Below are 54,731 nucleotides of genomic sequence, written 5' to 3'. Positions count from 1 at the left end.
ACCAGGAGGCGGGGCCCTTGGGGCCGGTGGGCGGCAGGGGCTGCTCGGGGAAGAGCGGCGCCGGGTCCGGCTGGGCGGGGTCCGGCTGCGGCACCTCCGGCGGCGGGAAGTCCGCGGCCTCGGGCCACGGTTCGCCGGCCGGAGTGGAGTAGCTGGTCGTGGTCATGCGCCATACCGTGCGTGGTGTGGCTGAGAGGAGCGTGAGACGACGCTGTGAGACGGGTGTGATCTGCGGGGCGTTCGGGTGATCGGGTGATCGGGCGGGCCGCCGGGGGATCGGTCAGGCGGCCTTCGGCGTGGTCAGGCGGCCTTCGGCATGGTGAGGTGCTGGCCGAGCCACTCCAGGGCCGGGGGGATCTCCCGGGTCCAGGTGTGGAAGTTGTGGCCGCCGGTGTCCAGGGTGATGGTGGACAGCTTGGTGGGGGCCTTGAAGGCGCCGACCATGGCCTGGGTGTCGGCGTAGTTGTTCTCGTCGTAGCTGGTGGTGAGCAGCAGGGAGACGGGGGCGGCCGGCTGGTTCTTCAGCCGCCACAGCAGGTCGTTCTGCTGCTTCAGCTGGTCGTTGCCGCCGAAGAGGTCGCCGGTGGTCTCGTCGTGCGCCGCGCTGTAGTAGCCGGAGAGCGCGACCGCCGCGCGGTAGGAGTCGGGCTTGCGCATCGCGAACTTGAGCGCGCAGTAGCCGCCGGTCGAGTTGCCGATCACGGCGCGGCTCGCCGGGTCGGTGCCGAGCCGGTAGGTGGTGGCGAGCGCCTTGGGCAGGTCGGTGGTGAAGAAGGTCTCCGCCTGGGGGCCGCCCGGCACGTCGACGCACTCGGTGTCCCGGTTTCCGACGACCGTGGGGCGCATCATCACCAGGACGGTCGGCGGCAGCTTCTTCTGCTCGATCGCGGTGAGGGTGGAGGCCGGGTACTGCATCAGCGAGATCAGCTTCTCCGGGGTGCCCGGGTAGCCGGTGAGCACCAGGGCCATCGGGAACCGCTGCTGCGCGTAGTCCGGCTGGAAGTACTGCGGGGGCAGGTAGACGAACGCCTCGGTGCTCAGGCCGGTCGAGGCTCCTTTGACGGCGACCTGCTGGATCAGCCCGGAGCGCTCCCGGTCCGAGCCCTGGGCCGAGTAGAACTTCTGCTCGCCGGTGACGGCCACGGAGGCGTTCGGCGTGTGGTCGACGACCGTGCCCGGCTTGCCGTCGGTGCCGAGCAGGTCGCTCCAGGAGCTGTAGAAGCCGAAGTAGCCGTTGGCGATCAGGCCCATGGCGACCAGCACGGCGATCTGGGTGGCGAGGAAGGCGCCGAGCCGGCCCGTCCAGGACTTCCAGCCCTTCCCGCCGAAGCGCGGCCAGAGCCACATGGTGGCGCCGAAGACGAGGATCGCGACGAGCGAGGCGACGATCTGGAGGGGGAGTCCGGTGAGGCTGAGCACGCCCCGATCGTAGTTGACCTCGATCAGCGCCCCCGGGCGCCCCCTGCGCGCCCTCCGCGCGCCCTCGGAATCCGGTTGACCGCGCAGGGCGGGCCCGCCAGCATGGCGGCGGACACGTGCACGCTGTGTGCGCGGGGCGTCACGGGGGCGGGATTCATGAAGTCCATCACCAAGGCCGGTCTGGCCGTCGGCACGGTACTGCTGCTCGCGGCCTGCTCCAGCGGCACCGGGGGCGGCGGGGGGAGTGCCGCGGGCGGGCCGTCCACCGGCGCGGCCCCGGCCCCGCCCGCGCCGACGCGGACGCCGACCCCCACCCCGACGCCGCCGCCGTACGGCCCGGTGCTCGGCACGAACATCGACCCGGTGAACACCGCGCTCGGCCAGGTGGCCGGGGCCAAGACCCTGGGCGACCTCGACGGCGTGCTCGGCGGCATCGCCACCAGCGCGCGGACGGCCGGGCGGAGCCTGGGCCTGGCGGACGAGCCGGCCGCGGTCACCACGGCGCGGACCGAGCTGGTGGCGGCGCTGACCTCGCTGGCCGCCGACGCGACGAAGGTCCGCGGCGACATCAAGAGCAGGGGCGTCTGCGCGGTGGGTTCCGCGCAGGCCGAGCTGGGCGCCTCGGAGGGCCTGGCGGCGGTGTCGGCGGCCCTGGCCAAGATGGCGGCGGCCGGCTACCCGACGACCTTCGCCGTCCCGCAGACCCCGAAGCAGCAGTCCCGTTCGCTGGACAACGGCACCCTGGTGCGCGAGGGGCGGCTGCGCGGCCAGGGCGTGTTCAAGGTCGACAACGGCGGCAGGGGGGACGCGGTCGTCTCGCTCGCGCTGAACGGCAAGTCGGTGCACTCGGTGTACGTGACCAAGGGGCAGAAGGCCAGTATCGAGGGCGTCGAGGACGGCACGTACGAGGTGTACTTCGCGGGCGGGGTGGACTGGGACTCCGACGCGAAGGCGTTCACGCAGAGCTGCCGGTTCACCAAGTTCCAGGACACGCTGGCGTTCGAGACCGGGCGCACCGCGACGTCCTGGTCGATCACCCTCCAGCCGACGGTCGGCGGCAACGCCAAGACCGACGAGGTGGGAGCGGACTCCTTCCCGCAGCCGTAGCCGTAGCCGTAGCCGTAGCCGCAGCCGGAGCGGGCGGGCCGACGGGTGGACAGGACGCTCCGGCGGGCGGGCACGGCCGGTGCCGTGGGGTGCCATCGCGCCCGCCCTTAACGGGCATACCGGGGCGGATGGTTGCCGCCCCGGGCCGCAACGGCCGATTGCCGTCGGCGAGTTCGGCCAATACGGTTGACCACTTGAAGTGACCATGGCACTTTCGTGCGGCGCGGGCCTCGGCGACCAGTCGTACACCCCGCGATCCCCCACAAGGAGAGCCATGTTCAAGAGACTTGCCGCGATGGCCGGCGTCGGCGCCGTCGTCGCGGGCGGGCTGACCCTCGCCGCCGTCCCCGCGCACGCCGTCCAGGCCAGCGACCTGACCTCCACCATCGCGCTGAGCAACTGCTCGGCCTCGCTGGTGCGTTACCCCACATCGGTGGCCGGCGACCGGGCCCTGATGCTCACCAACGGCCACTGCCTGCCGACCATGCCCACGGCCGGCCAGGTCATCCAGAACGCGAGCGCGAGCCGCAGCGGCACCCTGCTGGACGGCGCCGGCAACAGCCTCGGCACCGTCCAGGCCGACAAGGTCGTCTACGCGACCATGACCGGCACCGATGTCGCGCTCTACCAACTCACCGACACCTACGGCTCGATCAGCTCCAAGTACGGCGCCACCGCGCTGACCGTCAACGACACGCACCCGACCGACGGCGCCGCGATGTACATACCCTCCTCGTACTGGAAGCAGGTGTGGAACTGCTCCGTCAACGGGTTCGTGCCCACCCTGCGCGAGGACCAGTGGACCTGGCACGACTCGCTGCGCTACAGCTCCGGCTGCAACACCACGCACGGCACCTCCGGTTCGCCGATCATCGACTCCGCCAGCGGGCGGATCATCGGCATCAACAACACCGGCAACGACAACGGTGAGATGTGCACCCTGGACAACCCGTGCGAGGTCGCCGCGGACGGCACCACCACGGCCACCAAGGGCCAGAGCTACGGTGAGGAGACCTACTGGTTCACCACCTGCCTCGGCAACGGCCGGGTCATCGACCTCAACGTGGCCGGCTGCCTGCTCACCAAGCCGGCCGGCAGCGGCGCCGTCTCCGTCAGCAGCCCCGGTGACCAGTCGACCGCGGTCGGCGGTGCGGTGAACCTCCAGATCAACGCTTCCGGTGGTACCGCGCCGCTGTCGTACAGCGCGACGGGTCTGCCGGCCGGGCTGGCGATCAACGCGTCGACGGGTGCGATCACCGGTACGGCCACCACGGCGGGTTCGTCGAACGTGACGGTGACGGTGAAGGACTCGGCGGGCAAGTCGGGTACGGCGAGCTTCACGTGGACGGTGACCGGTGGCGGTGGCGGCACCTGCACGCCGGCGCAGCTGCTGGGCAACGCGGGCTTCGAGACGGGCTCGGCGGCGCCGTGGACGACCAGCTCCGGCGTGGTGGACAACAGCTCCTCGCAGGCGGCGCACGGTGGTTCGTGGAAGTCGTGGCTGAACGGCTACGGTTCCTCGCACACCGACACGCTGGCGCAGACGGTGACGATCCCGGCGGGCTGCAAGGCGACGCTGAGCTTCTGGCTGCACATCGACACCGCTGAGTCGGGCAGCACCGCGTACGACAAGCTGGCCGTGTCGGTGAACGGGACCACGCTGAAGACGTACTCCAACGCGGACGCCGCGGCGGGTTACCAGCAGCGGACCTTCGACCTCTCGTCCTACGCGGGCCAGACGGTCACCCTGAAGTTCACCGGCACCGAGGACGCCTCGCTGCAGACGAGCTTCGTGATCGACGACACCTCCATCCAGACCGGCTGACGCATCGCCAGCACACCTCCGGCCCCGGGGCTTCCACACCCCGGGGCCGGACCGTGCGCGCCGGAGGCCGCCCGGTGTCACGCCCGGCGGGCGTCGGCGATCACGGCCGGGGTGGTGCCGAGCCACCAGGTGGGGTTGGCGGTGCCGTCGGTGGTGCGGCCGTCGCTGTGGACGTAGTGCCGGACGTCGCGGCCGGGCTCGGCGAACTCGCCGTTCAGGGCGCGTTCGACCCATTCGGCGCCGAAGCGGAAGACCTCGGCGGCGGTGCCGCCCAGCGGGTGGAACTCGTTCTCGTAGACGCGCATCTCCTTGGGCGCGCGGATGCGCTCGTAGTTGGCCAGGGCCTGCTCCAGCACGGTGAGTTCGTCGAACTCGCCGATGCCGTAGACGACCGGGCAGGCGATCTCCCGGACCAGGTCGCCCAGCGGCATCCGGGCGACCAACTCGGTGTCGAAGGCGTCCTCGTCGGTGTAGCCGGCCATGTACATGTAGTTGTTCTTGAAGGTCGGCTGGGCGCGCTCGAAGATGGTGGTGAAGTCGCCGGTGACGGCCTCGAAGGCGGCCAGCGCGGCGAGGCGGCGGTCGGTGGCGGCGGCGCGCGAGCCCCAGTAGCCGCTCATCGAGATGCCGAACATGCCGATGCGGGCCGCGTCGACCTCGGGCAGCGAGGCCAGGTGGTCGATGTAGCGGCTGATCGCGCGCTCGTAGTTGGTGAGGTCGACGGTCAGCCCGTTGGCCCGGCTCTCGCCCTGGCCCGGACCCTCGATGGACAGGGCCACGATGCCGCGCGAGGTGTAGTACCGCTCCGCCGCGTGGATGTAGTCCTCCTTGATCATGTCCATCCCCGGGCCGAGGATCACCGCGGGGGCGTTGCGGACCTCACCGGCCGGCAGGTGCAGCAGGGCGAAGATCTGCTTGCCCTCGAAGTCGAGGACGACGCGGCGCACCCGGTTGTCACGCAGCGCGCCCAGGCGCTCCACGCAGTGGTTGGCGTGCTCGCGGAAGGCGAGCTTGCGCGGGTCGGCGGCGTCGAAGATCGAGTACTGCGCGCGGCCCCACATCACCGAGGCGCGCACGTAGAGGTCGGCGGCGGTCTGGGCGAAGCCGCCGCGCTCGTGGTGGGCGGCGCGTTCCTCGGCCTGCCCGGCGATGGTGGCCCAGGCCTTGGGCAGCATCACGCCGCTCTGCACCAGCGCGAAGACCTTGTCGAAGTCGGTGTGGTCGTGGCCGAGCTGCTCCAGGGTGCCCTTGGCCTGGGGGTGCAGGGCGTCGAAGCCGCCCTGGGCGAGGGCGATGTCCAGGGCCCAGTTCTGTCCGGTCGAACGAACGGTCATGACGGGTGTCCTCCGTGTCGATAGGGGGCTCGGTGGCTGTGCCGCCGAGTCGCTAAGTACTTATCTATTAAGTACTTAGGATATTCTGTTGTCAACCCGACCGTCGATACGAGCCGCGGAGGCCGCCCCCATGTCGCAGCCCCAACCCACCCCCGCCCGCGAGCAGGCCCTCGACCAGCTCGCCCGCGCCGCCTACAGCCTCAGCGCCGCCGACTCCCGACTGCGCGGACGCGCCACCCGCACCCCCGGCGCGCTCTCCCTCACCCACGCCCGGGCCCTGCGCGTCCTGGCCGAGACGGGCCCGCTGTCGATCGGCCAGCTCGCCGCCGCCACCGAGACCACCAGCGCCGCCACCACCCAGCTGGTCAACAACCTCGCCACCGCCGGCTACGTCACCCGGGAACGCCCCCCGGGCGACAAGCGGTCCGTCCTGGTCGCCCTCACCGACGCGGGCCGGCGCCGCCACGACGAACGCCAGACCACCCTGGCGCAGGCGCTCGACACCGCACTGGCGCACCACGACGCCCCCGCCCTGGACGCCGCGACCGACGTGCTCCGGCAGTTGGTCGCCATCTACGACCGGCTCTGACCGGGAGGGCCTACCCTGCGGAAGGCGCGGCAAGGTCGCGCGAGGCCCTTCCTGGAGGCGAGCGCCCGTGACCAAGTACGTGATCGCGCCGGCCGTGGCGCTGCGCCTGGCCGGCGAGCGGGCCGTCATCCCGCAGGAGCACCGGCTGCTGGCCCCGACGCTGCTCCGCTCGCAGGTGCTGTCGCTCCTCTACCAGGCCGTCCGCCAGGGCGGGCTGACCAGGGCGGAGGCCGACCGCCGGCTGGACTACCTGCGCGCGTTGAGGATCCGGCTCCTCGGGGACCGCGTCCTGCAGTCCACCGCCTGGGGGATCGCCGAGCGCCTCGGCTGGCCCGACACCCTCGACGCCGAGTACATCGCGCTGACCCGGCTTCAGGCCGACGCGTTCATCACGCTCGACCTGGAGGTCGCCCGCGCCGCCGAGGAGCTGGTGGCCGTCGCCCCCGTCGAGGCCCTGACCGCCTAGGGCGCGGCCTCCGCCGACCCGGCGCGAGGGCCCCCGACCCGCCGGGCCGTCACGGGGCCAGGGCGGCGGTGACGGCGGCTTCGGCGTGCAGGCGGGTGGTGGGGAAGGTGGGGACGGGACTGTCCTCGGGGCGGACGAGCAGTTCGATCTCGGTGCAGCCGAGGATGACCCCCTGGGCGCCGGCGGCCACCAGTTCGTCGATCACCCGGCGGTACGCCGCGCGGGACTCCTCGCGGACCAGGCCGAGGCACAGCTCCTGGTAGATCACCCGGTGGACCAGGGCGCGGCTGTCGGGGCCGGGGACGAGGACGTCGAGGCCGTGGGCGGCCAGCCGGCCGCGGTAGAAGTCCTGTTCCATGGTGAAGGCCGTGCCGAGCAGCCCGATCCGGTGCAGTCCGGCGGCCCGGACGGCGTCCGCGGTGGCGTCGGCGAGGTGCAGCAGCGGGACGGGGGTCGCGGCCGCGACCTGGTCGGCGACCTTGTGCATGGTGTTGGTGCAGATCAGCAGCAGTTCGGCGCCGGCCGCCTCCAGGGACCGCGCCGCGCCGGCCAGGATCTCGCCGGCCTCGGTCCAGCGTCCGTCGGCCTGGAGCCGTTCGATGGCGGCGAAGTCGACCGAGTACAGCACGAGCGGCGCGGAGTGCAGGCCGCCGAGGCGGTCGCGGGTGAGTTCGTTGAGGAGGCGGTAGTACTCGGCGGTGGATTCCCAGCTCATGCCGCCGATCAGGCCGAGGGTCTTCATGCCGCCATTTATAAAGCAATAAGGGAATTGAAAGCAAAGGTATAAGGATTACTTGGAATCGCCCTGCGGAATCCAGCGCGGCACGCGGTGCTGCCATTCCCGGGCGAACACCACCGAACCGGCCTCCAGCGCGCGCAGCTGCACGATGCTGAGGAAGTGCCCGGCGTCGCAGCGCAGTTGGGTGCGGGTCTGGACGGTGACGTCCCAGCCGATGTCGGGGCGTTCGAGGCGCACGGTGTGGTCGGTGCGGGCCTGCGCGCTGAGCGGGGCGTCGGTGAGCACCCGGTAGGCGGTGACGGTGTGCTCGTCGCGGACCAGGCCGTCGGGGTGGGTGCGGCTGCCGTCGGTGGCGGGGGAGAGTTCGGCGCGCCATTCCCGGCGGCCGATGTCGTGCACGGTGACGTGCTCGGGCCGGGCGGTCAGCGGCTCGGTGCGGTGGATGTCGAGCGGCTCGGGCAGGGCGGGGGCCTCGAAGGCGACGGGGGCGGCGCCGACGTCGGCGGCGAGGTGCCGGGTGGGCAGGGTGAGGGCGGAGCGGGACGGGTCGAGCGCGTAGCCGGCGTCGTCCGGGGTGGGCCACACCCACGGCCAGTAGACCGAGGAGAGGGCGAGCCGCAGCCGATGCCCGGCCGGGAGGGTGCCGGCGCAGGCGGCGAGCTCGACGTCCGCGTCGGGGCCGGTGGCGACCAGGACGCCCCGGGTGAGCAGCGTGGAGGTGCCGTCCGGGCCGACGGCGCAGAGCCGGGCGGTGATCTGGGCGGGCGGGCCGCCCTCGCGCAGGCGCAGCCGTACGGTCGGGGTGCCGAGCACTTCGACCGGTTCGGGCAGCGGGTGGGAGTCGAAGCAGACCGAGCGGCCGTCCTCCTCGCGCTGGTCGGGCGGCTGGTCGGCGGGGCGGCCGAGCGGGACGTAGGCGCCGGCGTTGAGGCCGGTGTGCTGCGGGGAGCGGACGCGGACGTGGCGGTCGTCGGAGGCGGTGCCGGCGGTGCGCAGCGGGCCGTCGAGGCCGTAGTGGATCTCCCGGACGTCGGGGGAGGGCCAGGTCTCCTCGCCGGTCCAGCGGGTGCCGATCCAGCTGCGCAGGGCGGGCTCCGCCAGGGCGCCGGTGTCGAGGTCGCGCAGCCAGTGGTCCCACCAGCGCAGGGTCTCGGGGAGGGTGTCCTCGGGCAGGCCGTGCGGCCAGGGGCCGAGCAGGGCGCGGGCGGTGGGGGAGGTGGCGAGCAGGCGCAGCACGAAGGAGCAGGACGGGTCGCCCCAGCCGGCGACGGCGAAGGTGGGGGCGGGGACGGGGACGGTGGTCTCGCCGGCGGCGAGCCAGGCGTCGACGGGCGGGTCCAGGGATTCGAGGCGGGCCAGCCAGTCGGTGCGCCAGGCGTCGCCGACGTGCCGGGGGTCGGGCGGGAGGGCGGCGTCGGCGACCAGGGCGGTGAGCCGGGTGTGCAGGTCGGCGGCGAGCAGGGCGCCGCCGAGGCGGTGGCCGCCTTCGGGGCAGACGGTGACCACGGCGCCGACGGTGTCGGGGGCACGGGCCGCGAGCAGCAGGGCGGTGGTGCCGGCGGCGCCGACGCCGAGCAGGCCGACCCGGCCGCTGCACCAGGGGCGGCGGGCGAGCCAGTCGAGGACGGCGGCGCCGTCGTCGAGCTCCTGGCCGCCGCCGGGTTCGCCGGGCAGGCCGTCGGAGTTGCCGTGGCCGCGGGTGTCGACGCGGACGGCGCCGTAGCCGTGGCCGGCGTACCAGGGGTGGCGGCGGGCGTCCTCGGCGGCGGTGCGGTCGGTGAGCCGGCCGGCGGAGTACTCCAGCACGGCGGGGACGGGTTCGTCGCTGACCGGGCGCCACAGCCGGGCGGCCAGCCGGGTGCCGTCGGGCAGCGGGATGCGGACGTCCTCGCGGGTGGTGCGGAAGGGGTAGGACGGCATGGCCGCTCCCATCGGATCCCGGGCCGGTGAGCGCCGGAGGGCCCGCGGCGCGTACGGGGAGCGCGCCGCGGGTGTCGGCATCTCGACCCTAGGGGAGGAATCGTCCGATTTCCTGACGAAGGCTGCGCGGCGGTCGCGGTCCGCCGGTCGGCGCGGCCGGGTGGAGCCCGGCGCGAGCGGGCGTGTGCCCGCCGCCGTACGCCCCCCGTCCGCGCCCGCGTGCCCCTGTTCGCCGCGGTCCGGCATTTGCACATGACTTGCAACTGCTTCCCCGAGGGGGGAAAGATGGCCCAGCTTCGCCCGGACCACCCGAAAGGACCACAGGATGTCCAGCCCCGCCGCAGGTGCCTCGCCCGTCAGATGGCGTGACCGGCTCACCCGGGAGGAGTGGATGCGCCTGGCCGGGATGGGCGGTTTCATCCTCGTGCTGCACGTCGTCGGCTGGTTCACCCTGCTCGCGCTGGTCGCGCCCGAGCACTACGACGTCGGCGGCCAGGTGTTCGGCGCGGGCATGGGCCTGACCGCCTACACCCTCGGGATGCGGCACGCCTTCGACGCCGACCACATCGCGGCGATCGACAACACCACCCGCAAGCTGATGGGCCAGGGCAAGCGGCCCCTGTCGGTCGGCTTCTGGTTCTCGCTCGGGCACTCCTCGATCGTCTTCGGCCTCTGCGCGCTGCTCGCCTTCGGCATCCGCTCGCTCGCCGACCAGGTGGAGGCGGACGACTCGACCCTGCACACGATGACCGGCCTGATCGGCACCACCGTCTCCGGGACGTTCCTGCTGCTCCTCGGCCTGATCAACCTGGGCGCCTTCAACGGCATCCTCAAGGTGTTCCGCCGGATGCGCGTGGGCGAGTACGACGAGGCCGAGCTGGAGCGCCAGTTGGAGCGGCGCGGGCTGATGAACCGCATCCTCGGCCGGGTGACCAGGGCCGTCACCAAGCCCTGGCACATGTACCCGGTCGGCCTGCTGTTCGGCCTCGGCTTCGACACCGCGACCGAGGTGTCGCTGCTGGTGCTGGCCGGCGGCGCGGCCGCGTTCTCGCTGCCCTGGTACGCGCTGCTCACGCTGCCGATCCTGTTCGCGGCCGGGATGAGCCTGCTGGACACGATCGACGGCTCGTTCATGAACTTCGCCTACGAGTGGGCCTTCTCCAAGCCGGTCCGCAAGATCTACTACAACCTGACCGTCACCGGCCTGTCGGTGCTGGTCGCGCTGGTGATCGGCCTGGTCGAGCTGATCGGCCTGCTCGGCGAGAAGCTGGACATCACCAGCGGCCCGATCGCCTGGATCGGCGGGCTGGACCTCAACTTCGTCGGCTACGCGATCGTCGGCCTGTTCGTGCTGACCTGGGTCGGGGCGATCGCCTACTGGAAGTTCGGCAAGGTCGAGGAGAAGTGGTCGGCCGGCCTGGCCGCCGCGGCCGCCAAGTCGGAGTAGCGACGGGGCGGAGGGGGCGGCGACCGGAGTCCGGTCGCCGCCCCCTCGGCGTTCCGGGGCCTACCGCAGCGCGGCGAGCACCGCGTCCGCCATCACCTTCTCGCCGGTGGCGTTCGGGTGGAACGGCACGGCGGGTGAGCCGGGCAGCGCGCCCTCGATCCAGCGGTCGTCCGAGCACACGTCGTGCCCGGCGGTGGGCGTGGCGGTGTCGACGTACGTCGCGCCGCCGGCCGCCGCGGTGCTCCTGAGCGCGGCGTTCAGCTTGTCGAGCACGCCGTGCATGTACTCGACGTCGCCCGGGGTCACGGGCTGGCGCAGGATGCACGAGCGGCCGTCGGCGGGCAGCACGGACGGGTAGCCGACCAGCAGCACCCGGGCCCGCGGCGCCTTGGCGTGGATGCGCCGCAGCGTGTCGGCGACCTGCGGCGCGATGCTGCCGGTGATCCGCTCGGCCAGGTCGTCGTCGCCGTACTGCCAGGACCAGCTGCGCCAGTCCCAGTAGCCGTGGTGGTAGACGTCCTTGCAGGGCGTGCCGAGCGGGTTGACGACCGCGCCGGCGATGCAGGTGGCGACGAGTTCGCCGAGGCCGAGGTCGCTGGCCGCGAGGTCGTTGCCGCCGATGCCGAGGGTGACCAGGTCGGTGTCGGGGGTCACCGCGTCCAGCTGCGGGTCGTTGACCCGGATGAAGGCGTCGTACTGCGGCTGCGTCATGGCCTTGACCTTGGCGGCGGCGCAGGTGACGTCGGTGTACGCGCCGGCCTTGAGGGCGGCGGCGACCAGGTGGCCGTAGTTGCGGTCGGAGCGCAGGCACAGGCCGGCCGACTGGCCGGGCACGCCCGCGCCGGCGGCGTAGGAGTCGCCGAGCGCCACGAGGTGCTTGGGCGCCGGGGTGGCGGCCTGGGCGCTGGTGGAGGTGAGCGCGAGGGCGGCGCCCAGTGCGACGGTGGCGAGTGCGGTGGAGCTGCGCAGGCGTCGGGGTTTCCGGGCAGGGGGGAGCACGGTTCCTCCTGGGGGGAGAGAAACGACGGGTGGGGGTCGTGCCGGGCCGCGGCTACTCGCAGGTAAGTTACTTGTTGGTTTCGTGGACGTCCATGCCGTGCACGGAAATTTCCGAAATTCCGTCAGATCGCATTTCGCATTTCGCTCCGCCGTGTATCGAGGACATTTCCGAAACGGTGTGGAGCGGAATTGCCGCAGTCGGTTGTTACCGGCCGGTTGACCGGACGTCACCGCAGGCCGCAGTATCGGGCGCACAGCGACGGCGCCCACCCCGCGCGCGCCGTCCCGCTCGCCGCGACGGAGGACTGCGCATGGCCCTGGACGCCGACGTCATCGTCATCGGAGCAGGACTCGCCGGACTCGCCGCCACCGCCGAACTCGCCGACGCCGGACGGAAGGTGATCCTGCTCGACCAGGAGCCCGCGGCCTCGCTCGGCGGCCAGGCGCACTGGTCCTTCGGCGGCCTCTTCCTGGTCGACTCGCCCGAGCAGCGCCGGATGCGGATCCGCGACTCGCACGCCCTGGCCCGCCAGGACTGGTTCGGCACCGCCGGCTTCGACCGGCCCGAGGACGCCTGGCCGCGCCGCTGGGCCGAGGCCTACGTCGACTTCGCGGCCGGCGAGAAGCGCTCCTGGCTGCACGGCCTGGGCGTCCGGTTCTTCCCCGTCGTCGGCTGGGCCGAGCGCGGCGGCCTCCTCGCCGACGGCCCGGGCAACTCGGTGCCCCGCTTCCACATCACCTGGGGCACCGGGCCCGGACTGCTGGAGCCCTTCGTCCGCCGGGTCCGCGCCGCCGCCGCCCGCGGGCTGGTCGACCTGCGCTTCCGGCACCGGGTCACCGGCCTGGCCGCCACCGCGGGCGTCACCGACACCGTCACCGGCGAGGTGCTGGTGCCCAGTCCGGCGGCCCGCGGCGAGGCCAGCTCGCGCGAGGCCGCCGGACGGTTCGAACTGCGCGCCCAGGCCGTGATCGTGACCTCCGGCGGCATCGGCGGCAACCACGACCTCGTCCGCAAGGCCTGGCCCGCCCGGCTCGGCACCCCGCCCGCCAAGCTGCTCTCCGGCGTCCCCGCCCACGTCGACGGGCTGATGCTCGGCATCGCCGGCGACGCCGGCGCCAGCCTCATCAACGGCGACCGGATGTGGCACTACACCGAGGGCATCGAGAACTGGGACCCGATCTGGGCCCGGCACGGCATCCGCATCCTGCCCGGCCCGTCCTCGCTCTGGCTGGACGCGCGCGGCAACCGGCTGCCCGTCCCGCTCTTCCCCGGCTTCGACACCCTCGGCACGCTCGACCACATCATGTCCACCGGCTACGGGCACACCTGGTTCGTGCTCAACCAGCGCATCATCGAGAAGGAGTTCACCCTCTCCGGCTCCGAGCAGAACCCGGACCTGACCGGGAAGTCCGTGCGCGGCGTCCTCGGCCGCGCCCTGCCCGGCGCCCCCGGTCCGGTCCGGAGCCACCTGCGGCACGGGCCCGACTTCGTCGTCGCGAGCAACCTCGCCGACCTCGCCCGCGGCATGAACGCCAGGACCCGCGAATCGCTGATCGACCCCGCCGAACTGCGCCGCACCGTCGAGGCCCGCGACCGGCAGTTCGCCAACCCCTTCGCCAAGGACCTCCAGGTCACCGCCGTCCACGGCGCCCGCCGCTACCTCGGCGACAAGCTGATCCGGGTGGCCCCGCCGCACCGCATCCTCGACCCCGGCGCCGCCCCGCTGATCGCCGTCCGGCTCAACATCCTCACCCGCAAGTCCCTCGGCGGGCTGGAGACCGACCTCTCCGCGCGCGTCCTGCGCCCCGACGGCGAACCCCTCCCGGGCGTCTACGCCGCCGGCGAGGCCGCCGGCTTCGGCGGCGGCGGCGTCCACGGCTACCGCTCCCTGGAGGGCACCTTCCTCGGCGGCTGCCTCTTCTCCGGCCGCACCGCCGGCCGCGCGGCGGCGGAGGCGACGGCGTAGGGGACCGGGGCGGGTGCGGCCTCAGCGCTCGTCGGTGAGGCCCAGCCGCAGGTGCTCGACGTGGTACACGGCCTGGTCGAGGAGGGCGGCGACGTGGTCGTCGTGCAGGGAGTAGACCACCGAGCGGCCCCGGCGCTCGCCGACGACCAGGCCGAGGTTGCGCAGCAGCCGCAGCTGGTGGGAGCAGGCGGACTGCTCCATGCCCACGGCGTCGGCGAGTTCGGTCGCCGCGCGCGGGCCCTCGCGCAGTTCGGCGAGGATCAGCAGCCGGGACGGGGTGGCCAGCGCCTGGAGGGTGGTCGCGACCTTGGCCGCGTTGGAGGCGTCCAGGCGCATCCGCGGTACGGCTTTCTCGGTGGTCGCGTGTCCCATGGGGGCATCCTACGGACCGCCGCCGAACCCCGGCACCCGGTACCCGGCAGTGGTTCTCGGCATGACGGGTAGGCTGCGCGTGCAGCGTGCCCCGTGACCAGGAGGAGTTCCAGAGCCGATGAGCCGCCGAGACCGGGACCGCAAGCAGGCGGTCGCCTCCCCGGTGACCGTCACCGTCTGCCGGGGCTGCTGCTGCGGCACCGAGGCCAAGCACCCGGGGGTGGACCACGCCGGGCAGTACGAGCGGCTGCGGGCCGCGGTGGGTACGGCGGGCCGGGTCCGCGCGGTCAAGTGCCTGGACGTGTGCACCCAGTCCAACGTGGTGGTGGTCGGCCCCTCCGGGGAGGGGCGGGCGGCGGGCGGGCGTCCGGTCTGGCTGGGCTTCGTGCTGGCGGACGACATGATCGACGAGATAGCCGCCTGGGTGCACGCGGGCGGCCCCGGGCTGGCCGACCCGCCCGGACTGCTCGACCTCCAGCTGATCTCGGTGTCCCGCCGGGTCCGCGAGGGCCTGGCGGAGTAGCGGACGGTGGAGCCGATCCGTCCTCATCACGGTTGGGACGCAGCGGGGTTGGCCGATCCGGCGGCCGAGCAGGATCCGCTGGACGCCGCCCTCGGCGGTCCCACTAGCATGACCGGTGGCTGCCAGCGGTTCCGCCCAGGGAGGACGACGATGACGACGGTCTGCCGCATCTGCGCGGGCACCGGCCGGACCGCCGGTCTCAGTTGCCGGACCTGTCAGGGCACCGGGACCACCGAGGTGGGCGGTGGGGGCGGAAACTGCTTCCTCTGCGACGGCACCGGGGTGTACGTCCGCTACCGGGTGGACGCGACCGGCGCCAAGCACGCCTACCGGGACGAGATCTGCCGCACCTGCGACGGCACCGGCAACCGGTCCCCCTCCACCTGGGACGAGCCCTCCGGCTGAGCGCCCCGTCCGCGGCGGCGCCGACGGTGGCTCAGGCCGTGCCGCCGGCGGGGGCCATGATCCGGGGTCGGCCCGGTGCGGGCGCGTTTCTTTACCTGATCATGGTCGAACATTGGTGTTCGAATGGGCGGCGCGCTGCGGCCCGTTCACCCCGCGTCCGTGTGCGGTCAACGCGCCGCTGGAAGAGTCCCGCGCATGGATATCCCTCACATGGGCGTACCGGCCAAGCTCGCCGACCGCATGAGCACGGCCGAGCAGCACGAGTACCTGCGGGCCCGCTTCTCCCGCCGCCGGATGCTGCGCGCCGGCGCCGTGACCGTCGGTGCCGTCGCCGTCGGCGGCGCGCTGGGCAGTGGAACGGCCTTCGCCGCGCCGGCGAGCCCGCAGCTGCTGACCGGTGCCACGACGGCCGGCGTCGACGGTTCGCTGGTCGCGCCGATCGGGCGCCACCTCCAGTTCGGCCCCGAGCCCGACACCCAGTTCCGCATCTCCTGGCAGGTCCCGGCGCCGGTCAAGAAGCCGTTCCTGCGCTTCGGCAAGACCCCGTGGGAGCTCAGCCACAAGCTCCAGGCCGAGGTCCGCACCCTGCACACCCCGGCGCTGAGCCCGAACAGCCAGCCGGTGGACCAGTACTACCTGCACGTGGCGCTGGAGGACCTGCACCCCGACACCACCTACTACTACGGTGTCGGCCACGAGGGCTTCGACCCGGCCTCGCAGCAGCAGATCTCCACCCTGCACACCTTCCGCACCGCGCCCTCCCGCGACCACCGCTGGGGCAAGGTCTACGAGCCGTTCACCTTCACCGCCTTCGGCGACCAGGGCGTCAGCTCGCACGCGGCCGGCAACGACCACGTCATCCTGGCCCAGAAGCCGTCCTTCCACCTGCACGCCGGCGACATCTGCTACGCCGACCCGGCGGGCTCCGGCACGGACCCCGACAAGTCCGTGTACAACGCCAGGACCTGGGACGACTTCCTGGTCCAGACCGAGACGGTCGCGGCGACCGTGCCGTGGATGGTCGCCTACGGCAACCACGACATCGAGGCCTGGTACTCGCCCAACGGGTACGGCGGCGAGAACACCCGCTTCTTCCTCCCGGACAACGGCCCGGACCCGCGCAAGGTCCCCGGCGTCTACACCTTCCGCTACAAGAACGTCGGCGTCATCTCGCTCGACGCCAACGACGTCTCCTACGAGATCCCGGCCAACCTGGGGATCTCGGCGAACAAGCAGACCAAGTGGCTGGAGCGCACCCTCAAGGACCTGCGCAACGACGAGACGATCGACTTCGTCGTGGTCTTCTTCCACCACTGCGCCTTCTCCACCACCGTCGCGCACGCCTCCGAGGGCGGCGTCCGCGAGGCCTGGGTGCCGCTGTTCGAGAAGTTCCGGGTGGACCTGGTCATCAACGGCCACAACCACATCTACGAGCGCACCGACGCGATCCTCGGCAACAAGGTCTCGAAGCAGGTGCCGAGCGGCGCCACCATCGAGCCGGCGAAGGACGGCGTCGTCTACGTGACCGCGGGCGCGGCCGGCCGCAGCCTGTACAAGTTCGACGTGCCGGACACCTACGAGGGGCACGAGAACCACCAGGACGAGGTGAAGACCTACTACTGGGGGAAGGGCAAGGTGAAGGTCCCCGAGACCATCCAGTGGTCGCGGGTGCGCTACACCGGCTACTCCTTCATCAAGGTCGACGTCACCCCGGCCCACCTGGGCCAGAAGTCGTCCATGAAGGTGACCGCGCTGGCCGAGGACGGCACGCAGATCGACAACTACACGATCCTGCGCAAGGTCGGCGAGGGCTGGGACTCGGACCACGACGACGACGGTCAGGGCGGCGGCTGGGGCTGGTAGTCCCCGAACCGGCTTGCCGGGCCCCGGCGTCGAGGAGTCCGCACCTCGACGCCGGGGCCCCGTGCGTGGAGAACCCCGTGCGTGGAGGGCCCAGTGCGCTCAGCGCCGGGGCCCGTACATGATCACCGCGACCCCGGCCAGGCAGACCAGCGCGCCCACCACGTCGTAGCGGGTCGGCCGGAAGCCGTCCACGACCACGCCCCAGAGCAGCGACCCGGCGACGAACACCCCGCCGTACGCGGCCAGCACCCGGCCGAAGTGGCTGTCCGGCTGGAGCGCCGCGACGAAGCCGTACCCGCCGAGCACCACCACCCCCAGCCCGGCCAGCCACCACGGCCGCTGCTCGCGCACGCTCTGCCAGATCAGCCAGCAGCCGCCGATCTCGGCGAGGGCGGCGACGACGAACAGGGCGACGGAACGCAGGACGGTCATGACCGGCAAGCCTAGGCGTCAGGACTGGCGGTACGTCGCGAGGAAGCGCCCGATGCGGTTGATGGCCGTCTCCAGGTCGTCGGCGCGGGGCAGGGTGACGAAGCGGAAGTGGTCCGGGCGGGGCCAGTTGAAGCCGGTGCCCTGGACGACGTGGATCTTCTCGCGGAGCAGCAGGTCCAGCACGAACTGCTCGTCGTCGACGATCCGGTGCACCGCCGGGTCGAGCCGGGCGAAGGCGTACAGGGCGCCCTTGGGCTTGACGCAGCTGACGCCGGGGATCTCGTTGAGGGCCCTGAAGGCGACGTCGCGCTGTTCGGTGAGCCGGCCGCCGGGCAGCACCAGGTCGTTGATGGACTGGTGGCCGCCGAGCGCGGCCTGGACGGCGAACTGGGCGGGCACGTTGGGGCACAGCCGCATGCCGGAGAGCATGGTCAGGCCCTCCAGGTAGTCGGCGGCGTGCTGCTTGGGCCCGGAGACGACCAGCCAGCCGCTGCGGAAGCCGGCCACCCGGTAGGCCTTGGAGAGGCCGTTGAAGGTGAGGGTGAGGACGTCGTCGGCGAGGGCGGCGAGGCAGTGGTGCTCGGTGTCGTCGTAGAGGATCTTGTCGTAGATCTCGTCGGCCAGGACCATCAGCTGGTGGCGGCGGGCCAGGTCGAGGATGCCCTCCAGCAGTTCCTTCGGGTAGACCGCGCCTGTGGGGTTGTTGGGGTTGATGACGACGATGGCCTTGGTGCGGGCGGTGATCTTGGCGGCGATGTCGTCGAGGTCCGGGTACCAGTCGGCCTGCTCGTCGCACAGGTAGTGCACGGCCTTGCCGCCAGCCAGCCGGACCACGGCCGTCCACAGCGGGTAGTCCGGCATCGGGACGAGCACCTCGTCGCCGTCGTCGACGAGCGCGGTGACGGCCATCTGGATCAGCTCGGAGGCGCCGTTGCCGAGGTAGACGTCGTTGACGCCGACTCCGGTCACGCCGCGCTGCTGGTAGTACTGCACCACCGCGCGGCGGGCGGGCAGGATGCCGCGCGAGTCGCTGTAGCCGTGCGCCTTGGGCAGGTTGCGGATGATGTCCTGGATGATCTCCTCGGGCGCCTCGAAGCCGAACGGGGCCGGGTTGCCGGTGTTCAGCCGCAGCACGCTGTGCCCGGCCTCCTCCAGGGCGTTGGCCTGGTCGACCACCGGGCCGCGGATCTCGTAGCACACGTTGTTCAGCTTGCTGGACTGCCGAAACTCCACTTGCGGCCTCCCGACCGTCACCACCGCATCGTTGCTGATGCTTTGTTCTACCAAGTTGGCACTTGGAAAGTCCAACCTTTTGGCTATGCTGATCCGCATGTCACGCCGAAGCTACGACCAGTACTGCGCCGTCGCCCGCGCCCTGGACGCGGTGGGGGAGCGCTGGAGCCTCCTGATCGTCCGTGAACTCCTCGGCGGCCCGCGCCGCTACACCGATCTGCACGCCGACCTGCCCGGCGTCTCCACCGACATCCTCGCCGCCCGGCTCAAGCAGCTGGAGGGCGACGGCCTGGCCCTGCGCCGCCGGCTCGAACGGCCCGCCAACGCCACGGTCTACGAGCTCACCGAACGCGGCCGCGAACTGCGCCCGGTGATCGAGGCGCTGGGGGAGTGGGGCCTGCCCGCCCTCGGCGAGCAGCGGCCCACCGACGCCGTCCGCGAGCACTGGTTCACCCCCCGCACGGCGGACGACGGGGCGCCCGTCGCGGGTTAGGTGCCGGTGCCGGGGTCCGATGCCGGTGCCCGGACCGGCCGCGCGTAGCATCGTCGGGCCACGGAGCCATCGGAGGAGAGCGGAGACCGCCCGTGCCCACCACCTACCGCAGTTACGTCGCCGTCGGGGACTCCTTCACCGAGGGCATGTGCGACGACCTGCTGCCCGACGGCCACTACCGGGGCTGGGCCGACCGGGTCGCCGACGCGCTCGCCGCTGAGGCCGGCGCTGACGGCGGCGACGGCGGGTTCCGCTACGCGAACCTCGCCGTCCGCGGCAAGCTCATCGGCCAGATCCACGACGAGCAGCTCCCCGCCGCCACCGCGATGGGCGCCGACCTGGTGACCCTCGTCGGCGGCCTCAACGACGCGCTGCGCCCCGGCTGCGACATCGCCCGGGTCGAGCGGCTGCTCGGCCGCTGCGCCGAGGAACTGCGCGCCACCGGCGCCACCGTGGTGCTGTTCACCAGCACCGACCCGACCCGCAGGATGGCGGGCAGCGCCCGGCTGCTCCCGGCCATCCTGCGGATGAAGGCCTTCGTGCACGAGCTCGGCCAGGACGAGGGCGTCGCCGTCGTCGACCTGTTCGCCGCCCCCTGCTTCGACGACCGCCGGCTCTGGGGCGAGGACCGCCTGCACCTGTCGCCCGAGGGCCACCGCCGGGTCGCCGAAGGGGTGTTGGAGGCGCTCGGCCGCCCCGTCGCCTTCGACTGGCGCGCCCCGCTGCCGCCCGCCGCCCCGCCCGGCCGGGCCGAGCGGCTGCGCGCCGACGCCCGTTGGCTGGGTGGCCACCTGGGGCCGTGGATCGGCCGCCGGCTCACCGGGCGCTCCTCCGGCGACGGCCGGCCGCCGAAGCGGGCCGAGCTGCTGCCCTACTTGGCTCCGGACTCGGCTCCGGGTTCGGTGGCGGACCCGGCGGCGGGCACGGCCGCGGGCTCGTAGACCAGGCTCGCCATCGAGGAGCGGGTGGTCCAGCCGAGCGAGGTGTAGAGCGCCCGGCCGTCCGGGGTGCCGACCAGGACGGCGGTGTCGGCGCCCGCCTCGTGCCCGGCGCTCTGGAGGGTCCGCATCACCAGGGCGCCCAGGCCCCGGCGCCGGTGCTCGGGCGCGGTCAGGATCTGGTCCGGGACGGCCACGGGGCCGGCCAGTCCCGCCTGGCCGCGTGCGGCGAGGTGTCCGGCCTCGGTGCGGACCAGGGTCCGGACGGTCCCGCCCCGGGTCCAGGTGGTCACCGTGTAGCCGGCCGGCACCTCGGGCCGCTCGGCGCTCAGCGGGAGGGTCATCAGGTACCCCGGCTGGTCGAGCCGCCACTGCGGGCCCAGCCAGGGCCGGGCGACGGCGTCCTCGATGAACAGCTTCAGCCAGGTGCCCGGTGCGGTGGTGGCCTCGGCGATCTTGCGGACGTCGGGCTCGGCCGGCTCGGGCAGCACGTGCCGGGCGACGTGGCCGACCACGCCGACGTCGATCGTCCAGCCCCAGGGCTCGTCCACCGCTTCGGCCGCGCCGCGCGAGACGCTCCAGCCGGCGATCCACATCCGGACGAGTTCGTTGATGCTCGGGTCCTGCACTCCTGCCCCCGTATGCCATATGCGATGGGCGCGCACCTCGTAATAGGTGCACTGCCAGTTGACACCTTACCGATGGTGGGGCGGGTGTGGCCAGTGCCCAGTAGGCTTGGCAGTTCGACGCACCGGACGGCCGGTGCCCACGCTGGAAGGACCACGCGACGTGCGCGAGACCGAGCCGCCGCAGCACCCCACGGCGGCTCAGCCGACCGAGCTGCGCTCCGACTGCACCAGCTGCTTCGGCCTCTGCTGCGTCGCCCTGCCCTTCGGCGCCGGCACGGACTTCGCCGTCGACAAGGCCGCCGGCAGCGCGTGCCGCAACCTGCAGACCGACTTCACCTGCGGCATCCACGAACGCCTCCGCGACCGGGGCTTCCAGGGCTGCACCGTCTACGACTGCTTCGGCGCCGGGCAGCGCGTCTCCCAGGTCACCTTCGGCGGCCGCAGCTGGCGCGAGGCACCGGCCGACGCCAAGCCCATGTACGACGTCTTCCCGGTGGTGCGCCAGCTCCACGAACTGCTCTGGTACCTCACCGAGGCGCTCGGCTACGCCCCCGCCCGCCCGGTCCACGCCGACCTGCGGCAGGCCCTGGAGGAGACCGACCGGCTCGCCGGCGGCACCCCCGAGGAGATCCTCGCCGTCGACGTCCCCGCCCACCGGCAGCGGGTCAGCGACCTGCTGCTGCGCGCCAGCGAACTCGTCCGCGCCGCCGTCCCCCGCCGCCGTGAACACCGCGGCGCCGACCTCTTCGGCGCCCGTCTGCGCGGCGCCGACCTGCGCGGGGCCAACCTGCGCGGTGCCCTGCTCGTCGCCGCCGACCTCAGCGGCGCCGATCTGCGCCTCGCCGACCTCGTCGGCGCCGACCTGCGCGACGCCGACCTCTCCGGCGCCGACCTCACCGAGGCCCTCTTCCTCACCCAGGCCCAGCTGAACGCGGCCCGCGGCGACGCCACCACCCGCCTGCCGGGCACCCTCACCCGGCCCACCCACTGGCCCGCCACGGCCCCCGCCCCGGCCGCCGCCACCGGCGCGCGCGGCCCCCGCAAGCCGCGCAACGGCGGCCGTCCGGGCGGCCCGCGCCGCCGCTAGCGGCCGCCCGCTGCAACGGCCGAGCCCGCCGGCAGGTGTCTGCCGGGCGGGCTCGGTGTTCCTGGTGCCTGGTGCTAACAGCTGTGCGCGGCGGAGGGGCGCTTCGCCGCGATGTACGGCTTGCCCATGTGCGCGACGACGTCGGCCGGGCAGGTCTTGATCCAGTTGGAGCCCGCCGTGTGGTTCTTGACCTTGGCGTCGCTGCAGTACTCGACGCGGTCGGCGGTCTTGAAGCACTGGTAGCCGGGGTACCCCGCCGCCGAGGCGGTGTTGGCGCCGGCGAACAGGCCGGCCACGGCCAGCAGGGCGACGGGCAGAACGGAACGCATCCTCATGGTTTTCTCCCGTTGGTTCGTCTGGGCAGTGGCCCGATCCTGGCAGCGCGGCGAAGGCGGGGGCAACGCGACATGACATGTTTAGGTCAACCCGTGTTCGAGTGAACTCCCTTCACCTTCTCGGCCGTTGACGGTCCGTCGGGCAAGGTCAGGCCGTGAGTAGGCGGGAGCGGAGGGCGGCTATCCGGGCGGGGGAGAGGCCGAGGGCGCCGGTGGCGTAGTCCTCGACCGAGCCGTGGCGGGCGGCGAGGTCGGCGAGGGCGAGGCGGATGACCGTCTCGGGGGCGCGTCCGTAGCCGGGCCAGCGCAGGGTGCGGCCGGGGTGGGCGGCGTGCCACTCGGCGATGAGGTGCGGGGTGGCCAGCTCGGTGAGGGCGAAGTCGGCGGCGATGTCGTCCTCGGAGACGCCGAGCAGGGTGAGGACGAGGGCGGCGATGAGCCCGGTGCGGTCCTTGCCGGAGGCACAGTGGAAGGCCACGGGCTCCTCGGCGGCGGCGATCACCTCCAGGGCCTCGTGGATCTCCTCCACCCCGTCCTCGGCGACCTCGGCGAAGCGGTCGGCGAGGTACCGCCAGGGGTCGACGTCCGGGTCGATCTCGGCCTGGTCGTAGGGGCGGTGCTCGATCGAGAGGTTGTGGTAGACCAGCCCTTCGTAGTCGGGCACCCGGCCCTTGGCGGCGATCTCCCAGGGGTAGCGGAGGTCGATCACGGTGCGCACGCCGAGGGCCTGGAGCCGGTCGAGGTCGGCGGGCGAGGTGAGCTTGCCGAGTGAGTCGGAGCGGTAGAGCAGGCCCCGGCGGACGGACCGGCCGTCGGCGGCGGGGTGGCCGCCCAGGTCGCGGAAGTTGTGCAGCCGTTCGAAGGTGAGCTGACGCATTGTCATGCGCGGCACTCTAACCAGCGGTGCCCGTGGGGCCGGCGGGCCCCCGATGCCCGGTGGGGCCTCCGTGTTAGGCGGGGCCCCGGCGCCCGGTGGGCCCCGGGTGCCCGGCGGCGCCTTCGTAGCCGGCGGTGAGGAGTTCGAAGGCGCGGTCGGCGTTGGTGGCGGCCTCGAAGTGGAGTTCGTCGGCGGTCTGGCCGTCGTCCCGGATCCGGTGCCAGTTGTGTTCGGCGAGGACCCGCTGGGCGGCGGTGACCTGGGCGGCGAGGAGGGGGGCGGTGAGGCGCCGGGGCGGGGTGAGGTCAGGGGCCTCGTGCAGCGCCCGGGCGAGGGACTGTTCGGCGCGGGCGAGGTATTCGGCGCCCCGGGCCTTCAGGCTCGGCGTGGAGTACACCAGATCGCTGAACGCCAGGACCCGGGGGTCGTCGTTGAGCCCGGTGATGGGGTCGCGCCGGGCGAGCCCGTCCAGGAAGTCCCGGTGCAGGGCGGCCAGCACCGGTTCGCCGGCCGCCCGGCCGCGGACCACGCCGGCGGCCTGGTCCTGGTGGTCGGCGAAGCGGTGGACGACCAGGTCCTCCTTGGTGGAGAAGTAGCTGAACAGCGTCGGCTTCGACACCTCGGCGGCGGCCGCGACGTCCGCCACCGAGACCGGGTCGAAGCCGTGCTCCAGGAAGAGCGCGATCGCGGCCTCGGAGATCGCCCGCCGCGTCCGCTCCTTCTTCCGTTCCCGCAGTCCGCTCATGGCGTCAGGCTAGCAGCAGGCCTTGACCCGGACAGGTTCCTGACCCGGTATGACATTTACTCGCGGTTGCGTGTCGTCTGCCGGGCGCCGCCCGCTGCTCAGGAGCTCAGCGAGTCCAGGATGCGGCGGATCGACTCCACCACCGGGGCGCCGGCGGCGGCGAGGGCGGCGACGCCGGAGATGTTGCGCAGGGCGCGGCGCAGGGTGGCGGGCGGAGTGGCCTGCCCGTTGCCGAGGTCCGCCAGCGACTCGTCCAGCACCTCGCGGTCCTCGGCCGGCACCTGATCGCGCAACTGGCGTACGGCGGCGATGAGTTCGCGCATCGCAGCCTGCGGGTCGGCCGGGCCCTGGTGCTTGATGATGCCGATGTTGTGGTCGCCGTGCTGGGTGACCGAGTCCCCGAAGTGGATGCCGCCGCTCACAGGCTGACCTTCTTTCCGGTGTTGTGGTCGCCGTACTGGTTGATCTGGTCGCCGATGTGGACGTTCTCCACCTGGAGCGCGAACTCGGCCAGCGGGTTGTCGATCGCTTCCATGATCAGCTGGATCAGGTTGCCGACCTGCTGGGCGTCGTGGCTGACCACCGCCGTGTTCGAGGAGCTGGAGGTCTCGATGATCAGCTGGTAGACCGTGCGCATCTGCAGCCGCTTGACCAGCCGGTAGAGGCTGGCCGCGAAGAGCGCGAGCGCCACCACGCCGATCACGTTCTTGGTCGTCTCCTGGTTCGCGCCGCTCCCGAGCAGCGAACCGAGGAGGGCGGTGGCCACCAGCAGGCCGATCACCTGCCGGGCGAACCGGATGATCACCCGCGCGCGCTTGGGCGGCAGCAGCTGGAACTGCCGGGCCCGGGCGATGTTGTGGAGCGGATAGGCATCGCCGCCCACCCACAGCACCCGCCGGCTCACTCTGACGTCGATCACACTGCTTCTGCGTGCCAAGTCGTCCCCCTACCCGTAGTGGCGGGGAGAACCATAGCAACGGTCGCCGCTGGTGGCAGCCCCCGTCAGCGCAGGCGGCCGGTGCGGACGGCGTCGATGAAGGACTGCCAGGCGACGGGGCTGAAGTCGAGGACGGGGCCCTCGGGGTCCTTCGAGTCACGGACGAGCCGCCCGGGGTGGGTGGTCGCCACCTCGACGCAGTTGCCGCCGTTGTTGTCGCTGTAGCTGGACTTGCGCCAGGGGACGGTCGCTTTGCTGGGCATCATGTTGAGAAGTCCTTCTCTCACGCTGCGGATCAGATCTGCGCTGTCGCGGGGAGACGGCGCCTCCGCTTGCAGCAGATCATAGGTCCGCTGCCTGCGCTGGACTTCCTTCGGGTCATCGATGAAGTGACCCTGATCCAGGCTTTCGGAGTAGAGCCGAGTCCTGCCCTCGGGTGAGGTCACCAGGGAGACGAAAGTGCCGAACGGGAACCGCTCGCCAAGGCTGAAGGGCGCGATCTGGTGGACGATGTTCGGGCGCTGGCTCATCTCCAGCAGGTGTCCGAGCTGCTCGTACATCACCTCAGGGCCGCCGACCATCGTGCGGATAGCGGCTTCACAGTGGACGACCATGAGGAGCGGGGCGTCCTCCTCGAAGAGGCGACGCTGGCGTGCGAGTCGTGACGCGACCAGTTCCTCGATCAGCTCGGAGTTGCCTGCTGCGGTGCCTCCGCTGAACAGCGCGCGGGCGTACCCCTCTGTTTGCAGCAGACCTGAGATGCGGAGGACCTGGAACTCGCCGATCGTCGAGGCCTTGTTCTCGTAGCCCGCGTAGCGTCGGAACCAGTCGGGGTGTTCCACCCGTGCGTACCAGTCGATCTCCTTCCAGAGATCGATCAACTGGCCGCCCGCCTCCAGCAGTCGGTCCGCCGTGAGGACGAAGTCCTCCTGCGGGTTGCGGGTGCCGGCCTCGATGCGGGAGATGTGCGGGCGGCTGCACGGGATGAGGACCGCCAGCTGGCCCTGTGGCATCCCCTTCGACTCTCTCAGCTGCTTCAGCACCGCGCCGAACACGGCGCCCGCACTCGATCGCAGGTTTGGGTTCGTGGACTTCTTGCGGGTCACGGCGCAGGCCCCCCTGTGTCAGGACGTTCCTTGGAACCGGCTGATCACTCGTCACCGGCACGGTGATCGCCGATGCTTAATCATGGAACTGATCGCGCAATCGCACTAGTGAGTGCACGAAGCGGCCTGCCCGCGCGCGAAATCCTCAATGCATCCAAAGGTGGCACCGCTATGCCCGAAGCCCTTGACAGAGCCCTCGCCGATCAGCTGTGCACGCTCCCGCGACACCCTTCCTCGCCGACCGCCGCCCGGGTGGTGCTCCGGGGGTTCCTCTCCGAGCTCAAGGACGGTGAACACTATGCGGGCGACGGCGAGTTGATCGTCACCGAGCTGGTCGCCAGTGCGGTCCGGACTCCCCCTGCACACCACCTCATCGACGTGCTCTTCGAGTACTCCGCCCCCGCCGGCCTCTGGATCGAGGTCACCGCCATCGGGCAGTCCGGCCGCGCGGGGCCGGACTGCCCGGGTCTTCGGCTGGTGCGGCGGCTCTGTGCCGCCTGGGGGTGCGACCCCGCCGAGGGCCGCTCGTGGGCCCGGTTGGCCCCGCCCGTCACTCAGTAGCCGAGGGTGAAGCGGCGCTGGACGAACCGGGGGAGCTCGACCTCGTCGACGAGGTCGACGCCGCGCCCGACGCCGCCCAGCGGGTCTGCGTCGGTATCGCCGGCCTCGCGGCGGACTGATCAGGTGCTGCGGTCGGCGAGCACCTCGCGGACGACGTGACGGGCGTTGGCGGTGAGGCCCGGATTGGTGTGACGGTAGTAGGGGATCGTCACCAGCGCGATGGAGAAGGCCCAGGCACGGCCGCGGGCCCACGTGGCGTCATCGGCGTGGAGTGCGGCGCGGAAGGCGGGGCGGGCCGAGGCGGGCAGCAGGTTCCAGGCGACGATCAGGTCGGCGGTGGGGTCGCCGACGCCCATCAGGCCGAAGTCGAGGACGGCGCCGAGCCGGCCGGACCGGTCGAGCAGGAGGTTCCCGGGGGTGAGGTCGCCGTGCATCCAGGAGGGCGGGCCGGCGTACTCGGAGAGGCGAAGCGCCTTGTCCCACAGGGCGGTTGCGGCGTGGGTGTCGACCGCTCCGGCGAGTTGGGCGATGGCCGCGCGGGTGGCGCCGTCGCGGGAGGCGAGCGGGACGCTGCGGTGGCCCGCCGGGCCGCCGGCCGGGTTGACGGCGCGCAGGGCGTTGACGAAGGCGGCGAGGTCACGGGCGAGCGCGCCGGGAGCGGCGAGGGCGCCGACGACCGGGTTGGCGCCCTCGAACCAGCGGAGCACCGACCACTCCCAGGGGTAGCCGGCGGCGGGCCGGCCGACCGCGACCGGGGCGGGTATCGGCCGCGGCAGTCGGGGGGCCAGCGCGGGCAGCCACTGCTTCTCGCGGCGGACGTCCCCGGCCGCCCATTCCACCCGGGGGAGCCGGACGGCGAGTTCGGACCCGAGGCGGAACATCGCGTTGTCCGTCCCGGTGGAGGGGACCGGCGTGACCGGCAGCCCGACCCAGTCCGGGAACTGGGCGGAGATCAACCGCCGTACCAGGGCCGCGTCGATGACCAGTCCGTCGGGGTGCATCCGGGTGGCAGCGCACATGCCCGGCAGCGTACAGCGCGGATCGGTGCCCTTCAGCGGATTCCCGGAATGCGTACGGCCGGCCTCAGCTCAGCGTGACCCGCACGCCGATCGTCCCGCCCCTGCCGAAGCGCAGTACGTTCGCGGTCAGCGCGATCGCGCACAGCAGCCCGTACTTGCGGCGCAGCAGCTTCCGGTAGGCGGGCGCGCGGCCGGGGTCGAGGACGGCGGTGGCCGGGACCTGCTCGCCGAGCAGGGTGCCGCGGATGTCGCTCGGCCCGACCAGCACGTCGGAGCGGTTGCGCAGCCGCTTGACCTTGCCGGTGCGGGTGACGGTGGTGAAGACCAGCGCGTCGCCGTCGCGCGCCACCCAGACCGGGGTGGGCACGGGGGTGCCGTTCTTGCGGTGGGTGGTGAACAGCAGGTACTTGGCGGCGGCGAGTTCGCTCAGCCGGGCGGCGGCGTCCGGCGCGCGGGAGGCGTCCAGTGCGGGGGAGGTGTCCATGCGCGTCAGCGTAGGAAGGCGCAACGGGGCACTGCTTGAGTCTGGTTGGGGCCGCGGGCGGAGGGCGCCACGCCCGGGCGCCCCGGGCGCGGCCGGGAGCTGTCCCCGGTACCTGCCAGAATGCAGGGCGTACGGCGAAAGCACTGAAGGAGAAGGTGACCGGCTTCGTGACCACGCCAGTCGAACAGGTGGCCCGGCAGGCCCAGCAGGCGATCGAGCGCAAGATCGCCGAGGAACTGGGCGTTCGCGACGGGCAGGTGAAGTCCGCCGTCGAGCTGCTCGACGGCGGCGCGACCGTGCCCTTCGTGGCCCGCTACCGCAAGGAGGTCACCGGCTCCCTGGACGACGCCCAGCTGCGCACCCTGGAGGAGCGGCTGCGCTACCTGCGCGAGCTGGAGGAGCGCCGGGCGGCCGTCCTGGAGTCGATCGAGGCCCAGGGCAAGCTGGACGACGCGCTGCGCGCGCAGGTGCTGGCCGCCGATTCCAAGGCCCGGCTGGAGGACATCTACCTGCCGTTCAAGCCGAAGCGGCGCACCAAGGCGCAGATCGCCCGCGAGGCGGGCCTGGAGCCGCTCGCCGAGACGCTGCTCGCCGATCCCTCGCAGGATCCGGCGGCGCTGGCCGCCCGGTTCCTGAACGAGTCCGTCGCCGAGCCGGCCGCCGCGCTGGAGGGCGCCCGGGCGATCCTGGTGGAGCGCTTCGGCGAGGACGCCGACCTGGTCGGTTCGCTGCGCGAGCGGATGTGGACCCGGGGCCGGCTGGTGGCCACCGTGCGTGGCGGCAAGGAGCAGGACGGCGCCAAGTTCGCCGACTACTTCGACTTCGCCGAGCCGTACACCAAGCTCCCCTCGCACCGCATCCTGGCGATGCTGCGCGGTGAGAAGGAGGAGGTGCTGGACCTCGACCTCTCGCCGTACGACGGTGAGGAGGGCGATCTGCCCGGCGAGAACGACTACGAGCGGCGGATCGCCGCCCGCTTCGGCATCGCCGACCACGGCCGCCCGGCCGACAAGTGGCTGGGCGACACCGTCCGTTGGGCCTGGCGCACCCGCGTCCTGGTCCGGCTCGGCATCGACCTGCGGTCGCGGCTGCGGGCCGAGGCGGAGGAGGAGGCGGTGCGCGTCTTCGCCGCCAACCTGCGCGATCTGCTGCTGGCCGCGCCGGCCGGCACCCGCGCCACCATGGGCCTGGACCCGGGCTTCCGGACGGGGGTGAAGGTCGCGGTGGTGGACGCCACCGGCAAGGTCCTCGCGTACGACACGATCTACCCGCACCAGCCCGCCAACAAGTGGGACGCCGCGCTCGCCACCCTGGCCGCGCTGGCGAAGAAGCACGACGTCGACCTGGTGGCGATCGGCAACGGCACCGCCTCCCGGGAGACGGACAAGCTCGCCGAGGACCTGCTCAAGCGCCACCCCGAGCTGAAGCTCACCAAGGCGATGGTCAGCGAGGCGGGCGCCTCGGTCTACTCGGCCTCCGCCTTCGCCTCGCAGGAGCTGCCGGAGCTGGACGTGTCGATCCGCGGCGCGGTCTCGATCGCCCGCCGCCTCCAGGACCCGCTGGCCGAACTGGTCAAGATCGACCCGAAGTCGATCGGGGTCGGCCAGTACCAGCACGACCTGAGCGAGGTGAAGCTCTCCCGCTCGCTGGACGCGGTGGTCGAGGACTGCGTCAACGCCGTGGGCGTGGACGTCAACACCGCCTCGGCGCCGCTGCTGACCCGGGTCTCCGGCATCACCGGCACGCTCGCCGACAACATCGTGGCCCACCGCGACGCCAACGGCCCGTTCCGCACCCGCCGGCAGCTCAAGGACGTCTCCCGGCTGGGCCCGAAGGCCTTCGAGCAGTGCGCGGGCTTCCTGCGCATCCCCGACGGCGACGACCCGCTGGACGCCTCCAGCGTGCACCCCGAGGCGTACCCGGTGGTGCGCCGGATCCTGGCGTCCACCGGCGGGGAGCTGAGCGGGCTGATCGGCAACGGCGAACGGCTGCGGGCCCTGCGACCGGGCGACTTCGCCGACGAGGTCTTCGGCATCCCGACCGTCACCGACATCCTCGGCGAGCTGGACAAGCCCGGCCGCGACCCGCGCCCGGCGTTCCGCACCGCGACCTTCAAGGAGGGCGTCGACAAGATCGGCGACCTGGAGGTCGGGATGGTGCTGGAGGGCGTGGTCACCAATGTGGCCGCGTTCGGCGCCTTCGTCGACGTGGGCGTCCACCAGGACGGGCTGGTGCACGTCTCGGCGCTGTCGAGGACCTTCGTCAAGGATCCGCGCGAGGTGGTCAAGCCGGGCGACATCGTGAAGGTCCGGGTCGTCTCGGTGGACGTGCCGCGCAAGCGCATCGGGCTGACCCTGCGGCTGGACGACGAGGTCGGTCGCGACCGGGGCGGCGACCGCGGTGACCGGGGCGAGCGCGGCGAGCGTGGTGGCGACCGTGGCCGGGGCGGCGAGCGCGGCGACCGGCAGGCCCGCCCGCCGCGCCAGGAGCGCCGGGGCGGCGGCCAGGACCGGCGCGGCCAGGGCGGCGGCTCCGGCGGTTCGGGCGGTTCGGGCGGCGGCGCGCCGCTGGCGAACAGCGCGATGGCGGACGCGCTGCGCCGGGCGGGCCTGACCGGCGGCGACGCCTCGGGTGACCGCCGCTCCGGGCGGCGCTGAGCGGTTGAGGCGCTGAGCGGCTGAGCGGCTGAGCGGCTGAGCGGTTGAGGTACTGAGGTGCTGAGCGGCTTATCGCCGCGGCCGGGGCCGGGGGACGTCTGCGCGTCCGCCGGCCCCGGCCGCCGTGCGGGTCGGGCTGGGCTGGGCCGGGTCAGGCCAGGAGCTTGTCCTTGGCCTTCTGGTACTCCTCCTCGGAGATGGCGCCCTTCTCCTTCAGGTCCGCCAGTCTCGCCAGGTCGTCGACGTGGCTGCCGCCGCCCCCGGGTGTGCCGGTTCCGGCCGCCTCCCGGATGTAGGCCTTGACGGCGGCCTCGCTCTGCCGGACCTGGGCGGCGTCCCGCTCGCTCATCGACTTCCCGCGGGCGATCACGTAGGCCAGCACACCGATCAGCGGCAGCACGATCACCAGGAGCAGCCAGCCGGCCTTGGCCCAGCCGCCCAGGTCGTGGCTGCGGAAGATGTCCGTGATGATCTTGAACAGCAGGAAGAACCAGAGGATCCAGAGGAACAGCTCCAGCATCGTCCAGAAGATGTTGAGCACCGGGTAGTCCACGGCCAGCATGTTGGTGTCCATGGCCGAGTCATATCATCGCAAAACGGACAATGCTCTCTGCTGTTCGGCCGTTCCAGTGGCTTTCCGGCCCCGCGGGAATATCTCGGAGCGGGGGCTCGGAGGGGCGGGGGATCAGCCCCGCCCGGCCCGCCGCCGCAGCTCCACGGCCAGCCCGATCAGCTCGCCCCACCAGGCGTCGTGCCCGGCCAGCAGCAGCCGCTGCGCCTCGTCCGCCGACACTGCCCGCACCTCGACCACCTGCTCGCCGTCCGCCGGGTTGGTCGGCGTCGAGTCCACCGCGACCTCCGCCCAGCCCCACAGCCACGCCTTCTCCGGGTGCGGCTGCCACGGCCGGTACGGCGTCGGGTCCTCGGTGCGGCAGCGGTGCGCGCCGAGCCAGTCCGGCTCGCCGAGCAGCCGGGCGCCGGCCTCCTCGCGCAGCTCGCGCGCCAGGCAGGTGGCGATGCTCTCGTCCTGCTCCCGGGTGCCGCCGGGCAGGAACCAGTGGTCCCGGTCGTCCCGGCAGAGGACCACCTTGTCGTCCGCGAAGCCCACCAGGTGGATGTTGGTCACCAGCTCGTCCGGCGGCAGCACGGTGGAGAACAGCGCGTCGTACCGGCCCCAGGTCCAGTACTGCGGGGCGTGCAACGCGGGGAAGAGGGTGGCGAGTTCGGCGGATCTGTCGTCGGTGTCCGCCTGGTGCGTGGTGTCAGTCATTCGGTGATCGTAGTGCCGGCCGGGAAACGCCGGGGGGCGCTCGGATGGACGAGTGTGATGTCCGAGGTGGAGATGGCCCGCGGCCGGCGGCGGGCGGCCTCGACCGGCTCGCCGACCCAACTCCCCAGCGAGATCTCGGCGGTGATGCCCGGCCCGAAACCGGCGATCAGGCCGGTGGTGCCGTCGGCCACGCCGCCGTCGGCGAACAGCCGGGCGAGCGCGTCGAAGACGACGGCGCTGGCGATGTTGCCGCGCTCGGTCAGCGTCGCGCGGCTGTACCGGAAGGTGGCCGGCTCCAGGTTGAGGAAGTGGCAGAGGTCGTCGAGGATGCGCGGGCCGCCGGCGTGCACGATGTAGAAGCCCAACCCGGAGACGTCCCAGCCGTGTTCGACGGCCAGGCCGCGCAGCGCCGGGGCGAGCATCTCCATGGTGCCGGGCACCCGCTTGTCCAGCTGGAAGTGGAACCCGGTGTCCTTGACCCCGTAGGAGATCCAGTTCTCGGTGTCCGGGACGAGGTGCGAGCCGTTGCGCTCGACGTGCACGCCGGTGCCGCCGTGTCCGCGCATCACCACGGCGGCGACGGCGTCCCCGAACAGGCCGTTGGAGAGCAGCGAGCCGACGCCGAGGTCGGTCGGCTGGTAGCAGAGCGAGCAGAACTCGCAGGACACGATCAGCACGTTGGCGCCCGGGTAGGCGCGGCAGAAGTCGTGCGCGCGGTTGACGGCGGCGCCGCCGGCCGCGCAGCCGAGCTGGGCGATCGGCATCTGGCGGGTGTCGGAGCGGAAGCCCAGGGCGTTGATCAGCCAGGCGGTCAGCGACGGCATCATGAAGCCGGTGCAGGACACATAGATGATCAGGTCGATGTCCCGGGCGCCCAACTCGGCGTGCCCCAGCGCCCGTTCGACCACCTCGGGGACGCGGAGCTTGGCCTCCCGCTCGTAGACCGCGTTGCGGGCGGTGAAGCCCGGGTGGGTGAGGGTCTGCTCGATCGGCTGGACCAGGTGCCTGGTCCGCACCCCGGTGTTCTCGATCAGCCGCAGGGCGAGGCCGAGTTGCGGGTGGCCGGCGTGCAGGCTGCGGGCCAGGTCGAGGGTCTGGTCGAGGGTGATGACGTTCTCGGGTACGGCGACGGCAGGGCGGCAGAGTGTTGCCATGGTGCGGGTCTCCCCTGGGTGGCCTGGCCGGGCGGGCTGGCGAGCGGCCCGGGCAGGCGGCCTACGGATGCGTCGGACGGGCGCCGTGCGGTGCTCCGTGGCGGAGGCGGCGGCGCGGGGAGGAGGTCACCAGGCGAGCGGCAGGGTGCGGGGGTAGCGCCAGATCGACCCGGTGTGCCAGTCGAGTTCGGACGGCGGGACGGCGAGCCGCAGGCCGGGGAATCGCCGCAGCAGGGTGCCGATGGCGACCTGGAGCTCCATCCGGGCCAGGTGCGCGCCGAGGCAGTGGTGCTGGCCGTGGCCGAAGGCCATGTGGGTGGGGGCGCCGCGGTCGAGGTCGAGTTCGTCGGGGCGCTCGTACATCGCCGGGTCGCGGTTGGCGGTGAGGTAGGAGACGTGGACGGCCTCGCCGGCCCGGATCAGCACGCCGCCCAGCTCGACGTCCTCGGTGGCGACCCGGGCGATGCCGACGCCCTGGCGGAACGGGATGAAGCGCAGCAGCTCCTCCAGCCCGCGCGGCAGCAGTTCGGGCTGGGCGCGCAGCTTGGCGAGCTGTTCGGGGTGGGTGAGCAGGGTGTAGGTGATGTTGCTGAGCTGGTAGGTGCTGGTGTCGTGGCCGGTGACCAGCAGGACCATCGCCATGACGGCCAGCTCCTGGTCGTCCAGCAGTTCGTCGCCGTCGCGGGCGGTGGCGAGGGAGCTGATCAGGTCCTCGCCGGGGTGGGCGCGGCGGGCGGCGGTCAGCTCGGTGAAGTAGCCGCGCAGCGCGGCCTTGGCGGCTTCCTGGCCGGCCCGGCTGCCGGGGCCCATCGTCATCATGGCGACGGCGTGGCCGCGCAGTTCGGCGCGGTCCTGCTCGGGGATGTCCAGCAGCTCGCAGATGGTGGTGAGCGGGAGCCGGCTAGAGAGGAAGTGCACCAGGTCGGCGGGGGAGCCGTGTTCGGCCATCTCGTCGAGGTAGCCGTCGACGATCCGCTGGGTGGCCGGGCGCATCCGCTCGACCTGGCGGTTGGTGAAGCCCTGGGCGACGAGGCGGCGCAGCCGGTTGTGGGCCGGCGGGTCCATCAGGTTGATCGCCTCGGCCTGGGCGATCGGGGCGGGCGTCATCCGGGGCAGGTCGCGCCCGATGCCGGCGGCGCGGCTGAACCGCCGGTCGGTGGTGACGATCCGGACGTCCTCGTAGCGGGTGGCCAGCCAGGCCTCGCCCTCGCCGTGCGGCAGTCGGATCCTGGCGATCGGGGCCTCGGTGAGCAGCCGCTTGAGGAGCGGGTCGAACTCCAGGCCGTCGGTGTGGTTGAAGGGGCAGTCCCACACGGGGGCGGAGGTAGTCACGGGCCTGTCCAAATGTCTTGGAAATGCCGCCCGAACGGTCATTTCTCGTTCGGGCGCGGACAGAGAGATGTTCCCCCATGAACTGGCAAAAATGTGAATCAGACCGGGAGTTAGCTCTAACGAGTTAGATAGCTGATTGTCATGCGAATCAAGGGAGTTGACTGGACGTCAACCGGAACCTCCTCCCGGCGAGACCAACCCGGTCTCGTACGCGAGGACGACCGCCTGGGCCCGGTCGCGCAGGTCGAGCTTGGCGAAGATCCGGGCGACGTGCGTCTTCACCGTCGACTCGCTGAGCGTCAGTTCGGCCGCCAACTCGGTGTTGGACAGCCCGCGTCCGAGCAGCGCCAGCACCTCCGCCTCGCGCGGGGTGAGCGGGGCGAGGTTTCGGTGCAGCGGCGGGCCGTCGGTGCCGGGGGCGGGACGCGGGGCGCCGGCCGCGAAGCGTTCGACCAGCCGCCGGGTGATCGAGGGGGCGAGCAGGGCGTCCCCGGTGTCCACCAGGCGCACGGCGGCGGCGAGATGGGCGGAGGTGACGTCCTTCAGCAGGAAGCCGCTGGCCCCGGCGGCGAGGGCGGCGTAGACGTAGTGGTCGAGGTCGAAGGTGGTCAGCATGATCACCCGGCAGCCGGGCGCCCGGGCGAGGATCCGGCGGGCGGCCTCCAGGCCGTCCATGCCGGGCATCCGGATGTCCAGCAGCGCGACGTCCGGCCGGTGCGCGACGGCGGCCGCCACCGCCTCGGCGCCGTCGGCGGCCTCGGCGACCACGTCGATGCCGCGCGCGGTGAGGATCATCCGGAAGCCGGTGCGGACGAGCTCCTGGTCGTCGGCGATCACCACCCGGGGGCGGCGCTCCCGCTCCGGCTGCTGCTCCGGCCCCCGCTGCACCTCGGCCCCGGTCACGGCCGGTCCAGCGGGATGCGGGCGCGGACCCGGTAGCCGCCGCCGAGCCGGCGCCGGGCGTCGAGGTCGCCGCCGTACACGGCGACGCGCTCGCGCAGGCCGAGCAGCCCGCGCCCGGCGCCGTCGGCCGGCCGGGCGGGCTGCGCGGGCGCGGCGTGGGCGCCCACCAGCACGCTCGGCCCGCTGTTGAGCACTTCCACCCGCAGGTAGTGGTCCGCGTAGCGCACCGTCACCTCGGCCGTCACCCCGTCCCCGTGTTTGAGCGCGTTGGTCAGCGCCTCCTGGATGATCCGGTACGCCGTCACGTCGACGCCGCCGGGCAGCGGTCTCGGCTCGCCCGAGATCCGCACCTCCACCGGCAGCCCGGCGAAGGCGAACCGGTCGATCAGCGGCCCGAGGCGGCTCAGGCTGGGCTGCGGCGCGAAACCGTCCGCCTCCTCCCCGGTGCCGTCGGCGGCCGGGGCGAGCAGTCCGAGCAGGTGCCGCAGCTCGGTCATCGCGTCGCGCCCGGCGGCCTCGACGGCGCCCATCGCCGCCGCCGCCTCCCCGGGCATGGTGGCGATCACCTCGCGCGCGGCCCCGGCCTGGACCACCATCAGACTCACGTTGTGGCTGACGATGTCGTGCAACTCGGCCGCGATGCGCGCCCGTTCGGCTTCCACGGCGGTACGGGCGGCGCTCTCCCGCTCCCGTTCCAGCAGCCAGCCGCGCTCGCCGATGGCCGCCCGGTGCAGCCGCCGCGCCCGGGCGAGCGCGACGCCCAGCCAGCCGGCCGCCGCGACCGCCGTACCCGCCACCGCCGCACTCGCCACCGCTACGGCGGCCCAGTTCGTCCCCGTTCCCCACACGCCGCCAGTTTCCCAGTCCAGGCCATGATCGACATCATCCGGGGGTGCCGCCCGCGTACATCCCGGGTACTACGGCCGCCCCGGCTACACCCCGGGTGGGACGCCGGGCCCGGGGGCCCGCGCCTACCGTCGTCCACCATGAGCAACGACCACGACGGGACCACCCCGCCGGACGACGCGCAGACCGTCGTCGAGCTGTCCGGGGTCCACAAGGAGTTCGGCGACGCCAAGGCGCTCGACGGCGTCGACCTGCGGATCCGGGCGGGCGAGGCGGTCGCCGTGATGGGCCCCTCCGGGTGCGGCAAGTCCACCCTGCTGAACATGGTCGCCGGGCTGGACCGGCCGACCTCCGGCACCGTCCGGGTGCACGGCCAGGACCTCGGGCGGCTGAACGAGACCGGGCTGGCCCTGTTCCGCCGCCGCCACATCGGCATGATCTTCCAGTTCTTCAACCTGATCGACGACCTGCCCGCCCTCGACAACGTCGCCCTGGCCGCCCAGCTGACCGGCACCACGGCCCGCCAGGCGCGCCGCCGCGCCCTGGAACTGCTGGACGAACTCGGCGTCGCGCACCGCAAGGACACCTACCCGGCCGCACTCAGCGGCGGCGAGCGCCAGCGGGTCGCGGTGGCCCGGGCCCTGATGAACCGCCCGGCGCTGCTGCTCGCGGACGAGCCGACCGGCGCACTGGACAGCCGCTCCGGCGAGCAGGTGATGGACCTGCTGATCGACCTCAACCAGATCGGCCAGACCCTGCTGATCGTCACCCACGACCCCGACCTGGCCACCCGCTGCGCCAGCCGCCTGGTCGAGGTCGCGGACGGCAAGGTGGCGCGCGAGCGGGCCCTGGAGGCGTCCGCATGACCGGCGCCGTGTGGCGGGCGTCCCGGGCGGCCGTGAAGCGCCGCCGGGTGCAGACCTTCGTGATCGGCCTGGTCGTCTTCTGCTCCACCACGACCGTGCTGCTCGCCCTCGCGGTGATCAGCGCCGCCCGGGCGCCCTTCGACGACGCCTTCGCCGCCGAGCGCGGCGCCCACGTCGTCGCGGCCTTCGACCCGGACAGGGCCTCGGCGGAGCAACTGGCCGCCACCGCCCACCGGCCGGGCGTGGAGGCCGCCGCCGGGCCGTTCGACCAAGCCGTGGTGGAGATCCCCACCGACTGGGTCGGTCGCCCGCCGGGCCCGCTGACCCTGGTCGGCCGGGCCGATCCGGCCGGGCCGGTGGACCGGGTGCGGCTGCTCGGCGGCCGCTGGGCCACGGCGCCCGGCGAGGTGGTCATCCAGCAACCGGGCGGCGGCGCCGCGACGACGTTCCTCGGCACCTCGCTCACCACCGCCACCGGGCTGAAGCTCACCATCGTCGGCTTCGCCGGCAGCATGAGCCAGTCCGCCGGCGGCTGGGTCGTCCCCGAGCAGGCGGCCGCCCTGCACCCCACCGGCCGCCAGATGCTCTACCGCTTCGCCGACGCGGACACCGAGCAGCAGCTGACCGCCTCCCTCGGCGCGGCCACCGAGGGCCTGCCCGAGGACGCGCTCGCCAGCGCGCAGTCGTACCTGGTGCTCAAGCAGGCCTTCTCCGCCGGCGCCGACGCCTACCTCCCGCTGATGACGGTCTTCGGCGTGCTCGGCCTGGTCGTCGCCGCGCTGATCGTCGGCAACGTGGTGAGCGGCGCGGTGGTCTCCGGCTACCGGCACATCGGCGTGCTGAAGTCGATCGGCTTCACCCCGCGCCAGGTGGTCACGGTCTACCTGACCATGGTCTCGGTGCCCGCGGTCGTCGGCACGGTCCTCGGGACGGCGGCCGGCTGGGCGGGGGCATACCCGATCCTCAAGACCGCCTTCAGCGGCATCTCGACCGGCACCGCCGTGATCGAGCCGGCCGGCTGGCTGCCCGCCGCCACCCTGGTCGGCGTCCCGCTGCTGGTCGTCGCCGCCGCGTTCGTCCCGGCCTCGCGCGCCCACCGGCTCTCCGCCGCCCAGGCGATATCGGCCGGCAGCGCGCCGCGCACCGGGCGCGGGCTGAAGGTCCAGCGCCGGCTGAGCGGCACCCGGCTGCCGCGCGCCGTCAGCCTCGGCCTCGGCCAGCCCTTCGCCCGCCCGGGCCGGACGGCGCTGACCATGGCGGCGATCGTGCTCGGCGTGGTCACCGTGACGGTCACCACCGGCCTGAGCAGCACCCTGGCCAGGAGCATGGCCCCGGCCGACGACAAGACCCACGTCAACGTGCAGACCGGCCACTTCCAGAGCAACCCGACCGAGCCGCGGCTGACCCCGGCCCAGACCGAGGCGATGCTGCGCGCCACCCCCGGAGCCGCGCAGGTCGTCACCCGGGGGCTGGTCCGGGTGGGCGTGGTCGGCCACACCCAGCCCGTCTTCATGGACTTCTACGGCGGCGACGACATCGCGGCCACCAGGTGGCTGCGGGTGGTCAAGGGCCGCCCGGCGACCGGGCCGGACGAGGTCCAGGCCGGGCCGGCCTTCCTCGACCAGCGCGGGCTCAAGCTCGGCGACCGGATCACCCTGACCCTGGAGGGCCGACAGCTGGCCGTCACCATCGTCGGCGAGGAGATCCAGGGCAACGCGAACGCGATCACCTCCAACGACGCCACCCGGGCCGAGCTCACCCCCGACCCGCACACGGTCGAGTACGACGTGCGGCTCGCCGACGGCGCCGACACCGCGGCCTACCGGAAGGCGGTCACGGACGCCGACCCGAGCCTGACGCCCTCGGTGGTCACCGCGAGTTCGGTGGGGCCCGTCGTCGCGATCCAGACCTTCAGCACGGTCTTCACCGTCCTGTTGTCGGTGGTCGCCTCGCTCGGCGTCTTCAACACCCTGCTGCTCACCATCCGCGAGCGCCGCCGGGACATCGGCATGCTGAAGTCCATCGGCATGACGCCCCGCCAGGTCGTCGCGATGACGGTCACCTCGGTGGCCTGGCAGGGCGCGCTCAGCGGCGTCATCGGCATCCCGGTCGGGATCGTGGTGCACCGGCTGATCGCCGAGAACGTCCGGATCCTGGCCTTCCCGGAGCACATGATCGACGTCTGGGGCGCCCCGTTGCTCGCCGGGCTCGCACTGGCGGGCGTCGCGATCGCCGTCCTCGGCGCCCTCGTCCCGGCCCGCTCGGCGGCCCGGCTGCCGATCGCCGAGGTGCTGCACAACGAGTGAGCGGGGGCGTCGCGCGGCCGGCCCGCGGGCAGCGCACGGCCGGCCGGGCGGTTCGTCGCCCGGCCGGCCGTGCGCTGCCCGGCGGGCCTTCGGCCGCATGGCTGACGCCGGGTCAAGGCCCGGCGGTCGAGCGCCTATCATCGCGCCATGGCCACCGCTGAGCTGATCCGCATCGTCTCCCGCTCCTCGCCCATGGCGCTCGCCCAGGTCGAGCGGGTCCGCGCCGAACTCGCCGCCCTGTACCCGGGCCTGCGCACCGAGGTGGTGCCGGTCACCACCTCCGGCGACCGCTGGATGGGCGACCTCGCCCGGCTCGGCGGCAAGGGTGCGTTCACCAAGGAGGTCGACGCCGCGCTGCTCGCCGGGGAGGCCGACGTCGCCGTGCACTGCCTCAAGGACGTGCCCGCCGACCGCCCGCTGCCCGCCGGCACCGTCTTCGCCGCCTACCTGCGCCGCGACGACATCCGCGACGCCCTCGTCCACCCCGGCGGCCTGACCCTCGCCGAACTGCCGCCCGGCACCCGGATCGGCACCTCCTCCGTTCGCCGGGTCGCCCAACTCGCCGCCTCCCACCCGCACCTGGTGTGCGTGCCGATCCGCGGCAACGCCAACAGCCGGCTGGCCAAGCTGGCCGCCGGGGAGGCCGACGCGCTGCTGCTCGCCGTCTCCGGGCTGGAGCGGATCGGCGAGCAGGCGCGGATCACCGAGATCCTGGACCTCGACGCGATGTGCCCGCCGATCGGCGCCGGCATCCTCGTCCTGCAGTGCCGCGAGGACGACGTCGTCACCGTCGACGCGGTCGCCGCGCTCGGCCACCGCGACACCTGGCGCGAGGCGGCGGCCGAGCGGATGTTCCTGCACGTCCTCCAGGGCCACTGCAACAGCCCGATCGCAGGCTACGCCAAGGCCGAACCGGACGGCCGGCTGTCGATGCGCGGCCGGGTCTTCAGCCCGGACGGCAAGCAGGTGCTGGACGCCCACGAGTGGGCCGGCGCGCTCAGCCCCGAGGACCTCGGCACCTCCACGGCGCTGGCACTCAAGCGGCAGGGCGCACAGGAGCTGATCGCGGGCATCCCGCACTGATCTCCGGCATCCCGCACTGATCTCCGGCTCTGCGACCGCTACCGGAACAGCAGTTCGGCGAAGCGGTCCACCTGGTCCACCTCGGGGGACCAGCAGTACAGCATCACCTCGTCCGCGCCGATGGCCGTGAAGCCGGCCACGGCGGTCCGGATCGCCTCCGGCGTGGTGAGCAGGCCCTCCTCCATCCGGTCGGCACGGCCGCTGGACTCGTAGTACGCACGGATGTTGCGCCGGGCCTGCTCGACCGTCTCCGCCGAGCCGAGGACGGCGTTCGCCTGGGCGACCAGCCGGGGCCGGCCGTCGCGGCCGTGCCGCTGCCAGGACTTCTCGACGTCCTGGAACAGCCCGGCCATCGCCTCCGGCGGCACCCCCGCGCCGAGGAAGCCGTCCCCGAACCGGCCGACCCGGTCCAGCGCGGCCGGGGCGAAGCCGCCGAACAGCACCTCGGGGCCGCCCGGCGTCACCGGCGCGGGCCCGACCGGGCCGACCCCGTCGCCGAACGACTCACCGGCCCAGAGGCGGCGCAGCACCGCCATCCGCTCGTCCAGGAGCCGGCCCCGGCGGCGCGGGTCGATGCCGGCGGCCAGGAAGTCGTCCTCCCGGCCGCCGACGCCGAGGCCGAGCGTGAACCGCCCGCCGGAGAGCAGGTCCAGGGTGGCGGTCTGCTTGGCGAGCAGCGCGGGGACGTGGTGCGGCGCGAGCAGCACCTCGGTCTGCAGGCGGACGCGGGACGTGGCGCCGGCCAGGGCGGCCAGCGTCACCAGCGGCTCGGGGTTGTCGAACACCACCCGGTCCGCCAGGCCCAGCGTGCTGAACGGGCCGGCGTCGGCCCGCCGGGCCCACTCGAACAGCAGGACGGGGTCCTGGAGGGGCAGACCGAGGCCGATCTTGACGGCCTGCGGGGCGGCTTGCGGGGCGGCTTGCGGGGCGGGCTGCGAGGTGGGCTGCGAGGTGGTCTGAGGGTCGGGCTGCATGGGGATCATCCTCCGGAGGGCAGGCCGCATACGGGCGCCGCCCCTCCGCGGGCCCGCGCGCGGTGCGCGGCCCTGCTCCCCGTCCTGCGGCTCGTCGTTCCGGGGAGCGTGCTCGTCGGAGTGCGGCGACGGTGGCGCGAGGTGTTCCCTGGGTCCAACGCCGTTCCCCTCGCGTCCGTGCCTGGAATGATGCCCGGTAATCGCCGGAGAGTTGACGATTGGCCATGCCCGGCGTCCGAAATCGGCTCGCCCGGGGGGCGCGGGAACCGGCAGAGTACCCCCATGACGAGCGCGGGACTGGACGACGACGGCTTCATCGCACGGGAGGGCTCATTGGGCCGGGTGCCCCGGGCGTTCGCACCCGTGGTCGTCGCCGCCCGCACGCTGATCGCCGAGGTCTTCGACCGACCCCGGCTGCACAGTGCCTACCTCTACGGCAGCATCCCGCGCGGCACCGCGATCCCCGAGGTCTCCGATCTCGATCTCCTGCTCGCGCTGAGGCAGGAGCCCTCCGCCGCCGACCGGGCTGATGCCGGTGCGCTCGAAGCCCGGCTCGATGCCTCCTTCCCGCAGGTCAACGGTGTCGGAATCCTCCTGTTCAGCGCCGACACGCTGCTGAGCGAGCTCGAACGTCACGATCTGGGCTGGTTCGTGGCCTGCCTGTGCACCCCTTTGCTCGGTGACGACCTCGCCGCCGGACTGCCCCGCTACCGCCCCACCTCCACGCTCGCCCGCGAGACCAACGGTGATCTCGCCCTTGCCCTCCCGCGCTGGCGCGAGCGGGCGGGCTCGGCCGGTACGCCCGCCGAGCGCCGGGCGCTCAGCCGCGCTGTCGCCCGCCGGATCGTGCGGACGGGCTTCACCCTGGTGATGCCGCGGTGGGGTGGTTGGACCAGCGATCTCACCGAGTCCGCCGGGGCGTTCGCCCGTTACTACCCGGAGCGCGCCGAGCAGATGCGTCTGGCGGCGACCGTGGCCCGTACGCCGACGGCGGACCCGACCGTCCTCAAGGTGCTCACCGAGGACCTCGGGCCGTGGTTGGCGGCCGAGTACACCGCCGTCCACGGGGAGAAGACGCCCCGGACCTGAAATCGGACACGTCCTGTCCTACGCCCGGTGCTCGGGCAGCCAGTGCTGCGCGTAGGCGACGGCGTCGCGGAGGCGGAAGAGGCGGGTGGTGGCGGCGCCGACCGTGGCGTGGCGGACGGCCTTCGGGCGGTCGGCCTCGAAGGCGGTGCCGAGTTCGGCGAAGTCGTCGGCGCAGATGGCCCGGTCGCGGACGGTGAGCCGTTGGCGGCCTTCGGGGGTGAGGGCGGCGAAGGAGATGTCCTCGCTCGGGCCCGGGACGCGGTATTCGGCGAGGTGGAAGCAGGTGCAGGAGCCGAAGTCGACGCCCAGCAGCAGGACCTGGGCGTCGCGGTCCTCCAGCCGGGCGAGCGGGCTGGACTCGCCGAGCAGGCAGTCGAGGGCGTGTCCGTCGGTGGTCTCGGCCGCGCCCGGGCCGAGGGCGGCGAAGGAGGTCTGCGGGTGGGCGCTGCGCCGGGCGCCGGGCCAGGTCCGGACGGTCTCGGGGATGGCGCCCATTCCCAGGGTGGGGCTCACCTGCGGGTCGTACGCGGGCCAGGACGCCCGGATGTCGGGCCACCAGGCCTCCGGCACCGGCGGGTTGGACCAGCCGGCGGGGTCGGAGTTGTCCCCGGTGTGGGTGGGGACGACGAGGGTGCCGGTCGGTCCGAGGGCGTCGAGCAGGGCCTGGACGACGGTGACCGGCCCGCCGGAGACCCAGCCGAGGGAGCGCAGCGAGGAGTGCGCGAGCAGCGTGCCGCCGGGTTCGACCCCGGCGGCACGCAGCTCGGCGGCGAGGGACTGGCGGGTGCAGAGGGGGCCGTTGACGCGCATCGGGCCAGCTTGCAGGCCGGTGGGGCCGGTGCGCCAGCGGGTTTTTCCCTCGCCCGGACGCCGCCCGGGCGCCGCCCGGACGCCGCCGCTGACGCACTGCCAAATTGGTCTCGACCATTTGGTCTTGACCATTGCTTTGGGTTCGGGAGTGGAGGAGGATCACCGCGAAGCGCCGGGGGGCGGACTCCGGCGCTCCTCTTGGAGGGAAGAAGGCACCGGCATGGCAATGCGCAAAGCGGTTTCCACCATGGCCCTTGCTGGACTGCTGGCTGCGGGCGGGCTGATGGCCGCCCCGGCTGCTCAGGCATCCACGAGCGTGACGACCGGATACGTCTATGTCGGCATGTACCCGAGCGGCGCCGCGTGCGACGCCGCGGGCCGGGCCTACGTGGCCCGGGGCGAGGCGGTCAGCTACTTCTGTGATGTCGCCCCGAACACGGCCCGCCTCTCCATCTGGGCCTGAGCCGGGTAGGCGCGCGGGAGCGGCAGGCCGCCGGCCGGGCGGCCTGGCCTTGAACTCCCCGTGATAGTCGACGGTCGCGGAGCAGGAAGTCGGTCCGGCCGACTTCCTGCTCCGTCTGTAGGTGGCCCTGCTCGTCGGTGCTCGTCAGCGCTTGTGAGCGCTCGTCAGTGCTCGTCAGTGCTCGTCCGGGAGGAGCGGGAAGAGGCGGGCCACGGCGGCGACCGGGCGGGCACCGTCAGGGCGGCCGGCCGGGTCGGCCTCGCGGTCGCGGTAGCGGGCCAGCACCTGGCGGACGGCCTCGCCGACGGCGGCCAGTTCGGCGGGGGTCAGGTAGAGGACGGTGCTGAACGCCTCGTCCTGCCGCCAGTCGGCCGGGGCCGTGTCGCGGCGGGCGAGCCAACGCTGGTAGCTCTCGTCCTCCAGGCCGCGCGCGAGGTCCCCGAACTCTTCGGCTGCGGAGGGATGGTGGGGCTCGTGGGGCTGCTGCGGGAGCCGCCAGGGGCGGGCGCGGCCGTCGGTGGCGGGAGCCTCCTCGATGAGGCCGTGGCGGGCCAGCTGCCGGAGGTGGAAGGAGCACAGGCCGGAGCTGTACCCGGTGGCGGCGGCGGCCTCGGTGGAGGTGAGGGCGGCCTTCTCGGCGAGGAGGCCGAGGAGCGCGGTGCGTACGGGGTGCTGGGGGAGGGCGCCGGTGGCGGGCGCGGTGAGGTCTTCGGTGTCTTCGGCGCCTCTGGCATCTTCGGTCACTTTGCAAAGTCTGCTACTTTGCAAAGTCGATGACAAGCCGTCATCCTCGCCGTCGTGTCGACGGTGTCGACGAGGGAGCGCCGATGTCCGAACCGCGTGAACGCCCGACCGTCCTGCGGATCACCGAGGTGGGGGAGGACATCCTCCGCCGCACCTGCCGCCCGGCGACCGGGGAGGACTACGGCAGCGAACGGCTGGCCCGCCTCATCGAGGACATGTTCGCCACCATGCAGGTCGCCGACGGCTGCGGGCTCGCGGCCAACCAGGTGGACGTGGACCTCAGCCTCTTCGTCTACGACTGCCGCGACGACCAGGGCGTCCGGCACGTCGGCCACGTGCTCAACCCGGTCGTCGAGCCCCGCGAGCCCGGCCGCCGGCTGATCGAGGACACCGAAGGCTGCCTCTCCGTCCCCGGCGCCGGCACCGAACTCGCCCGCCCGGCCGAGGTGGTGGTGCACGGCTTCGACCAGTACGGCGCCGCCGTCACCATCGAGGGGACCGGCTACTTCGCCCGCTGCCTCCAGCACGAGACCGATCACCTGAACGGGCAGCTGTACATCGACCGGCTGTCCGGCCGGGACCGTAAGCGGGTCCTGCGCCAGACCGCCGACCGCCGGGAGGACGTCTTCGCTCAGCGGGCTCAGCGGGCCCAGCGCGCGGCCGGGGCGGCGCGCTCGTCGGCCCGCTGACCGCTGACCGCGCCCGACCAGGGCCTCGGCCGGCTGGCGCACCGGAGGCGCCCGTGAGGGCTGTCGGCGCGAACTGGTGTTCAGTAGCATGAAGTCGCCAACGCCCGTGGCTCCGAGGGGACGAGTGACTGTCGAGTGCCTACCGTGACCGCAAGCAGCCTGGCCTTCGACGTCGTCGACATCGACGTGGACGCCGATCTCACGCTGGGCCCCGACACCGCCGAGGACCGGCCCTTCCGCCAGGTCGGCCGGACGGACTTCGACCTGGACAGCCCGATCCTGACGGAGCCCGCGCCGCAGATCACCCAGATGGACTTCGAGGTGGACGCCCCGGGCCTGATGGATCCCCCACCGCAGGTCGTCCAGATGGACTTCGCCGTCGATATCGCCTGACGCCGCCGACACCGACTGACGCCGCCCGATGGACCCGAACCGCCCGTACGGCCGCCCCTTCGACCGCTTCCCGACCCGCCGCGAGCACGAGGACCGCTGGGCGGAGCTGGCCCGGGCCATCGCCGCCGCCCCCGGGCCGGACCGCCCCGAGCTGGACGGCGGGCGCGCCGAACCAGCCACGCCCAAGGGCGAGTTGACCGTGCTCGGCTCCGGCATCGAGGCGGCCGGGTTCACCCGCGCCGACGAGCGGCTGCTGCGCGAGGCGGACCACGTCTTCCACTGCGTCGCCGACCCGGTGACGGTGGTGCGGATCAAGGCCTGGCGGCCCGACTCCTACGACCTCGGCGTCCTCTACGACGACGCCAAGGACCGCTATCTGACGTACGTGCAGATGTCCGAGGCGATCCTGCACTTCGTCCGGGCCGGACGGCGGGTGGCGGCGGTCTTCTACGGCCACCCGGGCGTGTTCGTCCTCTCCAGCCACCGCGCCGTCCGGATCGCCCGCCGCGAGGGCCACGCGGCCGTGATGCGGCCGGGGATCAGCGCGCTGGACGTCCTGTGCGCCGACCTCGGCGTGGACCCGAGCAGCCCCGGCATGCAGACCTTCGAGGCCTCGGACCTGCTGATCCGCGGCCGGCGGATCGACCCGGGCCTGCACCTGGTGCTCTGGCAGGTCGGGCTGGTCGGCGAACTCGGCTACCAGCGGACCGGGTTCTTCAACCACCGGCTGCCCGTCCTGGTCGACCGGCTGGAGGAGGTCTACGGCCCGGACCACGCCGTGGTCAACTACATCGGCGCCCGCTACCGGGGCACCGCCCCCGTCACCGACCGGCACACCGTCGCCGGGCTCCGGGACCGGGCCGTGCAGCGGACCGTCACCAGCGCCTCCACCTGGTACCTCCCGCCGGCCGTCGCCGCCCCGGCCGATCCGCGGATGCTCGAACGGCTGGGCCTGATCCGGCCCGGCCAGACCGTGCGGCCGCCCACCGGCCCGGTCCGGACGGTCGACGACTACGGGCCGCGCGAACTCGCCGCCCTCGACGGCTTCACGGACTTCCACGTCCCCGGCGGCTACCACTGGCAGGAGGACACGCCCGCCGCCCGCTTCGTCCTCGCCCTGGGGGAGGACGGCGCCCTGCGCGAACGCTTCGTCCGGGAGCCCGAGGCGGCGGTGGCGTCCTGGGCGCCGCCGGATCTCGCCGACGCCGAACGCGCCCTGCTGGCCCGCCGCGAGGACGCGGCCATGCAGGCCGCCGCCAAGGGCCGCTACCGGCGGCCGACCCCGGAGGCGGCGCGGCGGCTGCGTGCCCTGCTCACCCGCAAGTCGGAGGCGCGCGCGCTGCTCCGGTCGGTGCGCGACGGCGGGCCCGGGGGTGGTCTTGGAGTCGATGGGAGCAACATTCGGCGGGACCTGGACACTGTCCTCGCCGAGGCTCTGTACCCGTGGACGGGCCTCTACGGCACGCCGGACGGCGACCTCGACGTCTACGTCCTGGGCCGCGCCACCGACCCGCCCCGGCACCGGATCCACGTCAACGGGCGGCGGATCACCGGCCCGCGCTACGCCCACGGCGTGCTGCGCTGGCGGGTCGAGGACGGCAACGACTGCGGCGGCGAACTGCGCACCGAGGTCGGCCGGGACGGGCGGCGCCGGCTGGTCGGCGCGGTGTGGCCCGCCGGGCGGGTGGCGGCGGCGGAGTTCTCGGTGCAGCTCGCCGAGTACGTCCTGCCGGACGTGCCTCCGCTCGCCGACCTGGTCGGCGACTATCGGGCGGCGGACGAGGCCGGGCGCGAACTGGTCGTCTCCGTCGGCCCGGGCGGGGACGGCCCGACGCTGCGGGTCCGCGTCACGGTCGACGGCGTGCCCACGGCGGCCGCCGTCGTGGTCGGCCCGGCGGGCTTCGAGGTGGACGGCGTCGCCGTCCCCTACGCCCAGGCCGTGGCGGCACCGGCCGTGCCGCCGTATCTGTACGGCTGCTACCGGGTGCAGCTGCCGGGTGGCCGCGGCGCGCAGCTGCGGGTGGCCGAGGACGGCGTCGCCCTCGACGAACAGCCGATCCGCCACGCGGAGTTCACCGGCAAGCGCCTCACCTGGCGCGACGGCCCCGCACCGCTGCCGTCCGCCGAACTGACCCTGCTGCTCGACCCGATCACCCTGCACCCGATGCTCACCGGCACCGGCCGCGCTCCTGGCGGCCCGATCCTCACCGACACCGACACCGGCACCGACACCGACACCGACACCGGCACCGACACCGGCACCGGCACCGGCCGCGCGCTCGACGGCCTACCGCTGCCGGTGGTCGGCATGGTGCCGGTCGCCGCCGGGGAGGCCGAACGCCTGGCCGCCCGACCGCAGTTCGGCCTCCCGGCCGGGCCGTGGGCACACCTGACGGCGCTGGCCGCCGAGGCGAGCCACGGCGGCGGCCTGTTCTGGTGGCACGGCTGGGAACAGTCCGCCACCGCCCTGCACACGGTGCGGCGCGCGCTCTGGGAGGCGGGTCTCTAAGCTCGCGGATCCGGGGCGGGAGTCAGCCGCCGGACGCGCAGCACGGCGGTCAGCATCGGGAGGGCGAACTCGCCGTGGGCGGTCTCCGGCCTGTCCGCGAGGAACGCGCGGATCCGGCCGAGCCTGGCCTCCCGCTCCTGTTCGGGCATGACGAGCATGCCCGCGCGGGTCGCGAGGGTCGCGACGAGGGAGTCGGCGGTGCGGAGCTGCCCGTGCGGGAACTCCTCCTGTTCCGGCGAGCCGAACCGGGCGGCCGCGCCGGTCTTCGGAAGGTGCATGCCGGTCGTCTCGGCGCGCCACCCGGCGGGCGTGTCACGCGGGCCGATGGTCTCGCCCCCGCTGATCTGCGCGAGCCCGTCGACCCAGGCGACCTGGTCGTCCAGCACGTTCCACAGGCCGGCCAGGACGCCACCGGGGGCGAGGACCCGGGCGATCTCGGGCCCTGCGGCGGCCATGTCGAACCAGTGCATGGCGTTGCCGGCGACCACGGCGTCGACGGAAGCGTCCGGCAGCGGAATCGCCTCCGCGCTCCCCGACAGGGCACGGACCTCCGGCAGCGAACGGCGCAACTCGGCCAGCATCGCCGGGTCGGGCTCGACCGCGATGACCTCGGCACCCAGCGCGGCCAGCACGCCGGTCAGCTTGCCGGTTCCGGCGCCGAGGTCGAGCACGCGCGGGCCGGGAGCGGGTTCGAGCGCCCAACGCGCCGCGTCCTGCGCGTAGTCCGGGCGGTGCTCGGCGTACGCGATCGCCGCCGCGCCGAACGACGAGGCGTGGAGTGAGCGTTGATCTCGATCCATGCGGTCACGCTAGCCGCGCCGCTGCCGGCCGGCCACCTCCTTCACCCCGGGCTGCCACCGCCCACGCATCGGCGATCGGATCGACGTCGACAATTCGAGCCCTCCGACGCCGTCATGATGGCCCGTAGGGAATGTCGACGCCGAAATCGGGGACTTGTCGGGGGGCCACCCGGATGCTGCACCCCCGCGCGAGTGGAAAGAATCGCCGCCATGAAGACAATCCGGCGGGCAACCAGATACGCGGTCAGCTGTGCCACCGCCATGGCGATCATCCCCCTGAGCGTGTCGGCCCCAGCTGTCGCGGCACCCGCCGCGACACCGCTGGCGGCGTCCAGTGCGCCGACGGCCCGGACGACGAGTGCGTTGTCGTTGCCGAGGCCGACCGGGTCGTACGCGGTCGGTCGTGACACCCTGCACCTCGTCGACGATCGGCGCGCCGATCCGTGGGCACCGCAGTCGGGACCGCGACAGTTGATGGTCGACCTCTACTACCCTGCCCGCACCAACAGCGGCACGCCTGCCGCGTACATGAGCACCGCCGAAGCGTCGGCGCTGATCACCTATGCCGGTCTGTCGGGGGCCCTCGAACCGGCTCGCCTCGCCGACACCCGTACCTGGGCCCGGGCCGACGCGGCACCGGCGCGGGGCCGCTACCCGCTCGTCGTGCTGTCCCCCGGTTTCACGGTGCCCCGCTACACCCTCACCGCGCTGGCCGAGGAACTGAGCAGCCGGGGATTCGTGGTGGCGACCGTCGACCACGCCCACGAATCGGCGGCCACCCGCTTTCCGGACGGCATCCTGCCCTGTACGGCGTGCGACGAGTACAACTCCGGCGCCGCCACCCAGGAACAGATCGCCGCAGGCCGCGCCCGGGACGTGTCCTTCCTGCTCACCGAGCTCACCGGTCCGCGCCCGGTGTGGCGGTACTCCACGCTCATCGATCCGGCGAGGATCGGCATGGCCGGACACTCCGTCGGCGGCGATGCGACCCTGGCCGCCATGGGCGCGGACCGACGCGTGCTGGCCGGTGTCGACCTCGACGGCGCCATCACCCCACCGGTTCCCGCGACCGGCATCGACGGCCGCCCGGTCCTGCTGATCGCGGCCGCGGACCCGAGCGGCCCGGACATCGTGCCGTCCTGGAAGAGCAGTTGGCCGAACCTGGACGGATGGAAGCGCTGGCTCACCGTCGCCGGCGCCGACCACTACACCTTCACCGACCTGGACTACCTGGTCAACGAGAGCGGCGTGCTGCCCATCCCGAACGCCCCCCGGTCGATCGCGATCACCACCAGCTATGTCGGCGCCTTCTTCGAACGCCAACTCAGGGGAACCTGCGAGCCGTTGCTCAACGGCCCCAGCCGGGACTTCCCCGAGGTGACCTTCACCAGCCCCTGACCGGCACGGACGGAAGAAAGGGCCCCGGCGCCACGGAGGCGGCCCGCCCGCATCGAGGCGACGGTCATGCCGGATGCCCGCCGCTCGTCACCGTCCGCTGCGTGAAGGACTTCGGCCTCCAGACCCGGATGGAGACGGCAGCCTCGGGCCTTCAGGTGGCGGCGGTCGGGGCGAAGTCGACGAAGGCTTGCCAGGCGGCGGGGGAGAAGGTGAGCTGGGGGCCGTCCTTGTCCTTGGAGTCACGGACGTGGACGGCGGCGGTCGTCTCGGCGATCTCGACGCAGGCGGCGTTGTGGCTGCTCTTGTCTTGAACCAGACGAGTTCCATGCCTTCTGGCGGTACGCCGACGGCCCACCGCTGCCTAGCGGTGGGCCGTCGGGACAGTGCTCAGACCTCGGCGGTCGCGGCGAACGCCACGAACGTCTGCCACGTGGCCGGCTCGAACGCCAGCTGCGGGCCGCTCTTGTCCTTCGAGTCACGCACGTGGACGACACCGGGGGTCTCTGCCACCTCGACGCAAGCGCCACCCTCGTTGCCGCTGTAGCTGCTCTTGAACCATGCCAGCTCGGTGCTCATCGTTCTCCCAGGATCTTCTCGATCAAGGCCAGGGACTCCTCGGGACCAAGGGCCTGCGCCCTGAGGATGTTGTAGCGCGCGTTCATGATCCGGACTTCCTCCGGGTCGGCGATCAGCCTACTGCTCGTCTGTACCTCGATGTAGGCGTGCTGAGGCCGACCCTTTGGTGCGATCAGAATGAACGGCCCGCCCATTCCGGCGTGCTCAGCTCTGTCCAGGGGCAGCACCTGGATGACCATGCCGCGGGTCCGCCCGACCTCCAGGAGCCGGCGGAGCTGGGCTGCATGCACGTCCCACCCTCCCAGGGGTCTGCGTAGTACGCTCTCGTCGATCACCCAGCTGAACATCCCCCGGGGCCACCGGGTCAGTACCTCCTGGCGCGCCATTCGCGCGGCGACCCGCATCTCGATCACCTCCTCTGACAAGGGGGGCTGCCTCATTGCGTAGACAGCTCGGGCGTGCTCCTCGGTCTGGAGCAACCCGGGGATGTCGAGCGTGGCGAAGTCATGGGACTCGATTGAGTCGACCTCCAGGGTTGCGTACCCACGGAACCAGGCCGGGTGTCGCAGCCGCGCCTTGGCCCGCGCCCGCATCACGTCGTCCTTCGTGATGGCCAACAGGCCGCCGGCGTTGAGGACTTTGTCCGCCGCCACCAGGAACTCCGGCTGCGGGGTGCGCTTTCCGCGCTCCACCGCGCCGATCAGGTGCTCCCCGTAGCCGACGCGTTCGCCGAGTTCCTTCTGCGTCATCCCGGCCCGCTCCCGGAGCAGCTTGATCTGCTTCCCGATGGCGCGGAAGAAGTCCGACACCTCTCCCAGGTCCTCCGGCAGTTCCGTACGAACGTCGTCGCTTGACTCGATGTTCCGCGCTGCACCCACCGCGATCACCCCGCTTGTGATTCGGTCACACGAACAAAAGCTGTCCGCAGCTGGACAAGCACTCTCCGTACCCCCCAGATGCATGGTCAGCGTACGTCCGCACCGTCACGATTTTTTCCATGACGACCGACATCCCCCTCGACAGTCCCCGCCGCCACACCATCACCCTCGCCGCCACCCCCAAGGGCGCCGCGATCTGCCGGCGCATCGCCAGGCGTCAACTGACCACCTGGGGGGTGAACTTGTCCCACACAGAGCCGTACTACTCGGCTCTCCTGATCGTCGCGGAGCTCGCCGCCAACGCGACGACCCATGGCCGCGTTCCGGGGCGCGGCTTCGAGCTTCACCTCTGCCTCACCACCACCGTGCGCCGGGGCACCACCCTGCGCATCGAGATCTCGGACTGCCGGGGCGACCGTTTCCCCGCCCTGCCCGCCGTCCTCGCCCCCAACTCCCAGTCAGGGCGCGGCCTCACCCTCATCGACGCCCTCGCCGACCGCTGGGGCACCATCCCCCGCCACCCCAACGCCAAGACCGTCTGGGCCGAACTCGATCTCCCCGTCGCCCTCGATGCGTCCTGACGTGACCTGGGGCGCCGCGACCGCCTACACCCTCCTCCCGTTCGCCCTCCTGCTCGCCCTCCTCGCCTGGATCTACCCCCTCACCGCCGGTCACCCGACCGTCCACCACCCCCACCCGATTCCGACCCCAACCCCAGCCCCCGTCCGCTGAATACGGCATGGGAAGTCGGCCCCACCGACTTCCCGCGCCGAACCGACCCCGGACTCACTTCCCGGGCAGCCGCACCTGGCGTGAGTACACCGGCGGAGTGCCGTCCGTGACGGCGGGCTCCGCGTAGCACTCAAGGAGCAGATCGCCGTGCAGGTCTTCGAGTTCGTACGGCGCCTCCTCCAGCAAGGCATCGGCCCACACCTCAAGGGGCGCCCTCGTCAGTGCGGCGTTCGGGACGGGGACGAGCGGTCCCCGGTCCATCGCCTCCCACGCCGCCGTGCCGTCCGCACGGAACAGCAGTCGCCACCAGTACGGCTGCAAGTACGGCTTCTTCCGCTGCAACGAGACCAGCTCCCGGTGTCCTTGAGGCGAGGCGGTCGTACCCCGACATCCGTGAAATGACGGCCCCCGGGGCCGAGCGGTTGCCCTGGCGCAGCCCGTGCAGCGACCGAGCCCGCCTCTTTCCGGAGACCTCGCGTGGTCGACGGTCGACCTCCCGCCGAGTCGGGACCTGTTGCGACAGTGGATCCGTGGAGCGGAACGCCGCGCCGACCGGGGAGGTCGTGCGCGGCGTTCGGCGAACGAGGGGGAGAGCCGGGGTCTGCTGCGAAGTGTTGGTCACGGCCTCCTCGCCGTGGCGGCTGACGAGGACACGGTGCGTGACGTCGTTCACCGCGTCAACGAGATCGGCTTGGCCTGTCTGGACCCTCAGTGGGCGGGAGGCCGTCCCCGCCAACTCAGTCTTGAAGACGAGAACTTCGTCGTCAAGACGGCCACCACCCGCCCGACCAAGCTCGCCCAGCCCTTCACCCGCTGGTCCATCCGCAAGCTCGCCGCCTACCTCCGTAGGGTTCACGGCCGGGTGATCCGCATCGGCCGCGAGGCCCTGCGCCGCCTGCTCGCCCGACGCGGCGTCACCTTCCAACGAACCAAGACCTGGAAGGAGTCCACCGACCCCGACCGCGACGCCAAACTCGATCGGATCGAGCACGTCCTGGAGCACTTCCCCGACCGCGTTCTCGCGTTCGACGAGTTCGGGCCGCTCGGCATCCGCCCCACCGGCGGATCCTGCTGGGCCAAGCAGGGCCGACCGGACCGGGTCCCGGCGACCTACCACCGCACCCACGGCGTGACCTACTTCCACGGCTGCTACTCCGTCGGCGACGACACCCTCTGAGGCGTCAACCGCCGCCGCAAGGGCACCGCCAACAGCCTGGCCGCGCTCAGGTCGATCCGCGCCGCCCGCCCCGACGGCGCCCCGATCTACGTGATCATGGACAACCTCTCCGCCCACAAGGGCGCCAAGATCCGCCAATGGGCCCGGAAGAACAAGGTGGAGCTGTGCTTCACCCCGACCAGCGCCTCCTGGGCCAACCCCATCGAGGCGCACTTCGGACCGCTGCGGCAGTTCACCCTCGCCAACTCCAACCACCCCAACCACACCGCCCAGACCCGTGAACTGCACCGATACCTCCGTTGGCGGAACGCCAACGCCCGCCACCCCGACGTCCTGGCCGCCCAACGCCGTGAACGCGCCCGCATCCGCAGCGAGAAGGGACTCCGCTGGGGCGGACGCCCCCTCGCAAGCGCGGCAGCATGACCCTGGACGGATGAACCCTCCTGACCGCAGCCATAGCATCGCCTGATGCGCTACATCGACAACCGAGACGTCAACGAGGCCGTGACCGAGATGGTGCGGGTACTCGGCCCGCACGACGCGGAGGACTGGTCGGTACCAGCAGGTCCGCTGGAATGGAGCTGCTGGACGACGGCCGCCCACATCGCCCATGACCTGCTGGCCTACGCCGGGCAGATCGCCGCACGCCCTACGGACGCCTACCTGCCCTTCGATCTCTCCGTCCGCTCGGACAGCTCCCCGCGCGAGGTGCTCCAGGTGGTCACCGCCTGCGCAGGGCTACTCGGCAGTGCACTGGCCACCGCCAGCCCGGAGGTCCGGGCCTGGCACTGGGGTCCCTGCGACCCGTCAGGTTTCGCGGCAATGGGTGTCGCCGAGGTTCTCCTGCACACCCACGACATCACGCAGGGGCTGGGCGTGCCGTGGCTGCCCCCGGCGCCGCTCTGTGCGGCAGTGCTCCACCGGCTCTTCCCTGATGCCCCACCCGGTGACCCGGCTCATGTCCTCCTCTGGTGCACCGGCCGGGGCGACCTGGACGGCCATCCCCGCCGCAGCTCATGGACATGGCAGGCGGCGGTGGCCGAGTGATCAGACCTACCGCGGGCAGACGGAGGGACGCCCCAAACGCGGCGAACCATCCCGGTCGCAGCACTAGTGTGATGCGCCACAAATCATGGGGGTAGTAATTACCGTGATGCCTGGACGACTGGGTTGATCTTGGCGAGGTAGTCGGCGAGGGACTTGAGGATCTCGTCGGCGGTCTTGGTCCAGG

Annotated in this window: 56 protein-coding genes and 4 pseudogenes (1 of these 60 running past the window's edge); 28 read left to right on the top strand and 32 right to left on the bottom strand. The window is 72.7% G+C overall.

Annotated elements, in window-relative coordinates; all coding sequences use genetic code 11:
* Together ACIP37_RS21095 and ACIP37_RS21090 are read right to left on the bottom strand one after the other, a co-directional pair.
* A protein-coding gene (locus ACIP37_RS21095; protein ID WP_400844260.1) for an ArnT family glycosyltransferase crosses the window boundary here: on the bottom strand, positions 1-166 show its start. 2,351 nt of this gene lie to the left of the window's left edge; 166 of the gene's 2,517 nt are visible here — the first part of the coding sequence; it begins with the start codon at positions 164-166; the stop codon falls past the left edge of the window.
* Positions 167-300: 134 nt separating this feature from the next.
* Complete coding sequence (locus ACIP37_RS21090; protein WP_363584066.1) at positions 301-1,419, bottom strand: alpha/beta hydrolase-fold protein; 1,119 nt, start codon at positions 1,417-1,419, stop codon at positions 301-303.
* A 156-nt stretch (positions 1,420-1,575) separates the two neighbouring features.
* Between ACIP37_RS21090 and ACIP37_RS21085 the strand changes: the two genes are divergently transcribed.
* The 3 genes and pseudogenes from ACIP37_RS21085 to ACIP37_RS21075 form a co-directional block, all read left to right on the top strand.
* The gene (locus tag ACIP37_RS21085; protein WP_363584064.1) at positions 1,576-2,526 is read left to right on the top strand and encodes a hypothetical protein; all 951 of its coding nucleotides are present in this window, start codon (positions 1,576-1,578) and stop codon (positions 2,524-2,526) included.
* Between the two features lie 205 nt (positions 2,527-2,731).
* A pseudogene (locus ACIP37_RS21080) lies at positions 2,732-3,418 on the top strand (serine protease); the annotation flags it as partial.
* A gap of 213 nt (positions 3,419-3,631) precedes the next feature.
* Positions 3,632-4,351, top strand: a pseudogene (locus ACIP37_RS21075) (putative Ig domain-containing protein); the annotation flags it as partial.
* Positions 4,352-4,428: 77 nt separating this feature from the next.
* Here the strand turns inward: ACIP37_RS21075 and ACIP37_RS21070 are convergent.
* Positions 4,429-5,685: an alpha/beta hydrolase gene (locus ACIP37_RS21070; RefSeq protein WP_400844257.1), complete on the bottom strand. Its 1,257-nt coding sequence runs from the start codon at positions 5,683-5,685 to the stop codon at positions 4,429-4,431.
* Between the two features lie 130 nt (positions 5,686-5,815).
* Here ACIP37_RS21070 and ACIP37_RS21065 point away from each other — a divergent pair, with 130 nt between their 5' ends.
* Both ACIP37_RS21065 and ACIP37_RS21060 read left to right on the top strand, forming a co-directional pair.
* Entirely contained in the window at positions 5,816-6,274 is a 459-nt protein-coding gene (locus ACIP37_RS21065; RefSeq protein WP_400844254.1) for a MarR family winged helix-turn-helix transcriptional regulator, read from the top strand.
* A gap of 67 nt (positions 6,275-6,341) precedes the next feature.
* On the top strand, positions 6,342-6,740 hold the full coding sequence (locus ACIP37_RS21060) for a type II toxin-antitoxin system VapC family toxin (protein WP_363619026.1): 399 nt from the start codon (positions 6,342-6,344) through the stop codon (positions 6,738-6,740).
* Positions 6,741-6,789: 49 nt separating this feature from the next.
* Here ACIP37_RS21060 and ACIP37_RS21055 read toward each other — a convergent pair whose 3' ends face one another.
* Positions 6,790-7,482 carry an aspartate/glutamate racemase family protein gene (locus ACIP37_RS21055; RefSeq protein WP_363584054.1) on the bottom strand — a complete coding sequence of 231 codons (693 nt, stop codon included), beginning with the start codon at positions 7,480-7,482 and terminating at the stop codon, positions 6,790-6,792.
* A gap of 48 nt (positions 7,483-7,530) precedes the next feature.
* The gene (locus tag ACIP37_RS21050) at positions 7,531-9,399 is read right to left on the bottom strand and encodes a CocE/NonD family hydrolase (protein ID WP_363630224.1); all 1,869 of its coding nucleotides are present in this window, start codon (positions 9,397-9,399) and stop codon (positions 7,531-7,533) included.
* Between the two features lie 325 nt (positions 9,400-9,724).
* Here ACIP37_RS21050 and ACIP37_RS21045 point away from each other — a divergent pair, with 325 nt between their 5' ends.
* Positions 9,725-10,846 carry a HoxN/HupN/NixA family nickel/cobalt transporter gene (locus tag ACIP37_RS21045; protein ID WP_363584050.1) on the top strand — a complete coding sequence of 374 codons (1,122 nt, stop codon included), beginning with the start codon at positions 9,725-9,727 and terminating at the stop codon, positions 10,844-10,846.
* Positions 10,847-10,906: 60 nt separating this feature from the next.
* Here the strand turns inward: ACIP37_RS21045 and ACIP37_RS21040 are convergent, their stop codons facing one another.
* On the bottom strand, positions 10,907-11,845 hold the full coding sequence (locus ACIP37_RS21040) for an SGNH/GDSL hydrolase family protein (RefSeq protein ID WP_363584048.1): 939 nt from the start codon (positions 11,843-11,845) through the stop codon (positions 10,907-10,909).
* Between the two features lie 311 nt (positions 11,846-12,156).
* On the opposite strand from ACIP37_RS21040, the gene ACIP37_RS21035 reads away from it, so the two are divergent.
* A complete protein-coding gene (locus tag ACIP37_RS21035) occupies positions 12,157-13,812 on the top strand; it encodes an FAD-binding dehydrogenase (RefSeq protein ID WP_363619030.1) in 1,656 nt (551 codons plus the stop codon).
* Positions 13,813-13,833: 21 nt separating this feature from the next.
* Here ACIP37_RS21035 and ACIP37_RS21030 read toward each other — a convergent pair whose 3' ends face one another.
* On the bottom strand, positions 13,834-14,184 hold the full coding sequence (locus ACIP37_RS21030; RefSeq protein ID WP_063347062.1) for a metalloregulator ArsR/SmtB family transcription factor: 351 nt from the start codon (positions 14,182-14,184) through the stop codon (positions 13,834-13,836).
* A 118-nt stretch (positions 14,185-14,302) separates the two neighbouring features.
* Between ACIP37_RS21030 and ACIP37_RS21025 the strand changes: the two genes are divergently transcribed.
* From ACIP37_RS21025 to ACIP37_RS21015, 3 genes are all read left to right on the top strand, one after another.
* Positions 14,303-14,707, top strand: a complete 405-nt coding sequence (locus ACIP37_RS21025) for a (2Fe-2S) ferredoxin domain-containing protein (protein ID WP_400810762.1) — start codon at positions 14,303-14,305, stop codon at positions 14,705-14,707.
* 150 nt (positions 14,708-14,857) lie between these two features.
* Positions 14,858-15,112, top strand: a complete 255-nt coding sequence (locus tag ACIP37_RS21020; protein WP_063347060.1) for a hypothetical protein — start codon at positions 14,858-14,860, stop codon at positions 15,110-15,112.
* A gap of 195 nt (positions 15,113-15,307) precedes the next feature.
* Positions 15,308-16,975 (top strand): metallophosphoesterase family protein, encoded by a 1,668-nt coding sequence (locus tag ACIP37_RS21015; protein ID WP_363371094.1) that lies wholly within the window; start codon positions 15,308-15,310, stop codon positions 16,973-16,975.
* A 99-nt stretch (positions 16,976-17,074) separates the two neighbouring features.
* On the opposite strand, the gene ACIP37_RS21010 is transcribed toward ACIP37_RS21015, so the two are convergent.
* A complete protein-coding gene (locus ACIP37_RS21010) occupies positions 17,075-17,407 on the bottom strand; it encodes a YnfA family protein (RefSeq protein WP_063347058.1) in 333 nt (110 codons plus the stop codon).
* 18 nt (positions 17,408-17,425) lie between these two features.
* On the bottom strand, positions 17,426-18,640 hold the full coding sequence (locus tag ACIP37_RS21005; RefSeq protein ID WP_350886403.1) for a pyridoxal phosphate-dependent aminotransferase: 1,215 nt from the start codon (positions 18,638-18,640) through the stop codon (positions 17,426-17,428).
* A gap of 97 nt (positions 18,641-18,737) precedes the next feature.
* Here ACIP37_RS21005 and ACIP37_RS21000 point away from each other — a divergent pair.
* Both ACIP37_RS21000 and ACIP37_RS20995 read left to right on the top strand, forming a co-directional pair.
* Positions 18,738-19,091 (top strand): annotated as a pseudogene (locus ACIP37_RS21000) (winged helix-turn-helix transcriptional regulator); the annotation flags it as partial.
* A 188-nt stretch (positions 19,092-19,279) separates the two neighbouring features.
* The gene (locus tag ACIP37_RS20995) at positions 19,280-20,074 is read left to right on the top strand and encodes an SGNH/GDSL hydrolase family protein (protein ID WP_400810826.1); all 795 of its coding nucleotides are present in this window, start codon (positions 19,280-19,282) and stop codon (positions 20,072-20,074) included.
* Here ACIP37_RS20995 and ACIP37_RS20990 read toward each other — a convergent pair.
* Positions 20,005-20,700: a GNAT family N-acetyltransferase gene (locus ACIP37_RS20990; protein WP_363630222.1), complete on the bottom strand. Its 696-nt coding sequence runs from the start codon at positions 20,698-20,700 to the stop codon at positions 20,005-20,007. The two genes, ACIP37_RS20995 and ACIP37_RS20990, sit on opposite strands and share 70 nt — an antisense overlap.
* A 160-nt stretch (positions 20,701-20,860) precedes the next feature.
* On the opposite strand from ACIP37_RS20990, the gene ACIP37_RS20985 reads away from it, so the two are divergent.
* Entirely contained in the window at positions 20,861-21,787 is a 927-nt protein-coding gene (locus tag ACIP37_RS20985; RefSeq protein WP_400810758.1) for a pentapeptide repeat-containing protein, read from the top strand.
* A 74-nt stretch (positions 21,788-21,861) separates the two neighbouring features.
* Here the strand turns inward: ACIP37_RS20985 and ACIP37_RS20980 are convergent, their stop codons facing one another.
* From ACIP37_RS20980 to ACIP37_RS20955, 6 genes are all read right to left on the bottom strand, one after another.
* On the bottom strand, positions 21,862-22,122 hold the full coding sequence (locus ACIP37_RS20980; protein WP_380375730.1) for a hypothetical protein: 261 nt from the start codon (positions 22,120-22,122) through the stop codon (positions 21,862-21,864).
* A 148-nt stretch (positions 22,123-22,270) separates the two neighbouring features.
* Complete coding sequence (locus ACIP37_RS20975) at positions 22,271-23,005, bottom strand: tyrosine-protein phosphatase (protein WP_400810755.1); 735 nt, start codon at positions 23,003-23,005, stop codon at positions 22,271-22,273.
* A 67-nt stretch (positions 23,006-23,072) separates the two neighbouring features.
* Positions 23,073-23,744, bottom strand: coding sequence for a TetR/AcrR family transcriptional regulator (locus ACIP37_RS20970; protein ID WP_400810753.1), 672 nt, complete (start codon positions 23,742-23,744; stop codon positions 23,073-23,075).
* Positions 23,745-23,842: 98 nt separating this feature from the next.
* Complete coding sequence (locus ACIP37_RS20965) at positions 23,843-24,166, bottom strand: hypothetical protein (RefSeq protein WP_400810752.1); 324 nt, start codon at positions 24,164-24,166, stop codon at positions 23,843-23,845.
* Entirely contained in the window at positions 24,163-24,663 is a 501-nt protein-coding gene (locus tag ACIP37_RS20960; RefSeq protein ID WP_400810750.1) for a DUF6232 family protein, read from the bottom strand. Before ACIP37_RS20960 ends, ACIP37_RS20965 begins: the two co-directional genes overlap by 4 nt.
* 83 nt (positions 24,664-24,746) lie before the next feature.
* Complete coding sequence (locus ACIP37_RS20955) at positions 24,747-25,787, bottom strand: Scr1 family TA system antitoxin-like transcriptional regulator (protein ID WP_380561454.1); 1,041 nt, start codon at positions 25,785-25,787, stop codon at positions 24,747-24,749.
* A 171-nt stretch (positions 25,788-25,958) separates the two neighbouring features.
* Here ACIP37_RS20955 and ACIP37_RS20950 point away from each other — a divergent pair, with 171 nt between their 5' ends.
* Positions 25,959-26,348, top strand: a complete 390-nt coding sequence (locus ACIP37_RS20950) for an ATP-binding protein (RefSeq protein ID WP_400810747.1) — start codon at positions 25,959-25,961, stop codon at positions 26,346-26,348.
* A 119-nt stretch (positions 26,349-26,467) separates the two neighbouring features.
* Here ACIP37_RS20950 and ACIP37_RS20945 read toward each other — a convergent pair whose 3' ends face one another.
* Entirely contained in the window at positions 26,468-27,367 is a 900-nt protein-coding gene (locus ACIP37_RS20945; protein WP_400810745.1) for an aminoglycoside phosphotransferase family protein, read from the bottom strand.
* A gap of 64 nt (positions 27,368-27,431) precedes the next feature.
* Positions 27,432-27,851 carry a PPOX class F420-dependent oxidoreductase gene (locus tag ACIP37_RS20940; RefSeq protein ID WP_363584025.1) on the bottom strand — a complete coding sequence of 140 codons (420 nt, stop codon included), beginning with the start codon at positions 27,849-27,851 and terminating at the stop codon, positions 27,432-27,434.
* A gap of 167 nt (positions 27,852-28,018) precedes the next feature.
* Between ACIP37_RS20940 and ACIP37_RS20935 the strand changes: the two genes are divergently transcribed.
* On the top strand, positions 28,019-30,508 hold the full coding sequence (locus ACIP37_RS20935; RefSeq protein WP_363584023.1) for a Tex family protein: 2,490 nt from the start codon (positions 28,019-28,021) through the stop codon (positions 30,506-30,508).
* A gap of 151 nt (positions 30,509-30,659) precedes the next feature.
* On the opposite strand, the gene ACIP37_RS20930 is transcribed toward ACIP37_RS20935, so the two are convergent.
* The 6 genes from ACIP37_RS20930 to ACIP37_RS20905 form a co-directional block, all read right to left on the bottom strand.
* Positions 30,660-31,082, bottom strand: coding sequence for an SHOCT domain-containing protein (locus ACIP37_RS20930; RefSeq protein WP_079135502.1), 423 nt, complete (start codon positions 31,080-31,082; stop codon positions 30,660-30,662).
* A gap of 111 nt (positions 31,083-31,193) precedes the next feature.
* Entirely contained in the window at positions 31,194-31,778 is a 585-nt protein-coding gene (locus tag ACIP37_RS20925; protein WP_363584021.1) for an NUDIX hydrolase, read from the bottom strand.
* On the bottom strand, positions 31,775-32,932 hold the full coding sequence (locus ACIP37_RS20920; protein WP_363584019.1) for a type III polyketide synthase: 1,158 nt from the start codon (positions 32,930-32,932) through the stop codon (positions 31,775-31,777). Before ACIP37_RS20920 ends, ACIP37_RS20925 begins: the two co-directional genes overlap by 4 nt.
* A gap of 126 nt (positions 32,933-33,058) precedes the next feature.
* Positions 33,059-34,306, bottom strand: a complete 1,248-nt coding sequence (locus ACIP37_RS20915; protein WP_400844247.1) for a cytochrome P450 — start codon at positions 34,304-34,306, stop codon at positions 33,059-33,061.
* A 126-nt stretch (positions 34,307-34,432) separates the two neighbouring features.
* Positions 34,433-35,167, bottom strand: a complete 735-nt coding sequence (locus ACIP37_RS20910; RefSeq protein ID WP_400844244.1) for a response regulator — start codon at positions 35,165-35,167, stop codon at positions 34,433-34,435.
* Complete coding sequence (locus ACIP37_RS20905) at positions 35,164-36,015, bottom strand: histidine kinase (protein ID WP_363584013.1); 852 nt, start codon at positions 36,013-36,015, stop codon at positions 35,164-35,166. Before ACIP37_RS20905 ends, ACIP37_RS20910 begins: the two co-directional genes overlap by 4 nt.
* Before the next feature lie 138 nt (positions 36,016-36,153).
* Here ACIP37_RS20905 and ACIP37_RS20900 point away from each other — a divergent pair, with 138 nt between their 5' ends.
* The 3 genes from ACIP37_RS20900 (at position 36,154) to hemC (ending at position 40,268) form a co-directional block, all read left to right on the top strand.
* Entirely contained in the window at positions 36,154-36,879 is a 726-nt protein-coding gene (locus ACIP37_RS20900; protein WP_363630214.1) for an ABC transporter ATP-binding protein, read from the top strand.
* Positions 36,876-39,185, top strand: coding sequence for an ABC transporter permease (locus ACIP37_RS20895; protein WP_400844239.1), 2,310 nt, complete (start codon positions 36,876-36,878; stop codon positions 39,183-39,185). The genes ACIP37_RS20900 and ACIP37_RS20895 overlap by 4 nt, the downstream gene beginning before the upstream one ends.
* Positions 39,186-39,332: 147 nt before the next feature.
* Complete coding sequence (gene hemC, locus ACIP37_RS20890) at positions 39,333-40,268, top strand: hydroxymethylbilane synthase (protein ID WP_363584007.1); 936 nt, start codon at positions 39,333-39,335, stop codon at positions 40,266-40,268.
* A 38-nt stretch (positions 40,269-40,306) separates the two neighbouring features.
* Here hemC and ACIP37_RS20885 read toward each other — a convergent pair whose 3' ends face one another.
* Positions 40,307-41,242 carry an LLM class flavin-dependent oxidoreductase gene (locus ACIP37_RS20885; RefSeq protein WP_363630211.1) on the bottom strand — a complete coding sequence of 312 codons (936 nt, stop codon included), beginning with the start codon at positions 41,240-41,242 and terminating at the stop codon, positions 40,307-40,309.
* A gap of 282 nt (positions 41,243-41,524) precedes the next feature.
* On the opposite strand from ACIP37_RS20885, the gene ACIP37_RS20880 reads away from it, so the two are divergent.
* Positions 41,525-42,331: a nucleotidyltransferase domain-containing protein gene (locus tag ACIP37_RS20880; RefSeq protein WP_363630209.1), complete on the top strand. Its 807-nt coding sequence runs from the start codon at positions 41,525-41,527 to the stop codon at positions 42,329-42,331.
* Between the two features lie 18 nt (positions 42,332-42,349).
* Here ACIP37_RS20880 and ACIP37_RS20875 read toward each other — a convergent pair whose 3' ends face one another.
* Positions 42,350-43,141 carry an AAC(3) family N-acetyltransferase gene (locus ACIP37_RS20875; RefSeq protein WP_363630208.1) on the bottom strand — a complete coding sequence of 264 codons (792 nt, stop codon included), beginning with the start codon at positions 43,139-43,141 and terminating at the stop codon, positions 42,350-42,352.
* Between the two features lie 220 nt (positions 43,142-43,361).
* Between ACIP37_RS20875 and ACIP37_RS20870 the strand changes: the two genes are divergently transcribed.
* Complete coding sequence (locus tag ACIP37_RS20870) at positions 43,362-43,604, top strand: hypothetical protein (RefSeq protein ID WP_363584000.1); 243 nt, start codon at positions 43,362-43,364, stop codon at positions 43,602-43,604.
* 174 nt (positions 43,605-43,778) lie between these two features.
* Here the strand turns inward: ACIP37_RS20870 and ACIP37_RS20865 are convergent, their stop codons facing one another.
* Positions 43,779-44,348: a winged helix-turn-helix domain-containing protein gene (locus ACIP37_RS20865; RefSeq protein WP_400844235.1), complete on the bottom strand. Its 570-nt coding sequence runs from the start codon at positions 44,346-44,348 to the stop codon at positions 43,779-43,781.
* Positions 44,349-44,431: 83 nt separating this feature from the next.
* Between ACIP37_RS20865 and def the strand changes: the two genes are divergently transcribed.
* From def to ACIP37_RS20850, 3 genes are all read left to right on the top strand, one after another.
* On the top strand, positions 44,432-45,037 hold the full coding sequence (gene def / locus ACIP37_RS20860) for a peptide deformylase (protein WP_400844232.1): 606 nt from the start codon (positions 44,432-44,434) through the stop codon (positions 45,035-45,037).
* A 144-nt stretch (positions 45,038-45,181) separates the two neighbouring features.
* On the top strand, positions 45,182-45,430 hold the full coding sequence (locus ACIP37_RS20855; protein WP_363583994.1) for a hypothetical protein: 249 nt from the start codon (positions 45,182-45,184) through the stop codon (positions 45,428-45,430).
* A gap of 28 nt (positions 45,431-45,458) precedes the next feature.
* A complete protein-coding gene (locus ACIP37_RS20850; RefSeq protein ID WP_400844229.1) occupies positions 45,459-47,939 on the top strand; it encodes an SAM-dependent methyltransferase in 2,481 nt (826 codons plus the stop codon).
* Here ACIP37_RS20850 and ACIP37_RS20845 read toward each other — a convergent pair.
* Positions 47,936-48,739, bottom strand: a complete 804-nt coding sequence (locus tag ACIP37_RS20845) for a class I SAM-dependent methyltransferase (protein WP_400810734.1) — start codon at positions 48,737-48,739, stop codon at positions 47,936-47,938. The two genes, ACIP37_RS20850 and ACIP37_RS20845, sit on opposite strands and share 4 nt — an antisense overlap.
* Positions 48,740-48,949: 210 nt before the next feature.
* On the opposite strand from ACIP37_RS20845, the gene ACIP37_RS20840 reads away from it, so the two are divergent.
* Entirely contained in the window at positions 48,950-50,137 is a 1,188-nt protein-coding gene (locus ACIP37_RS20840) for an alpha/beta hydrolase family protein (RefSeq protein WP_400810732.1), read from the top strand.
* Positions 50,138-50,288: 151 nt separating this feature from the next.
* Here ACIP37_RS20840 and ACIP37_RS20835 read toward each other — a convergent pair whose 3' ends face one another.
* Genes ACIP37_RS20835 through ACIP37_RS20825 form a run of 3 tightly spaced genes read right to left on the bottom strand, consistent with a single transcriptional unit; the run spans position 50,289 to position 51,597 of the window.
* Complete coding sequence (locus ACIP37_RS20835; RefSeq protein WP_400810731.1) at positions 50,289-50,492, bottom strand: DUF397 domain-containing protein; 204 nt, start codon at positions 50,490-50,492, stop codon at positions 50,289-50,291.
* A 32-nt stretch (positions 50,493-50,524) separates the two neighbouring features.
* The gene (locus ACIP37_RS20830; protein WP_400810729.1) at positions 50,525-50,713 is read right to left on the bottom strand and encodes a DUF397 domain-containing protein; all 189 of its coding nucleotides are present in this window, start codon (positions 50,711-50,713) and stop codon (positions 50,525-50,527) included.
* Entirely contained in the window at positions 50,710-51,597 is an 888-nt protein-coding gene (locus ACIP37_RS20825) for a Scr1 family TA system antitoxin-like transcriptional regulator (RefSeq protein ID WP_400334493.1), read from the bottom strand. The genes ACIP37_RS20830 and ACIP37_RS20825 overlap by 4 nt, the downstream gene beginning before the upstream one ends.
* A gap of 113 nt (positions 51,598-51,710) precedes the next feature.
* Here ACIP37_RS20825 and ACIP37_RS20820 point away from each other — a divergent pair, with 113 nt between their 5' ends.
* A complete protein-coding gene (locus ACIP37_RS20820; RefSeq protein ID WP_363583979.1) occupies positions 51,711-52,172 on the top strand; it encodes an ATP-binding protein in 462 nt (153 codons plus the stop codon).
* Positions 52,162-52,323 (top strand): hypothetical protein, encoded by a 162-nt coding sequence (locus ACIP37_RS20815; RefSeq protein WP_363583978.1) that lies wholly within the window; start codon positions 52,162-52,164, stop codon positions 52,321-52,323. Before ACIP37_RS20820 ends, ACIP37_RS20815 begins: the two co-directional genes overlap by 11 nt.
* A 54-nt stretch (positions 52,324-52,377) precedes the next feature.
* Here the strand turns inward: ACIP37_RS20815 and ACIP37_RS20810 are convergent, their stop codons facing one another.
* Entirely contained in the window at positions 52,378-52,665 is a 288-nt protein-coding gene (locus tag ACIP37_RS20810) for a hypothetical protein (protein ID WP_400810727.1), read from the bottom strand.
* Between the two features lie 259 nt (positions 52,666-52,924).
* Between ACIP37_RS20810 and ACIP37_RS20805 the strand changes: the two are divergent.
* Together ACIP37_RS20805 and ACIP37_RS20800 are read left to right on the top strand one after the other, a co-directional pair.
* Positions 52,925-53,923: pseudogene (locus ACIP37_RS20805) on the top strand (IS630 family transposase).
* Between the two features lie 45 nt (positions 53,924-53,968).
* On the top strand, positions 53,969-54,547 hold the full coding sequence (locus tag ACIP37_RS20800; protein WP_400810726.1) for a hypothetical protein: 579 nt from the start codon (positions 53,969-53,971) through the stop codon (positions 54,545-54,547).
* Positions 54,548-54,731 lie beyond the last annotated feature (184 nt).

Source organism: Kitasatospora sp. NPDC088861 (assembly GCF_044750105.1).
In the GTDB taxonomy this organism is placed as follows: Bacteria; Actinomycetota; Actinomycetes; order Streptomycetales; family Streptomycetaceae; genus Kitasatospora.
The sequence above is the reverse complement of the archived record's forward strand: the minus strand, read 5'-3'. Positions and strand labels throughout refer to the sequence as shown.

Bases quoted from the DNA above. Each gene is read 5' to 3' on its own strand.
- ACIP37_RS21085 (WP_363584064.1), top strand. From the start codon at position 1,576: ATGAAGTCCATCACCAAGGCCGGTCTGGCCGTCGGCACGGTACTGCTG.
- ACIP37_RS21070 (WP_400844257.1), bottom strand. From the start codon at position 5,685: ATGACCGTTCGTTCGACCGGACAGAACTGGGCCCTGGACATCGCCCTC.
- ACIP37_RS21065 (WP_400844254.1), top strand. From the start codon at position 5,816: ATGTCGCAGCCCCAACCCACCCCCGCCCGCGAGCAGGCCCTCGACCAG.
- ACIP37_RS21055 (WP_363584054.1), bottom strand. From the start codon at position 7,482: ATGAAGACCCTCGGCCTGATCGGCGGCATGAGCTGGGAATCCACCGCC.
- ACIP37_RS21050 (WP_363630224.1), bottom strand. From the start codon at position 9,399: ATGCCGTCCTACCCCTTCCGCACCACCCGCGAGGACGTCCGCATCCCG.
- ACIP37_RS21045 (WP_363584050.1), top strand. From the start codon at position 9,725: ATGTCCAGCCCCGCCGCAGGTGCCTCGCCCGTCAGATGGCGTGACCGG.
- ACIP37_RS21035 (WP_363619030.1), top strand. From the start codon at position 12,157: ATGGCCCTGGACGCCGACGTCATCGTCATCGGAGCAGGACTCGCCGGA.
- ACIP37_RS21030 (WP_063347062.1), bottom strand. From the start codon at position 14,184: ATGGGACACGCGACCACCGAGAAAGCCGTACCGCGGATGCGCCTGGAC.
- ACIP37_RS21025 (WP_400810762.1), top strand. From the start codon at position 14,303: ATGAGCCGCCGAGACCGGGACCGCAAGCAGGCGGTCGCCTCCCCGGTG.
- ACIP37_RS21020 (WP_063347060.1), top strand. From the start codon at position 14,858: ATGACGACGGTCTGCCGCATCTGCGCGGGCACCGGCCGGACCGCCGGT.
- ACIP37_RS21015 (WP_363371094.1), top strand. From the start codon at position 15,308: ATGGATATCCCTCACATGGGCGTACCGGCCAAGCTCGCCGACCGCATG.
- ACIP37_RS21010 (WP_063347058.1), bottom strand. From the start codon at position 17,407: ATGACCGTCCTGCGTTCCGTCGCCCTGTTCGTCGTCGCCGCCCTCGCC.
- ACIP37_RS20995 (WP_400810826.1), top strand. From the start codon at position 19,280: ATGTGCGACGACCTGCTGCCCGACGGCCACTACCGGGGCTGGGCCGAC.
- ACIP37_RS20980 (WP_380375730.1), bottom strand. From the start codon at position 22,122: ATGAGGATGCGTTCCGTTCTGCCCGTCGCCCTGCTGGCCGTGGCCGGC.
- ACIP37_RS20975 (WP_400810755.1), bottom strand. From the start codon at position 23,005: ATGACAATGCGTCAGCTCACCTTCGAACGGCTGCACAACTTCCGCGAC.
- ACIP37_RS20970 (WP_400810753.1), bottom strand. From the start codon at position 23,744: ATGAGCGGACTGCGGGAACGGAAGAAGGAGCGGACGCGGCGGGCGATC.
- ACIP37_RS20950 (WP_400810747.1), top strand. From the start codon at position 25,959: ATGCCCGAAGCCCTTGACAGAGCCCTCGCCGATCAGCTGTGCACGCTC.
- ACIP37_RS20945 (WP_400810745.1), bottom strand. From the start codon at position 27,367: ATGTGCGCTGCCACCCGGATGCACCCCGACGGACTGGTCATCGACGCG.
- ACIP37_RS20940 (WP_363584025.1), bottom strand. From the start codon at position 27,851: ATGGACACCTCCCCCGCACTGGACGCCTCCCGCGCGCCGGACGCCGCC.
- ACIP37_RS20930 (WP_079135502.1), bottom strand. From the start codon at position 31,082: ATGGACACCAACATGCTGGCCGTGGACTACCCGGTGCTCAACATCTTC.
- ACIP37_RS20925 (WP_363584021.1), bottom strand. From the start codon at position 31,778: ATGACTGACACCACGCACCAGGCGGACACCGACGACAGATCCGCCGAA.
- ACIP37_RS20920 (WP_363584019.1), bottom strand. From the start codon at position 32,932: ATGGCAACACTCTGCCGCCCTGCCGTCGCCGTACCCGAGAACGTCATC.
- ACIP37_RS20915 (WP_400844247.1), bottom strand. From the start codon at position 34,306: ATGACCGTTCGGGCGGCATTTCCAAGACATTTGGACAGGCCCGTGACT.
- ACIP37_RS20900 (WP_363630214.1), top strand. From the start codon at position 36,154: ATGAGCAACGACCACGACGGGACCACCCCGCCGGACGACGCGCAGACC.
- ACIP37_RS20895 (WP_400844239.1), top strand. From the start codon at position 36,876: ATGACCGGCGCCGTGTGGCGGGCGTCCCGGGCGGCCGTGAAGCGCCGC.
- hemC (WP_363584007.1), top strand. From the start codon at position 39,333: ATGGCCACCGCTGAGCTGATCCGCATCGTCTCCCGCTCCTCGCCCATG.
- ACIP37_RS20885 (WP_363630211.1), bottom strand. From the start codon at position 41,242: ATGCAGCCCGACCCTCAGACCACCTCGCAGCCCACCTCGCAGCCCGCC.
- ACIP37_RS20880 (WP_363630209.1), top strand. From the start codon at position 41,525: ATGACGAGCGCGGGACTGGACGACGACGGCTTCATCGCACGGGAGGGC.
- ACIP37_RS20875 (WP_363630208.1), bottom strand. From the start codon at position 43,141: ATGCGCGTCAACGGCCCCCTCTGCACCCGCCAGTCCCTCGCCGCCGAG.
- ACIP37_RS20870 (WP_363584000.1), top strand. From the start codon at position 43,362: ATGGCAATGCGCAAAGCGGTTTCCACCATGGCCCTTGCTGGACTGCTG.
- def (WP_400844232.1), top strand. From the start codon at position 44,432: ATGTCCGAACCGCGTGAACGCCCGACCGTCCTGCGGATCACCGAGGTG.
- ACIP37_RS20850 (WP_400844229.1), top strand. From the start codon at position 45,459: ATGGACCCGAACCGCCCGTACGGCCGCCCCTTCGACCGCTTCCCGACC.
- ACIP37_RS20845 (WP_400810734.1), bottom strand. From the start codon at position 48,739: ATGGATCGAGATCAACGCTCACTCCACGCCTCGTCGTTCGGCGCGGCG.
- ACIP37_RS20840 (WP_400810732.1), top strand. From the start codon at position 48,950: ATGAAGACAATCCGGCGGGCAACCAGATACGCGGTCAGCTGTGCCACC.
- ACIP37_RS20830 (WP_400810729.1), bottom strand. From the start codon at position 50,713: ATGAGCACCGAGCTGGCATGGTTCAAGAGCAGCTACAGCGGCAACGAG.
- ACIP37_RS20820 (WP_363583979.1), top strand. From the start codon at position 51,711: ATGACGACCGACATCCCCCTCGACAGTCCCCGCCGCCACACCATCACC.
- ACIP37_RS20815 (WP_363583978.1), top strand. From the start codon at position 52,162: ATGCGTCCTGACGTGACCTGGGGCGCCGCGACCGCCTACACCCTCCTC.
- ACIP37_RS20800 (WP_400810726.1), top strand. From the start codon at position 53,969: ATGCGCTACATCGACAACCGAGACGTCAACGAGGCCGTGACCGAGATG.